Origin of the sequence: Terrabacter ginsenosidimutans (genome assembly GCF_039539425.1) — a bacterium.
GTDB lineage: Bacteria > Actinomycetota > Actinomycetes > Actinomycetales > Dermatophilaceae > Terrabacter > Terrabacter ginsenosidimutans.
Map to the genome: position 1 here is coordinate 1 of NZ_BAABDC010000003.1, position 55,751 is coordinate 55,751.

54 protein-coding genes (1 of these 54 running past the window's edge) are annotated in these 55,751 nt (G+C 71.3%); 17 read left to right on the forward strand and 37 right to left on the reverse strand.

Annotated elements, in window-relative coordinates; genetic code table 11:
• The 4 genes from ABD831_RS10270 to ABD831_RS10285 form a co-directional block, all read right to left on the reverse strand.
• A partial coding sequence (locus ABD831_RS10270; protein ID WP_344945426.1) for an alpha/beta fold hydrolase occupies positions 1-539 on the reverse strand: 539 nt, incomplete at its 3' end.
• 104 nt (positions 540-643) lie between these two features.
• Positions 644-961: a hypothetical protein gene (locus ABD831_RS10275; RefSeq protein ID WP_344945429.1), complete on the reverse strand. Its 318-nt coding sequence runs from the start codon at positions 959-961 to the stop codon at positions 644-646.
• A 337-nt stretch (positions 962-1,298) separates the two neighbouring features.
• Entirely contained in the window at positions 1,299-2,609 is a 1,311-nt protein-coding gene (gene dctA, locus ABD831_RS10280) for a C4-dicarboxylate transporter DctA (protein ID WP_344945432.1), read from the reverse strand.
• A 62-nt stretch (positions 2,610-2,671) separates the two neighbouring features.
• On the reverse strand, positions 2,672-3,805 hold the full coding sequence (locus ABD831_RS10285) for a PrpF domain-containing protein (protein ID WP_344945435.1): 1,134 nt from the start codon (positions 3,803-3,805) through the stop codon (positions 2,672-2,674).
• Between the two features lie 120 nt (positions 3,806-3,925).
• Between ABD831_RS10285 and ABD831_RS10290 the strand changes: the two genes are divergently transcribed.
• Positions 3,926-4,837: a LysR family transcriptional regulator gene (locus ABD831_RS10290; RefSeq protein WP_344945438.1), complete on the forward strand. Its 912-nt coding sequence runs from the start codon at positions 3,926-3,928 to the stop codon at positions 4,835-4,837.
• A 584-nt stretch (positions 4,838-5,421) separates the two neighbouring features.
• Here ABD831_RS10290 and ABD831_RS10295 read toward each other — a convergent pair.
• Positions 5,422-5,757, reverse strand: coding sequence for a DUF4760 domain-containing protein (locus ABD831_RS10295; protein WP_344945441.1), 336 nt, complete (start codon positions 5,755-5,757; stop codon positions 5,422-5,424).
• Between the two features lie 452 nt (positions 5,758-6,209).
• Here ABD831_RS10295 and ABD831_RS10300 point away from each other — a divergent pair, with 452 nt between their 5' ends.
• Complete coding sequence (locus tag ABD831_RS10300) at positions 6,210-6,725, forward strand: nitroreductase family protein (RefSeq protein ID WP_344945444.1); 516 nt, start codon at positions 6,210-6,212, stop codon at positions 6,723-6,725.
• Between the two features lie 178 nt (positions 6,726-6,903).
• Here the strand turns inward: ABD831_RS10300 and ABD831_RS10305 are convergent, their stop codons facing one another.
• A complete protein-coding gene (locus ABD831_RS10305) occupies positions 6,904-7,578 on the reverse strand; it encodes an alpha/beta fold hydrolase (RefSeq protein WP_344946902.1) in 675 nt (224 codons plus the stop codon).
• A gap of 61 nt (positions 7,579-7,639) precedes the next feature.
• Positions 7,640-8,311, reverse strand: a complete 672-nt coding sequence (locus ABD831_RS10310) for an N-acyl homoserine lactonase family protein (protein WP_344945446.1) — start codon at positions 8,309-8,311, stop codon at positions 7,640-7,642.
• Positions 8,312-8,418: 107 nt separating this feature from the next.
• Between ABD831_RS10310 and ABD831_RS10315 the strand changes: the two genes are divergently transcribed.
• Positions 8,419-9,015: a dihydrofolate reductase family protein gene (locus ABD831_RS10315; protein WP_344945449.1), complete on the forward strand. Its 597-nt coding sequence runs from the start codon at positions 8,419-8,421 to the stop codon at positions 9,013-9,015.
• A gap of 378 nt (positions 9,016-9,393) precedes the next feature.
• On the opposite strand, the gene ABD831_RS10320 is transcribed toward ABD831_RS10315, so the two are convergent.
• The 6 genes from ABD831_RS10320 to ABD831_RS10345 form a co-directional block, all read right to left on the reverse strand.
• A complete protein-coding gene (locus ABD831_RS10320) occupies positions 9,394-10,116 on the reverse strand; it encodes a DUF72 domain-containing protein (RefSeq protein ID WP_344945452.1) in 723 nt (240 codons plus the stop codon).
• Between the two features lie 114 nt (positions 10,117-10,230).
• Positions 10,231-11,001, reverse strand: coding sequence for a TIGR01458 family HAD-type hydrolase (locus ABD831_RS10325; RefSeq protein WP_344945455.1), 771 nt, complete (start codon positions 10,999-11,001; stop codon positions 10,231-10,233).
• A gap of 33 nt (positions 11,002-11,034) precedes the next feature.
• Positions 11,035-12,027, reverse strand: coding sequence for a DUF2804 domain-containing protein (locus ABD831_RS10330; protein ID WP_344945458.1), 993 nt, complete (start codon positions 12,025-12,027; stop codon positions 11,035-11,037).
• A gap of 87 nt (positions 12,028-12,114) precedes the next feature.
• Positions 12,115-12,489 (reverse strand): YciI family protein, encoded by a 375-nt coding sequence (locus tag ABD831_RS10335; RefSeq protein ID WP_142179533.1) that lies wholly within the window; start codon positions 12,487-12,489, stop codon positions 12,115-12,117.
• 174 nt (positions 12,490-12,663) lie between these two features.
• The gene (locus tag ABD831_RS10340; protein WP_344945464.1) at positions 12,664-13,515 is read right to left on the reverse strand and encodes a hypothetical protein; all 852 of its coding nucleotides are present in this window, start codon (positions 13,513-13,515) and stop codon (positions 12,664-12,666) included.
• An 83-nt stretch (positions 13,516-13,598) separates the two neighbouring features.
• Complete coding sequence (locus tag ABD831_RS10345) at positions 13,599-13,937, reverse strand: hypothetical protein (protein WP_344945466.1); 339 nt, start codon at positions 13,935-13,937, stop codon at positions 13,599-13,601.
• A gap of 408 nt (positions 13,938-14,345) precedes the next feature.
• Between ABD831_RS10345 and ABD831_RS10350 the strand changes: the two genes are divergently transcribed.
• From ABD831_RS10350 to ABD831_RS10360, 3 genes are all read left to right on the forward strand, one after another.
• A complete protein-coding gene (locus ABD831_RS10350; RefSeq protein ID WP_142179530.1) occupies positions 14,346-14,756 on the forward strand; it encodes a VOC family protein in 411 nt (136 codons plus the stop codon).
• A gap of 322 nt (positions 14,757-15,078) precedes the next feature.
• Entirely contained in the window at positions 15,079-16,749 is a 1,671-nt protein-coding gene (locus ABD831_RS10355) for a beta-propeller fold lactonase family protein (protein WP_344945469.1), read from the forward strand.
• A 207-nt stretch (positions 16,750-16,956) separates the two neighbouring features.
• Entirely contained in the window at positions 16,957-18,372 is a 1,416-nt protein-coding gene (locus ABD831_RS10360; RefSeq protein ID WP_344945472.1) for a M1 family metallopeptidase, read from the forward strand.
• On the opposite strand, the gene ABD831_RS10365 is transcribed toward ABD831_RS10360, so the two are convergent.
• The 9 genes from ABD831_RS10365 to ABD831_RS10405 all read right to left on the reverse strand — a co-directional run bounded on the left by ABD831_RS10365 (position 18,281) and on the right by ABD831_RS10405 (position 27,306).
• Complete coding sequence (locus ABD831_RS10365) at positions 18,281-18,706, reverse strand: hypothetical protein (RefSeq protein ID WP_344945475.1); 426 nt, start codon at positions 18,704-18,706, stop codon at positions 18,281-18,283. The two genes, ABD831_RS10360 and ABD831_RS10365, sit on opposite strands and share 92 nt — an antisense overlap.
• Complete coding sequence (locus ABD831_RS10370; RefSeq protein WP_344945478.1) at positions 18,703-19,227, reverse strand: nitroreductase/quinone reductase family protein; 525 nt, start codon at positions 19,225-19,227, stop codon at positions 18,703-18,705. Before ABD831_RS10370 ends, ABD831_RS10365 begins: the two co-directional genes overlap by 4 nt.
• A gap of 80 nt (positions 19,228-19,307) precedes the next feature.
• Positions 19,308-19,973 (reverse strand): uridine kinase family protein, encoded by a 666-nt coding sequence (locus ABD831_RS10375; RefSeq protein WP_344945481.1) that lies wholly within the window; start codon positions 19,971-19,973, stop codon positions 19,308-19,310.
• A 26-nt stretch (positions 19,974-19,999) separates the two neighbouring features.
• Positions 20,000-21,166 carry a VWA domain-containing protein gene (locus ABD831_RS10380; RefSeq protein ID WP_344945484.1) on the reverse strand — a complete coding sequence of 389 codons (1,167 nt, stop codon included), beginning with the start codon at positions 21,164-21,166 and terminating at the stop codon, positions 20,000-20,002.
• Positions 21,163-23,391 (reverse strand): DUF5682 family protein, encoded by a 2,229-nt coding sequence (locus ABD831_RS10385; protein WP_344945487.1) that lies wholly within the window; start codon positions 23,389-23,391, stop codon positions 21,163-21,165. The genes ABD831_RS10380 and ABD831_RS10385 overlap by 4 nt, the downstream gene beginning before the upstream one ends.
• A 1-nt stretch (position 23,392) precedes the next feature.
• Positions 23,393-24,490, reverse strand: coding sequence for an ATP-binding protein (locus tag ABD831_RS10390; protein ID WP_344945490.1), 1,098 nt, complete (start codon positions 24,488-24,490; stop codon positions 23,393-23,395).
• Positions 24,487-26,004, reverse strand: coding sequence for a DUF5691 domain-containing protein (locus ABD831_RS10395; RefSeq protein ID WP_344945493.1), 1,518 nt, complete (start codon positions 26,002-26,004; stop codon positions 24,487-24,489). Before ABD831_RS10395 ends, ABD831_RS10390 begins: the two co-directional genes overlap by 4 nt.
• On the reverse strand, positions 26,001-26,201 hold the full coding sequence (locus ABD831_RS10400; RefSeq protein ID WP_344945496.1) for a hypothetical protein: 201 nt from the start codon (positions 26,199-26,201) through the stop codon (positions 26,001-26,003). The genes ABD831_RS10395 and ABD831_RS10400 overlap by 4 nt, the downstream gene beginning before the upstream one ends.
• Positions 26,188-27,306, reverse strand: coding sequence for an SWIM zinc finger family protein (locus ABD831_RS10405; protein WP_344945499.1), 1,119 nt, complete (start codon positions 27,304-27,306; stop codon positions 26,188-26,190). The genes ABD831_RS10400 and ABD831_RS10405 overlap by 14 nt, the downstream gene beginning before the upstream one ends.
• Before the next feature lie 180 nt (positions 27,307-27,486).
• On the opposite strand from ABD831_RS10405, the gene ABD831_RS10410 reads away from it, so the two are divergent.
• Entirely contained in the window at positions 27,487-28,809 is a 1,323-nt protein-coding gene (locus ABD831_RS10410) for an LVIVD repeat-containing protein (protein ID WP_344945502.1), read from the forward strand.
• A gap of 135 nt (positions 28,810-28,944) precedes the next feature.
• On the opposite strand, the gene ABD831_RS10415 is transcribed toward ABD831_RS10410, so the two are convergent.
• The gene (locus ABD831_RS10415) at positions 28,945-29,190 is read right to left on the reverse strand and encodes a MerR family DNA-binding transcriptional regulator (protein WP_344945505.1); all 246 of its coding nucleotides are present in this window, start codon (positions 29,188-29,190) and stop codon (positions 28,945-28,947) included.
• A gap of 138 nt (positions 29,191-29,328) precedes the next feature.
• Here ABD831_RS10415 and ABD831_RS10420 point away from each other — a divergent pair, with 138 nt between their 5' ends.
• Positions 29,329-30,021, forward strand: coding sequence for an SDR family NAD(P)-dependent oxidoreductase (locus tag ABD831_RS10420; RefSeq protein WP_344945508.1), 693 nt, complete (start codon positions 29,329-29,331; stop codon positions 30,019-30,021).
• Here the strand turns inward: ABD831_RS10420 and ABD831_RS10425 are convergent.
• Together ABD831_RS10425 and ABD831_RS10430 are read right to left on the reverse strand one after the other, a co-directional pair.
• Positions 30,011-32,188 (reverse strand): acyltransferase family protein, encoded by a 2,178-nt coding sequence (locus ABD831_RS10425; protein WP_344945511.1) that lies wholly within the window; start codon positions 32,186-32,188, stop codon positions 30,011-30,013. The two genes, ABD831_RS10420 and ABD831_RS10425, sit on opposite strands and share 11 nt — an antisense overlap.
• The gene (locus ABD831_RS10430) at positions 32,157-33,434 is read right to left on the reverse strand and encodes an MFS transporter (protein ID WP_344945514.1); all 1,278 of its coding nucleotides are present in this window, start codon (positions 33,432-33,434) and stop codon (positions 32,157-32,159) included. Before ABD831_RS10430 ends, ABD831_RS10425 begins: the two co-directional genes overlap by 32 nt.
• Positions 33,435-33,505: 71 nt before the next feature.
• On the opposite strand from ABD831_RS10430, the gene ABD831_RS10435 reads away from it, so the two are divergent.
• Positions 33,506-34,435, forward strand: coding sequence for a LysR family transcriptional regulator (locus ABD831_RS10435; protein ID WP_344945517.1), 930 nt, complete (start codon positions 33,506-33,508; stop codon positions 34,433-34,435).
• Here ABD831_RS10435 and ABD831_RS10440 read toward each other — a convergent pair.
• Both ABD831_RS10440 and ABD831_RS10445 read right to left on the reverse strand, forming a co-directional pair.
• Positions 34,419-34,649: a hypothetical protein gene (locus ABD831_RS10440; RefSeq protein WP_344945520.1), complete on the reverse strand. Its 231-nt coding sequence runs from the start codon at positions 34,647-34,649 to the stop codon at positions 34,419-34,421. The two genes, ABD831_RS10435 and ABD831_RS10440, sit on opposite strands and share 17 nt — an antisense overlap.
• Before the next feature lie 123 nt (positions 34,650-34,772).
• The gene (locus ABD831_RS10445) at positions 34,773-35,441 is read right to left on the reverse strand and encodes a cobalamin B12-binding domain-containing protein (protein ID WP_344945523.1); all 669 of its coding nucleotides are present in this window, start codon (positions 35,439-35,441) and stop codon (positions 34,773-34,775) included.
• A 160-nt stretch (positions 35,442-35,601) separates the two neighbouring features.
• Between ABD831_RS10445 and ABD831_RS10450 the strand changes: the two genes are divergently transcribed.
• Positions 35,602-36,555: a hypothetical protein gene (locus tag ABD831_RS10450; RefSeq protein WP_344945526.1), complete on the forward strand. Its 954-nt coding sequence runs from the start codon at positions 35,602-35,604 to the stop codon at positions 36,553-36,555.
• 112 nt (positions 36,556-36,667) lie between these two features.
• On the opposite strand, the gene ABD831_RS10455 is transcribed toward ABD831_RS10450, so the two are convergent.
• The 3 genes from ABD831_RS10455 to ABD831_RS10465 all read right to left on the reverse strand — a co-directional run bounded on the left by ABD831_RS10455 (position 36,668) and on the right by ABD831_RS10465 (position 39,155).
• A complete protein-coding gene (locus ABD831_RS10455; RefSeq protein WP_344945528.1) occupies positions 36,668-36,988 on the reverse strand; it encodes a DUF2853 family protein in 321 nt (106 codons plus the stop codon).
• Between the two features lie 115 nt (positions 36,989-37,103).
• Complete coding sequence (locus tag ABD831_RS10460; protein WP_344945531.1) at positions 37,104-38,102, reverse strand: peptidoglycan-binding protein; 999 nt, start codon at positions 38,100-38,102, stop codon at positions 37,104-37,106.
• A 57-nt stretch (positions 38,103-38,159) separates the two neighbouring features.
• Entirely contained in the window at positions 38,160-39,155 is a 996-nt protein-coding gene (locus ABD831_RS10465) for an ArsR/SmtB family transcription factor (protein WP_344945533.1), read from the reverse strand.
• 58 nt (positions 39,156-39,213) lie between these two features.
• Between ABD831_RS10465 and ABD831_RS10470 the strand changes: the two genes are divergently transcribed.
• The gene (locus ABD831_RS10470; protein WP_344945536.1) at positions 39,214-40,452 is read left to right on the forward strand and encodes an MFS transporter; all 1,239 of its coding nucleotides are present in this window, start codon (positions 39,214-39,216) and stop codon (positions 40,450-40,452) included.
• Here the strand turns inward: ABD831_RS10470 and mgtA are convergent.
• From mgtA to ABD831_RS10490, 4 genes are all read right to left on the reverse strand, one after another.
• Complete coding sequence (mgtA, locus tag ABD831_RS10475) at positions 40,361-43,069, reverse strand: magnesium-translocating P-type ATPase (protein ID WP_344945539.1); 2,709 nt, start codon at positions 43,067-43,069, stop codon at positions 40,361-40,363. The two genes, ABD831_RS10470 and mgtA, sit on opposite strands and share 92 nt — an antisense overlap.
• 86 nt (positions 43,070-43,155) lie before the next feature.
• Positions 43,156-46,197, reverse strand: coding sequence for a helix-turn-helix transcriptional regulator (locus ABD831_RS10480; protein ID WP_344945542.1), 3,042 nt, complete (start codon positions 46,195-46,197; stop codon positions 43,156-43,158).
• Positions 46,198-46,214: 17 nt separating this feature from the next.
• Positions 46,215-46,373, reverse strand: a complete 159-nt coding sequence (locus tag ABD831_RS10485; RefSeq protein ID WP_185744838.1) for a hypothetical protein — start codon at positions 46,371-46,373, stop codon at positions 46,215-46,217.
• 201 nt (positions 46,374-46,574) lie between these two features.
• Positions 46,575-47,171, reverse strand: a complete 597-nt coding sequence (locus ABD831_RS10490) for a LysE/ArgO family amino acid transporter (RefSeq protein ID WP_344945547.1) — start codon at positions 47,169-47,171, stop codon at positions 46,575-46,577.
• A gap of 70 nt (positions 47,172-47,241) precedes the next feature.
• Between ABD831_RS10490 and ABD831_RS10495 the strand changes: the two genes are divergently transcribed.
• The 4 genes from ABD831_RS10495 to gad all read left to right on the forward strand — a co-directional run bounded on the left by ABD831_RS10495 (position 47,242) and on the right by gad (position 51,875).
• The gene (locus ABD831_RS10495) at positions 47,242-48,165 is read left to right on the forward strand and encodes a LysR family transcriptional regulator ArgP (protein ID WP_344945550.1); all 924 of its coding nucleotides are present in this window, start codon (positions 47,242-47,244) and stop codon (positions 48,163-48,165) included.
• A gap of 102 nt (positions 48,166-48,267) precedes the next feature.
• Positions 48,268-49,650 (forward strand): chloride channel protein, encoded by a 1,383-nt coding sequence (locus ABD831_RS10500; protein ID WP_344945553.1) that lies wholly within the window; start codon positions 48,268-48,270, stop codon positions 49,648-49,650.
• Between the two features lie 65 nt (positions 49,651-49,715).
• Complete coding sequence (locus ABD831_RS10505; protein ID WP_344945556.1) at positions 49,716-50,417, forward strand: hypothetical protein; 702 nt, start codon at positions 49,716-49,718, stop codon at positions 50,415-50,417.
• Positions 50,418-50,498: 81 nt separating this feature from the next.
• Entirely contained in the window at positions 50,499-51,875 is a 1,377-nt protein-coding gene (gene gad, locus ABD831_RS10510) for a glutamate decarboxylase (RefSeq protein ID WP_344945559.1), read from the forward strand.
• A gap of 19 nt (positions 51,876-51,894) precedes the next feature.
• On the opposite strand, the gene ABD831_RS10515 is transcribed toward gad, so the two are convergent.
• Together ABD831_RS10515 and ABD831_RS10520 are read right to left on the reverse strand one after the other, a co-directional pair.
• The gene (locus ABD831_RS10515) at positions 51,895-52,287 is read right to left on the reverse strand and encodes a rhodanese-like domain-containing protein (RefSeq protein WP_344945562.1); all 393 of its coding nucleotides are present in this window, start codon (positions 52,285-52,287) and stop codon (positions 51,895-51,897) included.
• Positions 52,284-52,781 (reverse strand): cysteine dioxygenase, encoded by a 498-nt coding sequence (locus ABD831_RS10520; protein WP_344945565.1) that lies wholly within the window; start codon positions 52,779-52,781, stop codon positions 52,284-52,286. The genes ABD831_RS10515 and ABD831_RS10520 overlap by 4 nt, the downstream gene beginning before the upstream one ends.
• A 246-nt stretch (positions 52,782-53,027) precedes the next feature.
• Between ABD831_RS10520 and ABD831_RS10525 the strand changes: the two genes are divergently transcribed.
• Positions 53,028-53,963: a DMT family transporter gene (locus ABD831_RS10525; RefSeq protein WP_344945568.1), complete on the forward strand. Its 936-nt coding sequence runs from the start codon at positions 53,028-53,030 to the stop codon at positions 53,961-53,963.
• 123 nt (positions 53,964-54,086) lie between these two features.
• Positions 54,087-55,547, forward strand: coding sequence for an HNH endonuclease signature motif containing protein (locus ABD831_RS10530; protein ID WP_344945571.1), 1,461 nt, complete (start codon positions 54,087-54,089; stop codon positions 55,545-55,547).
• A gap of 68 nt (positions 55,548-55,615) precedes the next feature.
• Here ABD831_RS10530 and ABD831_RS10535 read toward each other — a convergent pair whose 3' ends face one another.
• On the reverse strand, positions 55,616-55,751 hold the 3' portion of the coding sequence (locus ABD831_RS10535) for a hypothetical protein (RefSeq protein WP_185744836.1). 26 nt of this gene lie beyond the right edge of the window; 136 of the gene's 162 nt are visible here — the last part of the coding sequence; the start codon falls outside the window, past its right edge; the stop codon is at positions 55,616-55,618.

The window sequence follows — 55,751 nt, forward strand, 5'->3', positions numbered from 1 at the left end:
GTCGACGGGGCGTCGGCCAGGCCGGCCACGTCGGGCAGGCAGGTCTCACGCGAGAGCGCCCATGGTCGCGCCGACAACTGTGCCAGCAGCAACGTCCGCCCCGCGGGCGTGCCCAGCAGCGAGGGCAACATGCCGCGCAGCGCTCGGACCAGAGCAATCGACGGCCGCAGCGTGGCGCCGAACACGACGAGCTCGCGATCGCTCCAGAAACCGCCCGGGTCCAGAGCCACGGTGTCGCCACCGACTCCCCGCCGGGCGAGTTCAAGCACAATCCGTCCACCCATCGACTGGCCAGCAGTCGCGACCCCCTCCAAACCCTGTTCACGGATAAAGTCCGCGACGGAGTCGGTCAGGGACGCGATCGAGACCTCGCCCGTCAACGACGGGGTATCACCGAATCCCGGCAGGTCGACAGCGATGACCTCCCGGCGCTCCGCAAGTTGCTCGATGATCGGGGCCCACGACCGCCATCCCGCGCCCAGACCGTGCACGAGCAACAGCGGCCTGCCGCGTCCCCGTCGAATGTAGTTGAGCGTCATTCCCGCGACGCTATCTCACGCGGATCCCCGCGTTGCCGAGGCAGTCGCGCCCCTGGTGAGCACCGCTCGCATCCAGCCGCAGCCCACCGCGCTGGCCGGGCGTGTCAGTCGGCAGCTTCGGAGTTGAAGGCGCGTGGTGTCATGACCGCGGCTGGCTCGAACTCGACCGGCGTGGGTTGAGGGCCGTCCATGGTCAGGCCGGCCCGTGACATGGCCTTCGGGAACACGTCGCGGTTGAAGGCATCCAGCTGATCCTTCGACTCCCACACCTCGGTCAGGTCGAAGCCCTGCTCCGTCGGATAGGCGAAGTGCACCAGCAGCCCCTCGCCTCCACCGTCCTCGGACAAGGTGTCGAGGACCGCCTTGTGCATGGCCAGGTAGGCGTCGATGGGCGCCGGGAAGTGGAGCACGTATCCGTACATCGCAAACCTCCATCTCGTCCTTCGATGGGACGGCACAGGTTCGGCACCTGTCAAGCGTCATGACAGTCGAGTGCAAGCTGGGCCACCAGTGGGACTGTCGTCGGTGACGAGGTGTGACGCATCGTCCACGTGGGAGGACTCGCAGCGCACGGCATATCGCCCCGGGCTGCGACAGGCGAGCTGTCGCGGACAGCGCGTCGTCGACGACCGTTCTGTCGGAGAGGCTTGCCGCCCTCGTATGCCATGTGGCCCGGCATGGACGCAAGGACGCCATCGCCCCCGTCCCGCGACCGACGTGTCGCGGAACGGGGGCGTGCAAGCGCACCGCTGGGGCGCCTCAGTGGGTGGGCACGGCGGCCGCCAGCGCCCGCCGCTCGGCCGGCGAGGGGACGAACCCGGAGGACAGCTCGGCCCGCAAGGTCTGGGTGTCCAGGGCTCCCTGCCACCGCGCCACGGCGATGCAGCAGACGATGTTGCAGATGGTGCTCGTCAGGGCGCGGGCCTCGCTCATGAAGCGGTCGATGCCGACGATGAGGGCGACTCCCGCAACGGGCACGTCGGGCATGACGGTGAGGGTGGCGACGAGGGCGACGAACCCGCTGCCAGTGACGCCGGCAGCGCCCTTGGAGGTCAGGAGCATCATGCCGATCATCAGCAGGATCTGGCTCCAGCCGAGGTGGATGTCGCAGGCCTGGGCGATGAACATAGAGGCCAGCGTGAGGTAGACGGCCGTGCCCGTGAGGTTGAAGGAGTAGCCGGTCGGTACGACCAGGCCGACCACCCCACGGTCGCAGCCGAGTTTCTCGAGCTTGGAGAGCAGGCGGGGAAGCACCGGCTCGCTTGACGAGGTGGCCAGCACGATGAGGATCTCGTCACGGAAGTACTTGAGCACCTGCAGCAGGCTGAAGCCGGTGATCTTCGCGACCGTGCCCAGGCCGACGAGGACGAAGACGACGCACGCTGCGTAGAACGCGAGGATCAGCATCCCGAGGTTCCCGATGGAGTGGGCCCCGTACTTGCCGACGGTGAACGCCATGGCGCCGAACGCACCAATGGGAGCGACCTTCATGAGGTAGCCGAAGACGACGAAGAGCACTCGGTTGAAGCTGGTGATGACGTCAAGGGCGACCTTGCCGGCGCTACCGAGCTTGGCGAAGGCGAAGCCGCACAGGGTCGCGATGAGCAGCACCGGGAGGATGGCCCCGTCGGCGAAGGCACCGACGAACGTGGTGGGGATGAGGCCGAGGAGGAAGTCCGCGAGGCTGTTGTGGCTTGCCTCGGTGGAGTACTTGGCCGTGACGCTCGCGTCCAGGTGGGCTGGGTCGACGTGCATGCCGGTGCCCGGGTGCAGGAGCAGGACCGCGGCGAGGCCGAGCGCGAGCGCCAGGGCCGTGAGGGCGTAGAAGAGCCCGAGCGAGCGCAGGAGGGTGGGGCCGACTCGCTTGACGTCGGACATCGAGGTGATGCCGCTGACGATGGTGCCGAAGACGATCGGGGCGATCATGAACCTGACCAGCTTGACGAACGCGTCGCCCAGCGGCTTGAGGTTGGCACCCAGGTCTGGCCACAAAGCTCCGACGAGGATTCCGAGCGCGACGCCGATGAGGACCTGCACGTACAGGTGCCCGAGGATGGTTTTGATCTTCATTGAAAAACTTCCTGGGTCGGCCCCGCTCTGGCGAGAGGGCATGTTCATTGAAGCGGTGTTGGTTACGCCACGGTTCGAGCGACCTCGATGTGGGCAGTGGCGAGCTGACGGGCGGCGCGGTCGAGGACGACCTCCACGACGTTGCCGGCCGGGTCGGTGACGACCTCGGTCGTGACCACGCCTGCCGGCGTGCCGATCCGCAGCCGATGGCCGTGGCCGGATGTCGACTGCCGGGTGAGGCTGTCTGCGACGACTGAACCGGTGACGTCGGCTGCGGCAGAGACCGCCACGGCAGAGGTCAGGCCGATCGCGGGATGCGGCGCCAGCATCGAGAGCATCCGCACCCTCAGGTCGTGGCTTTCCTCGGGGACGACGGTTCCGTCCGAGGCGGTGTAGGTGCCTGCGGGCGCGACGAGGCCGACCTTGGGGATCGCGTTCTGCGGAGGAGCGCCGGGGGGTCGTAGCCCCATGGCCACTCCCGCTGCCGCGCGCACCTCGAGGAGCAGGGGAAGTGCTTCCGTCAGGCTGTCCGTCATCGAGGACAGGTCGACTCCCAGGTCGCCCGCCCGGGCGAAGACGGCCGGTGCTCCGGCGTCGACCATCGTGGCGGCCAGCGACCGACCTCCGGCCGTGACGGTGAGCCGGTCGGCCGGCGAGCCGGTCGGGAGCAGGCTGCCGGTCGACTGCCCCCACGGGGCGTGGAACGACAGTCGGACCGGGACGCCCGGGGCGGCGCTGCCGGGAACTCGTGCCTGGCCGGACGTCGGGACCCGTCGGAGAGGTGTCGCGATGGTCCCGGTGAGGATCGCCCCGGTGTTGAGGTTGCGCATCGTGACGCGGGTGGCCATCTCCCCGGCGGGCACGATGCCGGCCTGCACGGCATACAGGGCGATGGCCGTGGCGCAGTTGCCGCAGTTGGACCCCAGCTCGACGGTGGTGTCACCGATGCCCACCTGCGCGAAGAGGTAGTCGAGGTCCGCGGGTCCGTCCGGCGTCCCGGTGACGATGGCGGCCTTCGAGGTCGTCGAGGTGCCACCACCGACGCCGTCGAGCTGGCGCGCGTCCCCAGCGCCGAACGCGTCAGCCAACAACTGGAGCATCTCCTCGTGGGTGCTCGCGTGGCGGGCGACGTCGTCGGCATCGAAGAGCCAGCACTTGCTCGTTCCGCCTCGATACCAGTGACCGTGGAGCTGCACGGTCGCCTCCTCTCTCCAGAGGGGCCCGGATCGGCCCCGCTCCGCCAACGATCCCGATCCGTAGGCTTCAGCACAATCAGAGAAAACTTGAGGAGTGTCGACTTTTGCTAAAGTCACTGCATGCTCGACCTCGACCTCCGACGGCTCCGGTTGTTGCGCGAAGTCAGCCGGCTCGGTTCACTCACCGCCGCTGCGGCTGAGCTGTCCTTCACCACCTCGGCCGTGTCCCAGCAGGTGACGAAGCTCGAACACGAGATGGGGGTGGCGCTGCTCGAGCGGCACCCGCGCGGGGCCGTGCTGACCGAGGCCGGGCGGGCACTGCTGCGCTACGCCGACGACATCGACCGGATCATCGAGGCCGCCCGTGCCGAGATGGACGAGTTCGCGGGGCTGCGCCGTGGCCAGCTGCGCATGGGCACCTTCCCCACCGTCGGTGCCTCGCTCATGCCCGACGTCGTGCTGGCCTTCCGTGCCCGCCACCCCGAGGTGACCGTCACCGTCGTCAGCGCCCGGCGCGCCGGCCTCGTGGACCGGCTGAAGCGTCGCGACATCGAACTGACGCTGCTCTGGGACTACCCCTGGCAGCGGATCAAGGACGAGGAGCTCACCACCGTCACGCTGATGAGCGACCCGACGCTGCTGCTCCTGCCCCGGGAGCACAAGCTCGCCCACGCCCCTGCCGTACGAGCGGAGGCCCTCCAGGACGAGCACTGGATCGTCCGCGATGAGCACCCGGTTGCCGACGTCCTGCGCCGCGTCTGCCGGGCCGCGGGATTCGAACCGAGCGTCGCGTTCGCGGCGAACGACTACCAGGAGACGCAGGGCATGGTCGCGGCCGGCATCGGGATCGCCCTTGCTCCTCAGCTGGCCCTGAGCGCTCTGCGCCCCGACGTGGTCGCCGTTCCGCTCGAGAACGCGCCCAGCCGCAGGATCCTGCTGGCCCACCTCAGCGGCCGACACCTCAGCCCGTCAGCCCGGCAGGCGACGGAGGTATGCCGATCCATCGCGAGTGCGCACCTGGCGAGTACGTGACGCTCCGGCAACGGCTCGAAGCGTGTACGCGGCGGTACTGCTCGTGCGGTCGCGAGGCGGCGCTGACCGGCAAATCCGGTAGACCGGTAGACCTACGAATCCCTGTACGTGAGCGGCCCCAGCAAAGTGCCCTGGACGTGGTCGGTCTTTTCGCCGCGAGTCGGGCGTGTGGCCACCAAGGGATACGGGTTTCAGCGCCGGATCTATCAGCGCCGGATCTAATGGGGAGACGGCTGCTTGTGAGCTGCCATTCGCTCTGGGCCGGAGGGGCAAGGCCCGAAGGACGGGCTCGGATCACCCCATGAAGACGCCCTTGGCGGGTGAACCGCAGCGGTCCGTCGAGTCATTCGGTGATCGCCACTCAGCCCTCTGCGAGACGGATGCGTCATCCGCGGAGGGCCTGGGCCCCGGATGCATAGGAGCGGGGATCGGGGTGTCCACGCGCCGCTGGCCCGTACCAACCACCAATAAGACTGCCGGGGGACGTGCCGTTGCCCGGCGCCCTTCAGGGTACCGAGCGCCGACACGGCGTTCCACGGCACTTCGACAGCTGGCCCTGGACTCACTTCCCGGAAGCTAGGCGCTCAGCCCTGCCGCGTGGCCAGAGCTTCGAAGTTCTCGTAGAGCTCAGGGACGCCGTGCTTTTCACGCAGCTTCACGGCTGCTGGACCCACCCGGGTCCATAGCCCTGAGACCCAGAGCCAGTCCAGGACCAGGTCGGTGTCCAGGAGCCCGTTCTTGGTGAGCGTGCCAACGGTCTCACCCCAGGTCAGGATTCGGGATACGAGAACGTCCTCGGCCGACGCCGTTTCGGGGTCGAAGGTGTCGCTCCAGATTGCGTGCTGTGCCTCCTCGATGCCCATCGTGGAGCCCCACTGTGCGAGTTGCACGAGCAGGGCTGCGTCTTCCCGGTTCGCCACGTCACGTCTCCTGTCCGAACATCTGCCCTGATCCTCGATGGTGCTGTTGGCGACGCTACTCGCCACCGCGTGCAACCGGAGGAACTTTGCCCGGGACCGTGTTTGGCTGGAGCGACCATCGAGGCAACGTCAGGACCACAGACCGACCGCACCCGATGCCGCCTCGGCCTGCCGCCGCTCTCGGTCGCCGACAGGATTCGCCGTGTCGGCAACTTGTCGGCGACAGTAGAGGCCGTCCCGCGACTGGGGCGCCCACCTGCCCCGAGCTCGAGCAGCCCAGTCCGCAAGACCCGGCCTGACGCGATGCCGCCCGCGCCGAGCTTTTGACAGGATTTGGCAGGGTCATACCGCCGCGAACTCGGCTCGCACACACTGACCATGCAGACCGCCTAGGACAGAGACGGCAACGCAGATCGTAGCCACACCAGCGCTTGGGGGCGCACGATGTCATGGTGGAGACGTGGGACGCCTTGCGGGCGCGAAGAAACGTTCGGCAGTTCAGTGATCGGCCAGTCCCGGACGAGGCGCTGGATCGGATTCTCGAGGCCGGGCGACGTGCCCCGTCGGCGGGCAACTGGCAGCCGTGGGACTTCGTGCTCATCACGGACCGGGCGCAACTGGTCGAACTGGCCCAGGTGTGGCAAGGCGCCACGCATGTAGCCGGAGCGGCAGCCGCAATCGCGATCGTCGCGCCGGATCCGCAGGACGATCGGCAGTCCGCTCTCCTGCAGTACGACCTCGGGCAGGCCACCTATGCGATGACCATCGCCGCAGCCGACTTGGGCATCGGCACAGGCCATGCTGCGGCCGCCGACCAGAAACAGGCCCGCGCGGTTCTGGGCTTCCCCGAAGGACGGTTCCTGGCCTACGTGCTCGCCGTCGGTTATCCGTCGGACAAGCCGCTTGCCGTCATCGAGCGGCTGAACCGACGCCCCTTCGCCGAGGTGGTGCACCGCGGACGCTGGTGACCAGTCCGATGAGGCAAGCGAGACCAGCGTCACGGTCGAGCCTGAGCGCGGAGAACTCATCACCCTGATGAGCTGTCGTGTGCCTGTGGCCAACCCGCTCGGGACCGCCGAGGACATCACCCGCAGCGCGAGTGTGTCGGGCGTCGCCGCAGAGCACGCGACGGACTCGGCAGACGTCTCAGGAGCGGGTCGTCTGCAGGAGGTAGTCGGCCACCAGTCGAGGCTGCACGACTGGCAGCAAATGCCCACCCGGAAGGACGTCGGCCTCGACGCCCAGCCGGTCGCGAGCGATCTTGCGCTGCAAGCCGATCGGGAAGAAACGGTCGTCAGCGCCGACCAGGACACGGATCCTGATCGCCGGCCACGCCGTGAAGTCACACACCGATCCAAAGACGACGTCAGCCTCGTTGCGCTGATACGCCTCGCCCTCGGCCGCGACCTCGGCGTCGACATCGTGCAGGAAGTAGGTCGCCACGTCGAAGGGACCGTAGCCACCGGCGCGGGCTGCCTCCTCTCGGGCTTCAACCGCGCCCGTGTGCGCCCACCAGTCGCCAGCGGTCTCGCCAGGCTCCGGGATCATCGCGTTGACCAGCACCAGCTCACGGACCGGCACCCGCTCGCAGACGAGCGGAGCGGTGAAGCCTCCGAGCGACCCCGCGGCGAGCACGACGTCCGAGCGCGAGCCGATCGCGTCCACCATCAGCTCGGCGTAGCGGTTCAGTCCGGCGGTTTCGTCGTCGCCGGGCAGATCGACCGCGATCACGTCGTGCCCGGCCTCGAGCAGCAACCTTGTGACTCGACTCCAGACCCACGCCGACCCACCTGCTCCCGGAATGAGAACGAAGGTAGGCATGCCTGACTGTAGCCAGACCGACACGGGCTTCGCGGCCCGCGCCGTCAGTTAGGGCGGTGCGTCAGGCGTCCCGATCGCTCGACGGCCGCCAAGGCTCGTGCTGGTGCGAGAGCCAGACCTCGTGAGGTGCGAGTGCCCGGATCAGGCGCTGGCCTTCGGTGCGTGGATCGTCGAGCTCGTCGAAGAAGACGGCCGTGTCACCGGCGATAACGACTGAGCGGCCGCCCGTTTCGACGACCACGACCTGCGAGCCTCGGGTGTGGCCTGGTGTCGGGACGAGCCGGACGCCCGGTAACAGCTCGAGCGTGCCGTCGACCGGCACGTACTGCACTCCGGGAGCGTCGACCCACTCGCGGATCGTGTAGTCGTCCTCGGTGCGCGCGTCGTCCAGCTCTGTGCGTTGGACGTAGACCGGTGTGCCGGCGAAGAGGTGGTTGCCGCCGCAGTGGTCGAAGTGCAGGTGCGTGTTGACGACGGCGTCGACTCCGGCCAGGTCGAAGTCGGTTCGCTCGCTCAGTGGAGTCAGCTGGGGGTCCATGTCCTTGACCGCCGGGTGCAGCTGCGTCATGCCGGTGTCGACCAGCACGCGTCCGTCTGGATGGTCGATGACGTGGACGTAAACCGGCATCCGGTCGCCGTCGGCGAGCAGCTCGGCGACGAGCACCGGCGTGATGGTCGGCAGCGAGACCTCACGTCCCGGTCCCTCGCTCTTCTCGGTTCGTGGATCGCCCATGGCGGAAAGTCTGGGGGACGACGGTCGGCTCGCGGTGGCTTATGCCGCACGATGTTCCTGCTCATGCCTGGCCTGCGGTCAGCAGACGGCGCCTAGTCTGTTTGTGCATGGCAACCGTGATCATGCATGCAGTGGTGTCCGTGGACGGTTTCATCGCCGACGAGAACGAAGACGTGGGGCCGCTGTTCGACTGGTACTTCAACGGTGACATGCCTATCGCAGACGAGGCGGGCGAGGACCGTCACGCCCCGTTCCGGGTCAGCGCCCGATCCCATGAGTACGTCAGCTCGTTCTGGGGCAGCATCGGTGCCACCATCCAGGGGCGGCACCTGTTCGACCTGACCAACGGCTGGGAGGCCGAGCCGCCAGCCGGTGAGCATCTGGTGGTGGTGTCCCATCGCCCAAAGCCCGAGGGTTGGCACCCAGAGGCTGATGTCCCGTTCTTCGCCGACGTCACCGGCGCCGTTGAGGAGGCGAAGCGCCGGGCTGGAGACCGAGTCGTCGCGGTCTGTGCCGGGAACGTCGGGGGGCAGGCGCTCGCACTCGACCTGGTGGACGAGGTGGCGATGGACGTCGTGCCGGTGGTGTTCGGCAAGGGCAAGAGGTACTTCGGCCCGATCGATGCCCAGCACCTGCTCGACGATCCGAGCGTCGTCATTCAAGGCGACAGGGTTCTTCACCTGCGATATCGGGTCCGCCGCTGAGACCAGGCAGCCGTTGCCCGCCTGGATGCTGAGCACCCCGGGACGTGGTCCTAGCTCGACGGGGCGCCTCGATGAGGATCTTCCGAGTCCCAGGTAGACCCGCATCGTTCACACTCGCGGTCATATCCCGGGTGGCCGCAGCCGATCCACTCGACCCAGACTGGCGTCCTGGTCGTTGCTTCCTCGTCCATTGGAAGCCCGATCATGAGGTGTCGGACCTCGCTACTGCCGCAGGAAGGGCAGCGGCCGCGGGGCACGTCGTAGGGCGCGACCTCGTCGGCGTCCACTCCTCCAGGGGGCAGCATCATGCCGCCATGCTCCCATCAAGCTCCGACGGTCCGACGTGGTTTCACCAGCCGGGGTCTTTCCGCCGCCAGCTCACTGGCGTTCATTCGAGAGCAGGGCGAGGAAGCGCTCTGCGTCGCCGGTGCGGGGCAGGTTGTTGAACATGACGTAGGGGGACGGTCGGCCGTCGACCAGGTCCCGCAGACGGCGCAGCTCCTCATCCGTGTGGACGTGCCGCGAGCCCGTGGTGCCGTGCAGCCGGTAGTAGGTCTGCTCCGGTGTCACCGTCTCGGTCTGCATCGGGTCCACGACGTGAACGAGGTCCAGCTCGGCACAGAGCTCCGCGAGCAGCGGCGTGGGCCAGTCACCACGGGGCTCCCACAGCAGTCGCCCGGCAGGCCGCTCCACCTGCGACATGAAGCGACGCAGCCGTCCGACGTTCTCGGCCGTCGGGCGGAAGCTCTTCGGGCACTGGAGCAGCACGGCGGTCGCCCGCAGGAGGCGGGCGCACTCGAGCGTGCGCTGCCAGCCCGCAAGGACCTCGGGCGTCGTCCGGAACCCGCCCACCTGACCACGTGCCCTGTCCGGCAACGGCTGCTTCAGCCGCCGGTAGGTGGGGCTGTTGGACTCATGAGTGACGATCTGCCATGCCTTGATCGTGAACTCGAAGTCGGCCGGCACCTGGGTGCGCCAGCGCGTCAGCACGGCATCCGCCGGCGGGCCGTAGAACGTGTGCTGCACCTCGACGACGGGGAAGCGCCGCACATACGAGGACTGCGAGATGGTCCAACCGCACAGTCCGACGCGAACGTCCACGCCCTATCCCTCCCAGGCGTGGCGGGCTCGACCCGACGCCCTGCGCAGCATGTTCCACTCGCCCATACGCGGGAGTCTTCCCTATCGGGAGTGCCTCGGAGCGAGCTGCTCGACTCAGAGTTCTGCCCACCGTCGTGGAAGGTCTGCCACCGAGTCGAGCACCGCGTCGGGCCTGACGCTTCCGGTCAGATCGGACGCGCTGAACTTGCCCGTCCGCACGAGCACGCCCTTCAGGCCAGCCAGCTGTGCACCCTCGACGTCGGTGTGGAGGTCGTCGCCGATCATGACGACCTGGTCGGCCGGCACGCCCAGAGCATCGACTGCGGCGCCGTAGAAGGTCGGGTCGGGCTTACCGACGACGACCGCGGTCCGGCCCGCGGCATACTCCAGCGCCCGCACGAAGGCGCCCGCGTCGAGTCGAAGGCCGTCCTCGGCGCGCCAGTACCGCGTCATCCCCAATGCCACCAGCGGTATTGCGGGGTCGCTCATCAGCAGGCGAAGAGCGCGGTTGAGCTCGGAGTAGCTCCAGCCCTCGCCGAGATCACCGACGACCACCGCACCAGCGCCGTGTTCGGCGCCGTCCGGAAGAGGATCCAGCTCGGCGAACTCGGCGGCGGTGGCGTCAGGGACGAACACCGCGGGCCTGGTGATGCCGTGGCCCCGCAACCATGCCACCGCAGACACCGCTGGCGTGAGGACCTGATCCGGCCCCGCCGGGATCCCCAGACCTGCCAGCTTGGCGACCATCGCCTGCCGCGGCCGCGAGGTCGTGTTGGTCAGGAAGACGTGCGCAATGCCCTCGCGGACCAGCCAGTCGACGGCATCCACGGCGCCCGGCACCGGCCGGTCACCGACGTAGACGACCCCGTCGAGGTCGAGCAACACCCCACGCATGTCTCCATCATCGTGCGCCCCGTGTCACCAGCGCTGGTGCACGTCCTCGACCCATCCGAACAGCCCGTCCACGCCGACCTCACCCACGCGCCCCCTCCAGGTGCCGAAGCACTGGTGCGTGCGCGAGGCCAGGACGCCCAGCTGGGTGACCGACTCGCGAACGTGCTCGGGATGGAACGTCAGCGCGACCGGGCCGCCGTCGATCCGCCACGGCGACATCCAGTCCTCCGGTGAGTACTGCCACCGGAGGTCGTCACTGATCTTCGTGAGCCACCCGTCGACGATGACCGCGTTCTCGGTCGAACCGGTTCCATCGGTCCATCTGCCGCCGAGCTGGAGGCCGATCGTGCGGCCCCCGACGATGCCCGAGCCGGAGCCCCAGTTCCACGAGACCGCATACGGCCAGCGCCCGCGGCCGTGGTCGAGGGTCGCCCACGAGGTTCCGTCCGCGGTCCTGTATGCCGTGCCGTCCACGATGACGCGGCCCACCGCCGGGCGGGCTGGGTCCTTGACGGTGTACTGGAAGAGCCGGTCGCTCCACGGCACCACGACGCCGAGTCGGTCATGTCCCGGCACGAGATGGGCGATGACGTCGAGGTCGACGCGCTTGCTCCGCGCGCGCAGTCTGGTGCCGTCGGGGGTGGCGACGATGTCGATGGCGAGGTGCTTCGTGCGGGCGCGGGCCGGGCCTCGGTCGAGGGTGCCCGGCAGGCTCGTGCCGCGGCCCAGAGGTGAGATCGCGTCCACCGAGATCTGCTCGCCCGAGCGGCGGTCGAGGACGAACAGGGAGGGGACCGCGGCATACCCGATGTCGGACACCACGACGGCGGCCACGTGCGTCTCGAACGTGACCGCCCAGTACTCCCAGCGCTTGTTGCGGCCCCAGCCGACGCGGCCGTGGCCCACGCCGTCGGTGCGGTGCAGCGGGGAACGTGTCCAGCCCACCGCGGCGGGATTGAGGCGACCGTTCCCCAGCGTGAGGTCGACGGCTTCGGTGATCTCGCGTTCCTGGGGCACGTGCCCCATCATCGGCCTGCCACGTCGGCCATGGGGCCGACGTGGCAGACCGCGACTGCCGTCCCGATGCCGGCGTCGGAACCCCGGTCAGTCGCCAGGCGCCTCCGGGCCGGTGGAGATCTGGCGCAGGGTCGAGATGACCGTGACCTCAGGCCAGTACTTGGCATGCAGCTCGGCGAACTTCCGCTGATCCGCCACGGCCTCCTCGACGGTGTCGTACTGCATGATTGACCAGCCTCCGATGACCTCCTTCGCCTCGGCGTACGGGCCATCGTGCTGACTGATCTCGCCCTGGCGGACCACGAAGTTCACGGCGTCCTCCGTGCCGTACAGGCCGCCGCCGTCGAGGAACACGCCTGCGGCGGCCCGCTCGCCGATGTGGACGTCCATCGCGTCGAAGAGTGCCTGGGGCGGGGTACCGATCCCCTCTTCCATTCGCACGAAACCCATGAAACGCGGCATGTCGATCACTCCTACTGGTGGTTGGGGTGTTGCTTCGCACTCGTACGTCGAGCGGCTGGGAAGGACTTCGACATCCACCTCGAGCCTTTTCCCAAGTCTGGGAGGAAGCTGCTTTCCCGGATATGCCACTGCGGGTGCGTCCTGCGCCGGCAAGGGGCCCACCCAGCCGCGAGATCACGGGCCGCAGCGAGGGGCGGTCGTCGTCTTGTAGAAGTCGAACCTCACGTCATTCGAGTCCGGGACCACGATGACCGGGTCTCGACCCCGACGCCATTCCTCCGGGGCCAGGAAGTAGCGCCCCCCTGATCGAATGAGAAGGCGGAGACCTGTGTAGCAGTACCGATAGTGCGTCGAGCCGTCGCCGCCTTCTACACCCAGCGTGCCGCTACCGGTGATGCGCAGGTCCTTGCTGCTCAGCAACACCACTGCCGGTCGCCCGCGGAGGTTTGTCGCGAGGTCCTGAGCGACCTGTAGTCCGCGATAGGACGCATAGCTGGAGACGGTCCAGAAGCCGAGAAGCACTATGAGCATCGTGACGATGGCACGGACGACACTTTCTCCGCTCGGGTCGGCACCGACTACCACTGGGCGCATGACGGTCCGACGCCTGAGCCACCAGGCGCCGTAGGCCGCCACGACAGATCCGGACAGCAGAAGGACCGGGACGACCGGCCACGCCGTACGGAAACTGACGATTCCGCCGACCGCTGCGGCGCCCAGTGCCATGGCGATCGCTCCCAAGACCACGAGTGGGAGGCCGATCGCCACAACGTTCTGTCGTTGGCGAAGCACTTGGTGCACAACGAGTCCGAGCAGCAGCACCACCAACGCCATGGCGGCCGGCCAGTACGCGGAGCCCACGCTTCTCAACACGTAGTCCCTGAACGACAGGTCGAGGACGTCCAGCTCGATCCCGAAATAGCTGAACGTCGACGCCGCTCGGGCCCAGCCGAAGTAGAAGAGCAGCGCACCAGCCAGGCCCGTCAGGCCCGCCACTCTCGCAGCCGTCTCCAAGGTCCGGTTCACGACCGATTGAGGCCGCTGCTGAGTCGTATCCGGTTTTCCTGCTCGGGCAGGCCGCCTCGATGATGCGAGGTGGCGTCCGGGCGTCACCCGGTCTGCGTCAGCGCGGCGCACTCGTCGAATCCAAGGGATCGAGCCAACTCGGATGCCTTTCGTCCTGAGGCAATCACGCGCTCCCTCGCGCTGGCAATCGCCGCCGAATCGCTGCTCTGGTAACTGGCAAGCAGGGCCACCCCGGAGCTTGCGTAGTCGGCGAAGGCTACCGAGAGTTCGTGTTGCTTCAGCGTTTCGAGCTCAGTCGCCAACCGGGACGCCATGTTGTTGAGGAGGTCCTGTGCGGACGGAGCGGGCCAACCGTCAGGCATGGTGGTGGGGCTGACGGCGGCCGCCGTGCACAGCGCATTGACGTCCACGGTTGTCGGCATGGGCTCTGGTGGGCCACCGGCGCCGCCGCTCGGGTCCTTGTTGGGTGGCGCCGTGAAAGTAGGTTCCGCTGGGCCGCCGGCCCCACCGCTCAGATCCTCACCCGCTGGAGGGGTGGCGCTGGGTTCCACCGGTCCGCCGGCGCCACCCTCAAGTTGCCCGCCGTCCCCCTGTGTAGCCACGCCGTTTGAGCTGGCCGAACTGAATGTGGATCCCTGCTCAGCCGTCGAATTGCATGCCGCTCCGAGCAGGGCGACGGGCATCACAGCCACCCAAGGGACGGCGGCACGTAACCATCGGATCGGCATGAAAGGCTCCTATGGGCACCATCACAAACGTAACACCGAGGGCCCCAGGCGTTGCCCGAATTCCGTTCTCGGACCAGCCTGTCCCGGTGGGACAGTGGGCGGATGGAGATCCAGCTCAGCATGCTGATCCTCGAGGTCCGCGACCTGGCGACGTCGGTCGCGTTCTATCGCGACCTCGGTCTCGACGTCCCGGATCCGGTGCCGGGTCGACCTGTCGTGATCCATCGGATGGGCAGTGGCGTCAGCCTGCTGCTGACGACCTCGTTCGCCGCCACCTACGACCCGGCCTGGACCCGGCCGGCCGGGGGCTACCAGCAGCTGCTCGAGTTCTATGTGGGCGAGGACTCCGTCGTCGACCAGCGTTGGGCCGACCTCGTCGCCGCTGGCCATCCCAGCCGCATGCCACCCACGCAGACGACGGGCCCGTATGCCGCCATGGTCGACGATCCCGACGGCAACGTCGTCCTGCTGACGTCCGACGAAGCGGCTCGGGTCGACACGGACGACGCGTAGCGTTCCACGCGCCGACCGGGTGCCGCGGATGACCTCAGTCCACCGCTCGTGGTTGGCCCAGGCTTGCGCACGAGTTGGTGCGCAGCGAGGACCGCCGCGACCTGTGTGCGAGCAGGTCCTGGCGCGATCGCCAGTCGGGATATGTGCAAAACCCCACGAAAAGGTAAAAGTGGGGCTTACCGTGCGATTTCTAACTGGTGACTCGAAACACGCGGAACGCCCGTCGTGCCTTTCCCGCCAGAGTCGTGGGGGTTCTTCCGTGCGTTGCGGTATTCGTGGTCGCAGTCTTTCTGTGGCGATAACCGGCTTCATGTTTCTGTCCGTGGCGGGCGTTGAGGCGGGCGCCGCAACAGCGGTCGCCGCTCCCACCGCACCCAGCTATGCGGTGACGGCGACCATCCCGGTCGGCGCCGGACCCGCGCCCGTCGCGGTGAACTCCAGGAGTGGCCGGCTGTACGTCGGGAACCAGACCGATCGCACCGTCTCGGTCGTCAACACCGCGGACAACGCCGTCGGCGCGACCGTTGCCGTTGGAGGGTCGCCCTTGGCGCTCGCGGTCAACCCGGTGACCGACAAGACGTACGCCACGACGGCGACCGGCGGCAGCGGTTACCACGAGGGCCAGCTCGTCGAGATCGACCACGCGAACACGCTCGTCGCCTCGCGTCAGCTTCAGCAGGATGGCGATGGCCCGCACTTCGGGGCCGCGGTCAACTCGGTCACCGACACCGTGTTCGTCTCCCACTTCTACGGCGGATCGGTCTCGGGGATCTCCGGCGCGACGCTTGCCCCCACGGCCACCTTCGGCGCGGGCCCCATCGTCTTCGGTGTCGCCGTCAACGAGCTGACCAACACCGTCTACGTGACCAACCTCGACAGCGGCGCCGTGACGGTCGTCAATGGTTCGACTCACGGCGTCCTCGCGACCGTCCCCGTTGGCGGGCGTGCCAGCTCAGTCGCCGTCGATCCCTCCCGACACACGGCCTATGTGAACGCCAGCCCCGACACCGTCGCGGTGATCGATACCACGACCAACCAGGTGGTGGCCCACGTGCGTGTGGGTCACGATCCCAGGCAGGTCGCGGTCGATCCCAGTGCGGGAGTCGTCTACGTCGCGAACAACCAGGACAACACGGTGTCGGTGATCGATGAGGCGACCAACACGGTGACCGCCACCGTCCCGGTCGGCAACGCCCCCAGCGGGGTCGCCGTCGACGCGGACACCGGGACCGCGTACGTCACCAACACCGCAAGCAACACGGTGTCGGTGATCCGTACGATCGACACGACGGCGCCGACCGTCACCGCCTCAGCGACCTCGAACGGGTCGCCCTACACCGCCGGCACGTGGACCAACCACGACGTGAGCGTGCACTACACCTGCACGGACAACCTCGGTGGCTCCGGCGTCGCCTCGGTCACCCCGGACCAGACCGTCGGCACCGACGGAGACGGGCAGTCCGCCACCGGCAGCTGCACCGACATCGCCGGCAACACCGCCTCGGCCACGTTCACGGGCATCCGCATCGACAAGGCCGCCCCGACCGTGACCTACAGCGGCAACGCGGGCAGCTACACCGTCGACCAGCAGGTCTCGATCACGTGCACCCCCGCCGACACGCTCTCCGGTGTCGCCTCCTCCACCTGCGCGAACACTTCTGGCCCGGCCTACAGCTTCGGCCTCGGATCGCACACCCTGACGGCGACCGCGACCGACAACGCCGGGAACCAGGGGTCCGCGACGACGACGTTCAACGTGCTGGTGAGCTCGGGCAGCCTGGCCAACCTGGTCACCCAGTTCTCCACGAACGCCGGTGTGGCCACTGGCCTCTGTGACAAGCTCATGGCCGCCGCACAGGCCGCCGCACGCGGCCAGGACACGGCGAAGAGCAACATCCTTCGCGCGTTCGACCAGCAGGTGTCGGCCCAGACCGGCAAGGCGCTGACCTCCGAGCAGGCTTCCATCCTGACCAACCTGGTCGCCGCTCTCTGAGGCGCGACCCGGGCGCGTCCGGCCGAAACGCATCCCTGCCAACTGCCGAAGTCGGCACAGGCTCACCGGCTAGAGTCGTGTACTGCAACACCCCGTCCTCTCGCCAGGACGGGGTGTTGTCTGTTGTCCCGGCTGGACAAGGGCTGGGCATCATCGGTGCGCCTTCCCCGAAAGCAGACATCGCGCCCGGTCTCGTCCTAGGCTCGGATGATCCACGGTGACGCCCAGGGGGTGGCGAGGATGTTCGGACGAAGGAAGCACGCGCTGCTCGCGGCGTCTGCGCTGGTCCTGGTCACGGCCGGGCCGGCGGCGGCGGTCACCTTCTCACCGGGAGCCTCCGGATCGGGCGACCCGTTCTTCCCCCAGGCGGGCAACGGCGGGTACGACGTCTCCCACTACTCCCTGGGCCTCGGCTACGAACCCAGCACGAAGCAGCTCACGGGAACGGCGGTCATCACCGCGACCGCGACGCAGAACCTCTCGCGGTTCGACCTCGACCTGCGGGGCTTCACGATCTCCGGACTGCAGGTGAACGGCACTGCCGCGGCCTTCGAGCGTGCGGGTGAGCAGGAGCTCGTGGTCACCCCCAGGAACGGCCTTCGCGCCGGTGACCCGTTCACCGTGTCGGTCACCTATGCCGGCATACCTCAGGTGGTGACCGACCCCGACGGGTCGATCGAGGGGTGGGTCCCGACGGATGACGGCGCCTTCGTCGTCGGGGAGCCGCAGGGCTCGCCGGGCTGGTACCCGGTGAACGACAGCCCGCAGGACAAGGCGACCTTCGACTTCGCGGTCACCGTCCCCGAGGGCCTCACCGTGATGGCCAACGGCGTTCTCGTGTCGAGCACCACGACGGGAGGGCGCACGACCTGGGTCTGGCGGGAGAGCGACCCGATGGCTCCCTACCTCGCCACGGCAACCCTCGGCCGCTTCGACCTGACGGTCTCGCAGGTGGGCAGCATCCCCTCCTACGTCGCCATCGACCCGACGCTCCCCTCGGGGAACGTCTTCCGGAAGCTTCCGCAGATCGTGCAGTTCTACGAGTCGATCTACGGGCCCTACCCGTTCAACGCCGTCGGCTCGGTCGCGGACAACGCCCCCGAGGTCGGCTACTCGCTCGAGACGCAGACCAAGCCCGTCTACGACCGGATGCCCGACGAGGCGACGGTGGCCCACGAGCTCTCGCACATGTGGCTCGGGGACTCGGTCACCCTCCGGCAGTGGCCGGACATCTGGCTCCACGAGGGCTTCGCGACGTGGTCGGAGTGGATCTGGAGCGAGCACAACGGCCGGAAGAGCGCTCAGGGCTACTTCGACACCCTCTACAACACGCCCGCCTCGAAGACCTCGTTCTGGACACCCCCGCCCGGCGACCCCGGCGACCCGGCTCACCTCTTCGACGGGACGATCTACAACCGCGGCGCGATGACGGTGCAGGCGCTGCGGCAGAAGGTCGGTGACGACGCCTTCTTCCGGATCATGCGCACCTGGGTCACGGACAGCCGCTACGGCAACGTCACGACGGCCCAGTTCATCGCGCTCGCCGAGCAGACCTCCGGGATGAACCTCGACCACTTCTTCGACGTGTGGCTCTACCAGCCCCAGAAGCCCACGTCCTGGTGAGCCGCCGCCGGCGGGCACGCAGCAGCGACCGGGCGAGGATCAGGGTGATGACGGCGAGGGCGCTGGTGTCGACGGCCGGGATGTAGCGGACCTTGCCGTCGGCGATCGAGTAGACGCCGATGCCCCGGACCATCCCGCCGACACCCGCGCCGGTGCCCTGGTCGTCCGGGCCCGTGCCGCCTCCGCCACCACCGACGGCCATGGCCACCGGGATCACGACGATGCCGTGGTGCTCGACCGGCTCACCGAAGACGCGCCGGACGCTGAGCTGGTCACCGGCGCGGGCCAGCAGGCCCTCGGTCGTCGTCGTTGTCGTCCGTGTCGGGGTCGTCATCGCCTGCCTCCTGTCGTGTCATCCGGTTCCGCGCCGTCGCGCGGCTCGAGCACGACGACGGCCGTCTCGTGCGGGCGCCGGGAGGCGAAGTCCTCGAGGTCCTTGTCGATCTCGGCCCAGCGGGCCCAGAGCCGCTCGCGCTCCTCGCCCCGGGCGCGGCGTGCCCGGACCGGTCGCACCCCGTCACGGGTCCGGACGACGGCGTCCGGGTTCGCCTGCAGGTTCAGCCACCACGCGGGCTCGGCCGGACCCCATCCGTTCATCGCCATCGTGACGAGGTTGCGGCCGTCCTCGACGTAGCCGAGGACCACCCGTCGCGTCCTCCCACTGCGTCTGCCGGTCGTGGTGAGCCACAGCGCCCCCCAGCCGCCCGGTTTCGGTCGCCACAGACCGAGCCGGCCGCCGGTCGCGCGCAGCACCGCCCTGTGGCCGTGCCAGAACGCCACGATGAACCAGCGCGGCTGGAGCCGTGCCCGCCGACCACTCGCCACCGTTGCCTGAGCCTTGCGATCACTGGACATGACCACAGCGTGACCCTGCACCACCGACCCCGGTAGGGCCGGAAGTCCGCACCCGGGAACCGCCGTCGAGGCCTCGCTCGTCAGCGGCTGTCGGTCAGCCGGTCCTCGTCGGCCTGCAGCGCCACGGTCGTGCGCCCCGGCGCCCACTCGGCCTCACGCGAGCCCACGACGAGGTCGGCGCGCTCCCACGGGCGGTCGTCGGCCAGGAAGGGTTCCTCGGCCGACATCCACTCGTCCCAGAATCGCTCCGCCTCCTCGGGCGTGCGCCCGAGCTCGACGTCGCGGCGCAGTCCGCGCTCGCGCGCCTCGTCACGGTCGGCCTGCACCCAGGCGACCGCGTCGGCGTGGACAGCCAGCGACGCGCGGCCCGCGCCGACCCCCTCGAGGACGAGCACGCCTACGTCCGCGGGCGCCGTCACCGAGCCGTCGCGGCCTTTGGCGACCCATCCCGGCGGGCGGTAGTCGACGTCCTCACCGCGACGCCACGGCTCGATGACGTGGTCGATCGCCAAGTCGTCCCACGCGATCGCGTCGTGATGCCACGCGAGGTCGTCGCTGTGCACGATGACCCCACCGAGCAACGTGGCCGCGCGCTCGGCGAAGGTGGACTTGCCACTGCCGGAACGCCCGTCGACGAGCAGGACGCCGCGCCCCTCCGGGAGCAGGCGCGTCAGCAGCGCCACGAACTCTGCGTCGTCGACGGCACGCCACGGCCCCGCCTCGGTCTCCTCGGGGTGCAGTCGCATGCGGTCGAGTATGCCGTCCGGCCGGCTCACGCGGTCGGCTCCGGCTCGTGGGTGGTGACGATGTCGTTGGCGGCCGCCCAGGCGGTGATGTCGCGCTTCTCGATCGCCGTGGCCATGAGGTCGGGGAAGCGGTCCGGCGTGCACGCGAACGCCGGCACCCCCACAGCGGCCAGGGCTGCGGCGTGGCCGGCGTCGTAGCTCGGCCGCCCCGAGTCGCTGAGCGCGAGCAGCGCGACCATCGTCGCGCCCGATGCCACGATCGACGATGCCCGGCGCACCATCTCCTCGGCGATGCCGCCCTCGTAGAGGTCGCTGATGAGCACGAGGATCGTCTCGCCGGGCTGCTCGATGAGGCTCTCGCAGTAGACGAGTGCCTGGTTGATGTCGGTGCCTCCGCCGAGCTGCACTCCGAAGAGCACGTCGACGGGGTCGTCGAGCTCGTCGGTGAGGTCGACGACGGCGGTGTCGAAGACGACGAGCCGGGTCTCGACCGACCGCAGCGAGGCGAGCACGGCGCCGAACACGCTGGAGTAGACGACCGACTCGGCCATCGACCCGGACTGGTCGATGCAGAGGATGATCCGCCGCTCGACGCGGTGCGCGCGCCGGGCGTAGCCGACGAGCCGCTCGGGCACGACCGTGCCGTGCTCGGGCTGGTAGTGCTTGAGGTTGGCCGCGATGGTGCGGTTCCAGTCGATGTCGGAGGCCTTGGGGCGCCGGGTGCGGGCGGCCCGGTTGAGCGCGCCGGTCACCGCCTGGACCGTCTCGGCGCGCAGGCGCTCCTCGAGCTCGTCGGTGACGACGCGGACCACGGCGCGCGCCGTCGCCCGGGACCGCTCGGGGATGACGCGGTTGAGCCCGACGAGCGTCGCGACGAGGTTGACGTCGGGCTGCACCGCCTCCATCAGCTCGGGCTCGAGGAGCAGCTGGGTCAGGCCGAGGCGGTCCATCGCGTCGTGCTGCATGACCTGCACGACCGATGAGGGGAAGTAGCCCCGGATGTCGCCGAGCCAGCGGGCGACCCTGGGCGCGGACGCGCCGAGACCGCTGCGGCGCTCGCCGTCGTAGAGCTCGCGCAGCGCCTCGTCGCGCTTGAGGTCGTCGGCGTCGAGACTGGCCCCCTCGCCGATGCCGTCGGACTGCTCGCCGCCGAGGACGAGCCGCCACCGGGTCAGCCGGTCGCGCTCGGTCATGACGCCACCTCCAGGCCCAGCAGCCGGGCGACGGCCACGATCGCCGGGGCGGCACGGTCGAGGTCGAGCGAGTCCGTCGACACTGCTGGCGTACGCGTGCCGCTGGCGATGTCGCGCAGGTGCGTCCCGATGAGGCGGCGTTCGGCGGGCTGGTAGCGCGAGAAGGTGCGCCGCACGAGGGGCAGGAGGTCCTCGAACGCCTCCTCGCTCGCGCCGACGAGCCACTCGTCGATGATCGAGAGCAGGTCGTCGCCGTGGATGAGGAGCAGCGCCTCACCGGTGAGGAAGCCGTCGAGCCAGGCCGCCGCGGCGGGCGCGGGCGTGCCGGGGGAGAGGCGGCGGCTCAGGCGCGCGGCCGCCTCCTCGTGGCCGAGCTGGCCTCCGTCGAGCAGGAGCCGGTTGACCCGTCCGGCCACGGCGCCGTGGATGGCCTCGTCGCGGCCGACCGTCGCCAGTGCCTCGGTCCACGGCTCGCGCAGGTCGTTGCGGTCGACGAGGGCGACGCCGCGGTGCGCTGCCTCGACGGCGGTGCGCATCGCTGCCGCGCTGTCGTCGTCGAGGCTCGAGCACGCCGCGCGCAGCCCCACCGATGACCGGACGACGACGGTCTGGAGCACGTGCGTCACGTCGGCGACGTCGACTCCGCGCACGTCGCCGTAGCGGCAGGTGCGGGCGAGCGGCTCGACCGTCTCGAGCAGGGCGCGCGTGTCGTGCTGCCGCGCAGTGCGCTCGGCGAGGGCGGCGACGACGGCGCGCAGCCCCTCGGGCAGGTCCGCCAGCAGGCACTCCTCGATGAGCCGCCCGAGCACGCCGAGGTCTGCCGCGTCGCGCGCCTCCTCGGCGATGCGGGACTCGGCAGCGCTTCGGACCGTCGTGCCGTAGAGGCTGGCCTCGATGACGGCGACAGCCAGCTCCGGCGTCCACTCGAGCTCCCACGCCTCCTTGAAGGTGCCCGTCGTGCGACCCGCGTCGACCTGCGCGCCCCACGGCACGTCGAGCACCGACAGCCGGTGCAGCAGCACCGACCGGGCGAGCTGGAACTCGCGGCGCAGGTCGAGCTGGACCACGGTCGAGGTGGCAGACGCCTTGAGCCGCAACGACTTCTGCTGCCTCGCGAGGTCGCCGGCGAGCGGGACCATCGGGGTCGACTCGGGCACCCGACCGAGCTCCTCGCCGATGACGAGGGTGCGGTCGACGAGCCGGAGCGGCAGGTCGGCGCCGTCGGTGAGCACGGCGCGAGCGGCATCGGTGAGCTCGGCCAGCCCGACGGACGGGCGTCCACGGACCGCTGCCAGCGCGTCGGCGAGCCGGGTCGCCTCGACGACGGATGCCGTCGACGCGTCGAGGTTCTCACCGCGCAGGGTGCGGGCGACCCGGACGAACCACGACGGCACGACCACGTCGTCGGGGGTGACGAAGAGGTGGTGGTACCACCCGGGCGAGCGGACCCCGGCGCCGTAGCCACTGGCATACGACAGGCGTTCGGAGCTCCAGGGCGCCCACGTCGCGGCGACCTTGATCCTCGGCAGCTTGCTCGTCAGCGCGTTGTCGCGACTCACCGGTGGGAACGACGCGGGGTCGAGCGCCGGCGCGTGGTAGGCCCCGCAGACGACGGCGATGCGCTCGCGGCCGGCGCGCATCTCGGCGCGGATCACCCTGCGCATGAACGCTTCCCGTCGAGCGTCGTCGTCGACCTCGAGGCTGCCGCGGACGCCCTCCATCGCCTCGCGCAGGTGCGCGAAGTGTGCGAGCGACGAGGTGCGGCGGTGCTCGACGGCGTCCTCCCACCAGCGCTCCGGGTCGTCGTAGCCTGCCGCTGACGCGAGGGCCGTGATCGGGTCGACCCGCCTGCCGGGGCGCCGTGGCACGTCCCCCTCATTCTCCGTGTCACTGTCGGCGAGGTGGTGCGTCGCGGGCAGGTCGGCGAAGCGGACGTCGACCCCGTGGTCGAGCGCCCAGCGCAGTGCCACCCACTCGGGGGAGAAGACGGCGAAGGGGTAGAACGCTGCCCTGCGCGGCTCGTCGACGGCATAGACGAGCCCGGCCACCGGCGGCACGAGGTCGGGGTCGGCGGCCAGCGGGACCAGCGCGTCGAGCTCGGGCGGTCCCTCGATGACGACGACGTCGGGCTGGAGCTCGTCCAGGGCGCGCGCGACCGACCGCGCGGAGCCCGGCCCGTGGTGCCGGACGCCGAGCACCTCGACACGCGCCTCGACCTGCGTCATGTCAGCCGAGCTCGCGGCAGGCGCGGTAGAGGTCGGTCCACTCCCTGCGGTCCTTGACGACGGTCTCGAGGTACTCCTGCCAGACGATCCGGTCCTGGACCGGGTCCTTGACGACTGCGCCGACCAAGCCCGCCGCGACGTCGTCGGCCCGGACCACGCCGTCGCCGAAGTGCGCGGCCAGCGACAGGCCGTTGGTCATGACCGAGATCGCCTCGGCCGTCGACAGCGTCGCGGACGGGGACTTCACCGTCGTCCGCTGGTCGGCCGTGACGCCCGAGCGCAGCTCGCGGAAGATCGTGACGACGCGCTCGATCTGGGCGAGCGACTCGAGGCCGGGCGGCAGCTCGAGCGACCGGCCGAGGGAGTCGACGCGGGTGCGCACGATCTCGACCTCCTGCGCCAGCGTGTCGGGCAGGGGAAGCACGAGTGTGTTGAAGCGCCGCTTGAGCGCCGACGACAGGTCGTTGACGCCCTTGTCGCGGTTGTTGGCGGTCGCGATGACGTTGAAGCCCTGCTGCGCCTGCACCTCCGAGTCGAGCTCGGGGATCGGCAGGTGCTTCTCCGACAGGATCGTGATGAGGGCGTCCTGCACGTCCGCCGGGATGCGGGTCAGCTCCTCGATGCGCACGAGCGTGCCGGTCTCCATGGCGCGCATGACCGGGCTCGGCACGAGGGCGCCGCGGGTCGGACCCTCGGCGAGCAGCCGGGCGTAGTTCCAGCCGTAGCGCAGCGACTCCTCAGGGGTGCCCGCCGTGCCCTGGACGACGAGGGTCGACGAGCCGCTGATTGCAGCTGCGAGGTGCTCGCTGACCCACGTCTTCGCTGTTCCGGGCACGCCGAGGAGCAGCAGGGCCCGGTCGGTGGCGAGCGAGGCCACGGCGACCTCCATGAGCCGGCGCGACCCGAGGTACTTCGACGTGATCTCGGTGCCGTCGTCGAGCGTGCCGCCGAGGAGGTAGGTCGTGACGGCCCACGGCGACAGCTTCCACCGGGGTGGGCGCGGCCGGTCGTCGGAGGCCGCCAGGGCAGCCAGCTCGGCGGCATACGCGTCCTCGGCGTGGGCCCGCAGAACCGTGGTGGTGGAGAGTGACTCGCTCATCTGAAGGCCTCGGTGATCGATCGCTTGAAGGAGTGGAACTGGAGCAGGTTGCGCAGGTTGGTCGTGAGGGTCTGGTCGGCGCCGGTCGACTCGAGCCAGCGCTCGACCGGGTCGAGCGCGGCGGGGTGCAGCCCGGCGACGAGGTAGGGCATCGTCGCGACGACGATCGCGGATCCGAGCTGTGCGGCCCGGAGACGGGACACCAGCGCGACGCTGAAGTCCGGCGACCACGGGGCTTCGACGGCCGCGATGACCGCCGCGGCGTGGTGCGGCTTGCTGCTCGTCGCGTCGACGCGCACCAGCACGGCCCGCTCGCGGCGCTCGCGGGGTAGGAGGGGCACGAGCGCCGGGTCCCAGCCCCGCTCGAGCAGCACCGTCGCCCAACCGGGTTCGCGTCGGGCGAGAACGGCACGGCGTATGCCGGCCAGGGCGTCCGTCGCCTGCGCGTCGGTGAGGCGCTTGACCGCCGCAGACGGGTCGGCACCCGTCAGCTCGGCCCAGACCTCGAGCGGGGCGCCGGCGCAGATCTGCTCGAGCCACCACCCGCGGGCCGAGCGCCGCGGAGGCGTCTTGCCGAGCCCGTCGCGCACCCCGGCCGGGTCCGGCTCGTCGGGTAGCAGGACCTCGAGGCCCCGGCCGAGCAGGCCGGTGCGCCGGACGAGGGGACGAAGCCGGTCGGCCATCCGTGCTGCGCGGGCCGAGCCCGGCAGCGCCTCGAGCAGCTCGGCCGCGACCTCACGCACGGTGCCGGCGCGGTCGTCGAGCGCCGTCTCGAGGAGAGGCTCGTCGTCGGTGCCGAGCCCGATGCGCAGTGCCTCGAGGTGCGCCCGCCGGTCGCGAGCCGAGTCGGTGGCCCACGTCGAGCCGACCAGCTCGCGGGCGGCGGCCGGATCGTGGGCGCGCAGGCCGGCGAGCACGGCGACGCGGTCGGTCGACGGGAGACGAGCCCACGCGTCCGCATCCGGCGCACCGTCGGTGCGCGACGCGCTGCGCGCCTCTGCCCCGGCCGCGGCGTCCTCGACCCACGACCACTCCTCGCGCAGCCGCGCGAGCCACCGGCCGCGCTCGTCGAGCACGGCCGCCGTGGGGCGGCGCAGCTCCCGCGACCCGGTGGCCAGACCGAGCAGGGTCGGCAGCAGGGCATGCGGCACGCGGCAGCCGGCGTCGTCAGCGGCGCGCAGCCAGTGCAGCAGCAGACCGGTGCGCTGCGCGGCGCCCGCGGGCGGCTGCGTCATGACGAGCTCGAGCAGCTGCACGGCCCGCCGCGGGGCGGCCGGGCGGTGGTCGTCGGGAGCCGCGTTGGGCGGCTCCGAGTGCTCCAGCCGCCGGCCGGCGCGCAGGGCGGCTCCGCCGAGGGCCGCGGCGTCGAGCAGCGCCTCCTCGCGCCGCCCCTCGACCGCACGGGGGTGCACGCCGGCCGGTCCGAGGTCGGGCAGCGGCGGGACGGGGCGTCGCGCCGTGCCCAGGAGGGCGACATTGCCGACGTCGCGCCACCACGTGTCGAGGTCGCTCACAGTCCCACGACCTCCCCGCCGACCACGACGGTCAGCGGCCGCAGCCGTGACTCCTCGAGCTCGCCGAAGACCTGTGCCGGACGACCCCCGGTCAGCGCGAGCAGCGACCAGACGTCGGCGTCGTCGGTGAGCGGCACGCTCGCACCCTCGGCGTCGACGACACGGTCGACGCCGACGCGCACATCAGCCAGGACCACGGGCACCCTTCGCGCCCAAGGGTTCTGGCCCCAAGCCGCGGCCGCCGCCGACCGCGCGTGCTCGAGGGACGCGCCGGACGGCATACGCACGCTCTCGTCGGAGAACGCGGGCTCGTCGACGAAGAGGGCGCGACGCACGGCGGCGCCGGGATAGCGCGACCGTCGCGTCGAGGCTCGAGCCGACGACGCGCGCGACGGGAAGCACCTGCCCACCCGCTGCGAAGTCGAGCACCTGCACCGTCTCGCCGGTCGCGTCGCCGCGCAGCCAGGTTCGCTGCTGCTGCAGGCGGCCGTCGTCGCTGCGGTGCGCGCCGAGGACGAGCCACCGGTCGGTCACGGCGTCGGCCCGGCGCACCGACTCGGTGCTCGTCGACCAGCCGAGGTAGGCGCGCAGGTCTCCCATCTGCGCCTCACCGAGCGACTCACGAGCGGCCCAGGCCCGCGTCGCCGTCCACCAGCGACCGAGGGCGACGAGGAGGCGCTCGGCCCAGTCGGGCCTGCCGCTCACCACACCGCCGACGGAGCGCACGTCGTCGGCGAGGCCGGGCAGCTGTGCGTCGACGAGCCGGGCTGCCGTGCCGTCCCACCACGCGTAGGACTGGTGCCGCGCGGCCGCCGTGCCGCTGCGGGCGAGGTCGGTGAGCCAGCGGGCGAAGTCGTCCATGCCGCCGTCCATGAGGGCGAGCCGCTCCTCGAGCCGTTTGGCTGCCGCTGCGGGGTCGGGCGTCCGGCTGGGGCCGGCTGCGTCGCCGGCCGCCTTCGCCTCGGCGCGCGCCGACCGCTCGGCAGCCCACTCCTGCGCGAAACCGGCCACCTCTTCGGCATCCGCGACCGAGCCCGACCCGTCGACCCAGAGGAGCAGCAGCGCGAGGCCGTGCTTGCACGGGAACTTGCGGCTCGGGCACGAGCAGCGGAACGCGGGCCCGACGAGGTCGATGCTCACCTGGTACGGCGTCTTGCCCGACCCCTGGCACTTGCCCCACAGCAGGGTCTCGGTGGACCCCGTGTCGGACCACGGCCCCGGGCGCGCGAGCTTGCGGGCAGCGGCCAGCGACGAGGCGTCGGGGGCCAGGCCGGCCACCTGCTGGGCAGTCCATCGCGTCATGACTCGGACATCATGACCGACACCTCCCACAACCGCTGGAGGTTGGCGCCCGCAGTCGCTCGACGCGCCGATATGTCCGTTTCGTGCCAGCATGGCCGAGCCGGAGCCGACCGGCCCCGTGCAGTCATCGATCGCTCCCGGCTCGGGGGGAGAGCGGTCACTCGCAGGAGGACTCACCCAATGCGAAAGATCCGAACCCTCGTCGCGGTCGCCGCCGCGACCGTCGCCCTCGCGACGGCCCTCCCAGCAGCAGCCCACGAGCCGTGGGACGACGGGAGCATCCCGCCGCCGCCACCGGCCAGCGCGGCTGACGGCTACAGCAGGGACATGCACCTGCTGAGCACCGCTGCCCACACCGGCGGGGTCAACTCCGACCTCGCCTTCAAGGGCACCCTCGCCTTCGCCGGCCACTACGGCGGCTTCCGCGTCATCGACCTCGCCGAGCCCGGCGCACCGGTCGAGCTGGCCGACGTCCACTGCAACGGACCGCAGGGCGACGTCACCGTCCACGGCGACCTGCTCTTCCTGTCCGTCGACACCCCGCAGAGCACCGTGGGCTGTGAAGGCTCGACGAACGTCACGGCCAAGACGCCTGGCGCGTTCGAGGGCATCCGCGTCTTCGACATCAGCGACCCCGCCGCACCGAGGTTCATCAAGGGGGTGCGCACCGACTGCGGCTCGCACACCAACACCCTGGTCCCCGGCGAGGGTGACAAGGCCTACGTCTACGTCGCGTCCTACCCGCTGTCGGCGAGCAACATCGGTCCTGACTGCCAGCCGCCGTTCGAGCACATCTCGGTCATCGAGGTCGACGGCGACGACGCGGCGGCAGGGGCCGGCGCGCGCGTCGTCAGCGAGCCGACCATCAAGGGCGTCGACCTCTTCGGCGCCGCCCAAGGCGTCACACCGTTCTTCGCCTGCCACGACATCACCGTTCTCGCGCCGAAGAAGCTCGCGGCGGCGGCCTGCCTCTCGCAGGGCCAGCTCTGGGACATCTCCGACCCGCTGCACCCGGTCGTCACCGCGAACATCGACACGCCTGACGTCGACATCTGGCACTCGGCCGCGTTCACGCCCGACGGCCGTTACGTCACGTTCGGGGACGAGTACTTCGGCCCGGCCAAGGAGCCCTTCGGCGCCCTGTGGACCTACTCGGTCGCCGACCCGTCGAAGGCCTTGAGCCACTTGCGGATTCCGCGTGCCGAGCCGAACACGTACCACAACTTCAACTACGTGCCGCTGGCTGATCGTTACGTCCTCGTCTCGTCGGCCTACGGCTCGGGCACCTCCGTGGTCGACCTGACGAACCCGGCGAAGCCCCAGGAGATCGGCTACTACGACATGCGCTCCAACCAGTGGTCGACCTACTGGTACAACGGCCTCATCGTCGCCAACGACATCTCCCGGGGCGTCGACACGCTCCGGTTCAGCAACAAGGCCGTGGCGGGTGCGAAGCAGCTGCCGTGGCTCAACCCGCAGACCCAGGACTACCTGCTCGACTGACCGGCAGGCGTTCCTGTCGGGTGGACAGGGAGCGGGGTCCTCTCCGGACGGAGGGGGCCCCGCTCCGTGCGCGAGGGCGTATGCCGTGTCCCTCGGTCCGCGGTGCCTCCCGTCCGTGGGGCCGCTGAGGCCCGATCAGCCGTCGCTGAGGGCAGCCCGCGCGCGGTCGTCGTCGCCCTCGCGGGCCAGGCGCTCCAGGTGCCCGACGACGCAGCTGCGCTCGAACCGGCGATGGCCGCCGGGAGTCCGGGTGGACGGCAGCAGACCGATGCGGGCCCAACGAGTGATGGTGGCCGGAGACACCCGGAAGATCTCGGCGACCTCGTGCGGCGCCATCAGCTCCGTGTCGCGACCAGTGATGGACGAATGCGTCTCTGCCATCGTGCTCTCCCCCGAGAATCCGCGCCCCCGTGACGCTGCTCCACCAGTCTGACCCAACTTCCCCCTCCGCAGGCCCGGGAGATGCCGCCGATTTCTGCGCACCTTCCGGAGAGTGGCGACCCGGGTGATGATGACCCGGTGACCGATCTCGCCGCAGCCCATGTCCTCGTCCTCGGCGCGACAGGTGGGCTCGGCGGAGCGATCGCCAGGCGGCTCGTGGCGTCGGGCGCGCGGGTCAGCCTCTCCGGCCGGGACGAGACGCGCCTGCAGGCGCTCGCCGACGAGCTCGGCGCCGCCGTGGTCACCACGGCGGTGGCCGACCTGACGAGGCCCGACGGGCCTGCCTCGGTCGTGCGGGTCGCCGCCGACGCCGCACCGCTGACCGGCGTCGTCAACGCTGCCGGCGTCGTCGCGTTCGGGGCCGTCGAGGACCTCGACGACGACACCCTCGACGAGGTGCTGCTGCTCGACCTCGTCGCACCGATCCGCCTGGCCCGGGCCGCGCTCGGCGTCATCCCCGAGGGCGGTTTCCTCGCGCAGGTCAGTGCCGTCGTCGCCGAGAAGGCGATGCCCGGCATGGCAGCCTACAGCGCCGCCAAGGCCGGGCTCACGGCGTTCGACGCAGCGCTCGCGACGGAGCTGCGCCGGCGCCGCATCCGCGTCCTCGACGTCCGCCCTCCGCACACCGAGACGGGCCTCGCGACCCGGCCGGTCGCCGGTGAGGCGCCGCGGCTGCCGCAGGGGCGCGACCCCGAGTCGGTGGCCGAGCGCGTCGTGCGCGCCCTCGCCGACGACGAGCGCGACCTGCCGTCGGCGGCGTTCACAGCCTGACGCCGGACGCCCTGAGCAGGTAGGCGAGGTCCGGCGCGAGCTGTCGCGCGTACTGCACCGACGTGTGGAGGTAGTCGCCCTTGAGGACCGTCCCCGTCGTCGTCGTGAAGATCGGGCAGCGGCCGTCGACGCAGTACCAGTGCGTCGTGTCGACGAAGACGGCGTGCTGCACCTTCTTCTCGACGTCGCGCGTCCGCTCCCACCACGCCGGTATGCCGGTGACGCACCTCCTCGGCGAGCCGCCCGGTCGGTAGCAGTCGAGGAACGCGACCCCCGGCATCGACGGCGCGACGATGACGACGGTGCCGACGTTCCCACGCACCGAGTCGACGAACGCCTGGTCGGCGGCGAGCCACTCCTTCGCCGAGGCCGCGCCCTTCGCCTTCGACGTGAGACGCACCGCCCACGAGTACGTCTCGGTCATGATGAGGACCTTCGGCTTCACCCGCCGCACGTAGTCGAGCACCATCTTCCGGTGGTCGACGCAGGGGAGCGCCCACTCGTCCTTGCCGTAGTTCGCGTCGACCCCGTTGACGGCGCAAGCGATCTTCGTCATCCCGCGCACCTTGTAGGTCTTGCCGTAGGCCTTCTCGACCGTCGCGAGGAGCGGGAAGCCGATGGAGTCGCCGTAGACGATGATCTCGGGGCCCTTGCGGTTGCCGAAGGTGCACGACTCGGGGTCCGCGGCGTCGGTCGCCGTGCACGCACTCATCTCGGCCCGCTGGTCGGCGGTCGTCTGCCACTGGTCCGGTGACGGGTTGAGGTCGGCCGGCCACGACCCTGACCCGAGAGCGCCGCGGAGTCCGTCCTGGATCCGGGTTCCCGTGACGCCCAGGGGAACCGGTGCCCAGCCGGTGGCTGTCGGTGTCGCGGTGGGGGAGGGGCGCGTGGTCGGGGACTGCGCCGTCGTGGCGGGGGTGGGAGCGGCCGAGGTGTCGGGCGACTCGGGCCCCTCGCCCAGCGGGGGTGGCACGGCGCCGTCGGGCTCCGCCGCCGCCACGACCGTGCCACCCGAGAGGAGGTCGGGCCGGGCCGACGCGGTCCCAGCGACCCCGACGACGAGCAGCACGAGCCCCATGGCCGCAGCGAGCATCCCGCGCCGTCGGACCCCTGGCGCATCGAGGACCGGACGCTCGACGAGGTGGTGCGAGATGACCGCCAGTGCGAGCGTCCCGGCGAGGACGGCCGCTGCACTGACCGCGCCGGTGACGGCCAGCACGACGGGTGCGAGCACGACGAGCGGGAAGTGCCAGAGGTAGAGGCCGTAGGAGATGTCGCCGAGGTAGCCGCTGACCGGGTTCGTCAGCAGGACCGCTCCGGGTGCGGGAGCGCCGATGCCGGCGACGAGGACGAGCGCCGTCCCGACCGCCGCCCCGAGCGCCGCGGGCCAGGGGCTGCCGGTCTCCGGAGTGACGAGGACGTATGCCGTCACGAGCGTCGCGAGCCCCGCCCACGACAGTGCCGCGCGGGCAGCGGGAGCCAGCCTGACCGCTCCGGCGGGCTGCGCGGCGAGGGCGGAGCCGAGCGCGAGCTCCCACACGCGGGTCGGGGTCGAGTAGTAGGCGCTCGTCGGGTCGCTCCCGGACTGCACGACCGCCCACGCGACCGACGCACCGCCTGCGACGACGGCGAGAGCGGCGATGGCGGCCCGGTGCCGGTGCACCCCGCCCGCGACGGCGACCACGAGCACGACGAGCAGCGGCCACACGGCATAGAACTGCTCCTCGACCCCGAGCGACCAGTAGTGCAGGAGCGGCGACGGCGCGGACCCCGTGTCGAAGTAGGTGTCGGCGCGCGCGGCGTAGTGCCAGTTCGCGGCGAAGAGCGTGGCCCAGAGCGCGTCCCCCCGGATGGAGGCGACCTTGGCCCCGGCCCATGCCCACGGAGCGATGGCGACGACGGCAACGATGACGAGCAGGGCGAGCGGGAGGATGCGCCGCGCCCGCCGGAGCCAGAAGGCGCGCAACGAGATCCGCCCGGTGCGGTCCCGCTCGCGCACGAGGACGCCGGTGATGACGAAGCCGGACACGACGAAGAAGGCGTCGACCCCGAGGTAGCCGCCGCCCGGCCAGCCGAAGAGGTGGAAGCCGATGACGGCGAGCACCGCCAGGGCCCGGAGGCCCTGGATGTCCGCCCTACGTGGTCCCCCCACCGGACCGTCGCTCATGCGGGACAGCATGCACCGCGTCGGCGGTCGGGGTGGGCGTAACGCCGGCACGTGCGCGCGACGTCCCGGGGAGCACGGCGAGGGCGAGGCCCACCGCGACGACACCGAGCGCCACGACCGCACCGACGACGGCGGGCCAGCCCGGGCCGGACCATGCGTAGCCGAGCAGCCAGCCGATGAGCGCGGAGCCGCTGTAGTAGCAGACGTTGTAGAGCGCGGTCGCCTGCGCGCGACCGGTCGTGGCGCGCGCACCGACCCAGGCCGACGCCGTCGCGTGTGCGGCGAAGAAGCCGGCCGTCAGCACGAGGAGTCCGACGACGACCACGGGCAGGGCGCTGGAGAGGGTGAGCAGCGCGCCGGCGGCCATCGTCACCGTCCCGGCGACGAGCACGCGGCGCCGCCCGAGACGAGGCACCCACCGGCCGGTCAGGCGCGAGCTGACGGTGCCCGCGGCATACGCGGCGAAGATCAGCGACCCGACGGTCGCCGGCAGCCCGAACTCCGGCCCCTCGAGCCGGAAGGCGAGGTAGTTGTAGACCGCCACGAAGCCACCCATGAGCAGGGCGCCCTGCGCGTAGAGCGCGAGCAGCGCCGGGTCGCGCAGGCTCGTGCGGACGCCGTCGACGACGGTCCGGGCCGTGGCGGCGCCGGTCGGTCGGTAGCCCTGCGGCCGCGGCATGAGGCGCAGGAAGACGACGGACGCGACCGCGCACACGGCGGCCACCGTGAGCAGTGCGGGGCGCCAGCCGACGAGCCCCGCGAGCGGACCCGCGATGAGCCTCCCGGCCGCGCCGCCGATGGTCGTGCCGGAGATGTAGGCGGCCGCCGCGGCAGCCGTGTGCCGGGCGTGCACCTCGTCGTGGAGGTAGGTCACGGCCAGGGCGGGCAGGCCGCCGAGGGCCATGCCCTCGACGAGGCGCAGCGCGAGCAGCGTCTCGATCCCGGGGGCGAGGGCGACGAGGACACCGAGCACGGTCGAGGCGATGATCGCGACCTGCATGGCCCGCAGCCGGCCGACGCGGTCGGCGACCCACGACCACGGCAGCACGGCGAGCGCGACGCCGAGGGTCGCGAGCGAGACGGACAGGGCGGCATCGGCCGGGCTCACCTCGAGCCCGCGGGCGAGGGTCGGGAGCAGACCCTGCGGCGAGTAGAGCTGGGCGAAGGTCGCGACGCCGGCGGCCCCGAGCCCGACGAGGATGCGGCGGTACTCGCGGCTCGAGGGAAGGTGTCCGGCCCAGGTCATGCGCTCGACGCTAGGTCGCTGGGACGCAGAGCACCAATGCATGTCAGGGGAGTGACTCATACGATCGGGACATGAGATCTGCGGAGTTCCGGGCCGTCGTGCGGCTGCTGCCCGTCTTCGTCGTCGTCGCCGAGGTCGGCCAGGTGACGACGGCCGCCGCCGTGCTCGGCATGCCGCAGCCGACCGTCAGCCGGGCGTTGGCCCGGCTCGGCGACCTCCTCGGCACGCCGGTCGTCGAGCGGGAGGGACGGGGCATCGCGCTGACTGCGGCCGGCCGCGCCCTGCTGCCCTTCGCGCAGGAGGGTGTCGGGGCTCTCGAGCGCGGGGTGGACGTCGTGACCCGCTCGAGCGTGGTCGGCCACGGCACCGTCGGTCTGTCGTTCCAGACCCTCCTCGGCGAGGCCGTCGTCCCGGCGCTGATCCGGCGCTTCCGCGACCGTTTTCCCGGCGTGCGGTTCGAGCTCGCCCAGGGCTCGCGGCAGAAGGCCCTCGACGACTTCGAGGCCGGCCGGTGCACGGTCGCGCTCGTCGCCTCCCCACCGGAGCTGCCCGGTGCCTCGACGACCGTGCTCTACGACGAGCCTCTCGTCGTCGCCGTCCACCGCTCCCACCCGGCCGCAGGCGCCGGCTCCGTGTCCGTCGAGCGGCTCGCGGCCGTCGCGCGCGACGAGCTCATCGTGCTCAAGACGGGCTTCGGCCTGCGCGGCCGCGTCGAGGAGATCTACGCCGACGCCGGGGTGCCGCTGCGCGTCGGCTTCGAGGCCGAGGACGTCCACACCGCAAGGGGGCTCGTCGGTGCCGGCCTCGGCGTGGCGATCCTTCCGGCGTTCGCGCCCGAGGGCGACGTCGTGCCGGTCCGGCTCGACCACCCGCAGGCGCTGCGCACGATCGGCGCGATCGTGCGCCACCCCGCCCACGACCCGACGGTCGCGGCCTTCGAGGAGTTCGTGACCCGGTCGGGGCGGTCGGTCGCGCTGGCGGCGCTCAGCCGGCCATCGTGATGACGAGGGCGATGAGGCCGCCGACGAGCAACGCGGCGCCGGCGATGCACGCGATGACGAGGCCGATCCGCGAGTCGCGGCGCTTGCTCCCGGTGCCCTCCATGAGTCCCGAACCGACGGGCTCGGCCTGCTCGGCCTGCTCGGCCTGCTGGCCCTGCTCGGCCTGCCCGGTCTGTTGGATGGGGTCCTGAGGTCCGGACGGTCCTGCGGTCATGGGGGCTCCATCGGTCGGTCCTGCGGATCACGGTGCCGGGGCACGGCAAACGAGCCTATCGCCGTGGGAGTCACGGCCCGGGCGTGGGCGCGCCGCCGGCGAGGTCCGGGTGGCCGGCCGACCTCAGACCGCGGTGGTGTCGGTGACGTCCGGAACGGACCTGCCGTAGGCCTCGTGGAGTGCGCGAGCCGCCCACACCGGGTCGCCGTCGAGGCGCGTCGCGCCGCACAGGGCGGCCACCTCGTCCGTGGCTCCACGGGCCGCGAGGTGCACCGTCGTCGACCCCGACAGCCGACGCAGCGCAGGGGCGTGCGCCGCGAAGGCCGTGGCCCGGTGCGCGGCGACGACGACGGCCGATGGCGCGAGGGCCCGACAGGTGTGCGCGAGCTCGGCGGTCGGGGTGTTCGCGCCGAGGTAGCAGGCGCGCCAGCCGAGGCGCGACAGCACGATGGCTGTTGCCATGAGCCCGAACTCGTGGTGCTCGCCGGGCATGCACGCGAGCACGGCGAGGGGACCGTCGGGGCGCTCTCCGTCGCCCATGAGCAGCGAGAGCCGCGAGCGCAGGACGTTGCTCGCGAAGTGCTCCTGGGCCACGCCGATGGACCCTGCGGACCACCGTTCGCCGACGTCGTGGAGGTAGGGCAGCACGACGAGCGAGAGCGCGTCCTCGACGCCGAGCTTCTCGAAGACCTGGCTGAGGACGCGGTGGCCACCGGTCTCGTCGAAGGCCTCGAGCGTCTCCTCGAGGGCGTCGCGCCAGTCGCCGGGCGCCGTGCGGTGCGGCAGGGTCATGGGCAGGCTCCTCACGACGGGAACACGGACCGCGAGGGTCCCGGGTCAGAACTGACGCGTCGTACCCGTTTGTGGCCGGGAAGCCCACCGTCGTGACCCAATCGTGCCCTTCCGGGGCAAAGTCACTTGGCGAGGCCGCGCCGGGCGAACAGGATGAGGTATGCCGTCCGCCGCGCTCCCGCGCACCGCCGTCCTCCTCGAGGTGGCGTGCGACGAGTCCGGCTCGGAGGGCGAGAAGCTCGTCCGGGGCAGCACCGACACGTTCGCCCACGCGAGCGTCGACGTCACGACGGCGGTGGCGCTGGAGACGATCGAGCGCGTGCGCATCGAGGCGCGGTCGCCCGCGACGGAGGTCAAGGCGAGCGTCGTCCTGCGGTCGCAGAACCGGCGGCTGCTCGAATGGCTCCTCGGTGACCAGGGCCCGCTCTTCGGCCACGCCCACGTGCACCTCACCGACAAGGCACTGCACCTGACGGGCCGCATGGCGGTGCTCCTCGCCGGTCACCCGCCGGGACCCGACGCCGCACGCACTGCCGAGACGTTGCACCGGACGGCGTTGCGCTGCCTGGGCCGGCAGGGGTGGGAGGCGGTGCTGGGCGACTTCAACGACGTCGTGCGCGCCCGCTCGCTCGACGAGGCGGCCGCCAGTGCCCAGACGCTGCGTCGCGGCCTGGACGACCTCGCCGGACTGGCTCCGGACCTCGCCGACGACCTGGCCGCGGGGGTGCCGGACGACCCGGAGGGACTGCTCGCCCTCGTCGCGCGTGGGCAGGGCGCCCTCGACCCGATCGTGCCGGCGCTCGCCGAGGTGCTGCGGCACTGGGGAGCGGCAGGTCGTCCGCTCTGGGTGGTCCACGACGTGCAGGCGACGTTGACCGACGCGGCCATCCGCACCGCAGTCGGGTCGAGCGCCGACGGGTCCTCGGAAGCGCTCCAGGGCATCAGCTTCGTCGACTCGCAGGACGACCCGCGGGTGCAGCTGGCCGACTTGCTCGCCGGTGCCTCGCGCCGGATCGCCTCGCACGTCCTTGCGGGACAAGCCGACCCGGGTCTGGTGGACCTGATCTCGCCCTACGTCAGCACCCGCTCGACGTGGCTCAACAGCTGGCCCTAGAGCCCGCAACGGTCGGCGTGGGCGGCGACGTGTGTGGCCGGGATCGCGACGCAGGTATGCCGCCGGGCCGGCCCCGACGGCATACGTGCTCTGGCGTTCCCGCAGGGACGGGTCAGCGGAAGAGGTCGAGCTTCCCGTGCTTCTCGGCCAGCAGGTAGTAGACGGTGACGCGGTTCTTCGTGCGGTCGCCCTTGAGCGTCTGGCCGACCTCCGCCAGCGAGGCGTCGAGCTCCGCGTCGGAGTCCGTGAGACCGAGCTTCTTCTTCATGAATCCGTCACGCACGCGGTCGGTCTCGCTCTTGTCGCTGAACGACACGAGCGACGAGTCACGCTTCTGGAGTGCGATGCCGCAGTGCCTGACGATGCCCTTGATCGCGGCGTCGTCGGCGTCGGGCGAGTACTTCTTGACGTCTGCTGCCCAGTCTTCTGCCATGTGCCGTGCCCCTCTTCGTTGATTGGCTGGAACAGGAGCGACGCTAAACCCGTCAGGGGCCCATGAGAAGAGCCTCGGGATGAGGGTTCACCCCGAGGCTTCTGTGCGGCCGCTGTCAGGCGGTGAGGCTGGCCCAGGTGCGGGCGCCGACGACCTCGTCGGCGGTGAGGCCGCGGGACTGCTGGAAGGCCTGGGTCTTCGTCGCCGTCATCGCGCCGAAGACCCCGTCCGCGGTGAGGGAGTAGCCGTGGTGGGTCAACAGCTTCTGGGCCGCGACGACCGCCTGGCCCGTCGAACCGCGCTTGACGCTCACGACGAGCGCCGACCACGTCCGGGGTCCGACGACACCGTCGGCGGCCAGGCCCCTGGCGCGCTGGAAGGTGATGACCCGGCTCTGGGTCGTCGGGCCGAACGAGCCGTCGACCGCGAGGCTGTAGCCGCGCTGGCGCAGCAGGTGCTGGATCGCCGTGACCCGGAAGCCGCTCGCGCCGCGCTTGACCGTCGTCCATGCGATCGGGGCCGGCGCCGGGGTACCGCCGCCACCTCCGATGCGCTTGGCCAGGGCCGCGAGCCGCGGGTCGCCCGGGCGCACGTTGATCTCGAAGTGCATCTCGTCCTTGCGGCCCGAGTAGTCGCCGCCCCAACGCACGACCCCGTTGCAGGAGTTGAGGATCGAGCGGATGTGCGAGCGCTGCGTGGCGCTGAAGGTACCCGACCTGCCGAGCGGGTGGCGAGGGGCGTTGAGGTCGATGGCGGTGCCGCTCGAGTGGTTCGACAGCGACGTGCTGCCGGAGATGACGCGGTAGCTGTGCCCCCAGCACCAGCCCTTGATGAGTGCCTCGACCTCGCGGTCGAAGCGGCGCGCGACGTAGCCGAGGACGACGTGGACATCGCCGCGACGCACGCCGGCCGGGAAGGTCGCCGCGCCGACCGACAAGGTGCTGAGCGGGACGACGGACGAGGAGCCGGCGGACCAGCCGTTCTGCGAGGTCGCGGCCTGGGCGGCGGTTGCGGTGGCGGAGAGGAGGCCGCCGCCGAGGAGGAGGCCGCCGGCGCCGCGGATCAGTGTGCGGCGGCCGACGGCGGGACTGGTGGTTTCGTGGAGCTCACACATGACGACCCCTGGGCGTGTGTCGGTGACGAGGACGCGGACGCGTCCGCAGCGCCGACGCTAGGGGCGGGCGCCGTTGCGGTACATGGGGAGCACTCCCCGTCCGGACGCCACGAGCGCGTCGCCGAGGGCCGTGCGCCAGTAGAGCACCTCGCGTCCCGAGCGCCGCCGCAGCACCGTTCCAGCCGCGAGCAGGACCTTCAGGTGGTCGCCCACCGAGCCCAATGGCATACCTGTGCGGGCAACGAGAGCGCTCGTGCTCGAGGGGCCCTCGAGGGTGCGCAGCAGCAGGGCGCGGGCGCTCCCCACGAGGCGCTCGAGCCCGTCGTCGGCCTGGCCGTCGACCTCGGCGAGCGCTCCGGTGACGGGGTAGTAGATCGCGTAGCGCCTCGGCAGGTCCCAGCCGACCCAGGTGGCCGTGCCGTGGGCCGGGACGAAGTAGAGGTCGGCGTCGTCGTCGAGCACGCGTGAGGGCAGGTCGAAGCGGTTGATCCGCAGCTGGCCGTCGCCGAGCCACTCTCGGTCCCGGCCCAGGTCGCGCAGCACAGCCGCCCAGCCGTGGGTGGCGAGTCGGGCTGTGCGAGAGACGATGTCGGCCCGGAGGATGCGTTCGCGACGGGCCCAGTCGGTGGCCAGCGCGTGCGTCCACACCCACTCGAGCAGCTGCGCCGCGTGCTCGGCGGTTCCCGGTCGGCTCAGGCTGCGTGGCAGGGTGGACGCCGGAGTGCTCTCACGTAGGTACGCGCGAACTCGCTTGTCTCCCAACGCCCGCACGTCGCCGATCTCCTCTGCGAACGTGCGTCCCGGACCGTCGGGAGGGAGCGCCAGCCAGTCGGAGATCCAGCCCGGCCGCCAGCTGTGCTCGAGGACGGCCCGTCGCTCGGGGTGCTCGGCGAGCATCGCCTCGAACGACTCGCGGTGCGCGGCGGCGAAGGCGCGTCCCGCCGCGTCGCTCGGACGCACGAGGTCGTTGAGCGCCGCCACCGTCTCGATGCGCGGGGACACGACGAAGCGGCTCCGTGCCAGCAGGTCGGCCGAGATGCGCCAGGTCCCCATGTTTCGCCTCCGTCCGAAACATTAGCGCGGACGGGCGGGGGTCGTCAGGGTGGAGCGGGTGAAGACCTACCGCCAGCTGTTCGCCATCCGTGAGTTCCGGGTCCTCTTCCTCGTCCAGTGCATCAACATCGGGTCGTATGCCGTCGCGTCCCTCGCGCTCGGCACCATCACCTTCGCCGCCACCGGGTCGCCCGTCCTGACGGCGCTCGCCATGTTCGGCGCACCGCTCATGCGGATCGTCGGCCAGACGCTGTTCGGCTCGGGCTCGGACCTCGTGCGGCCCCGGACGGCGCTCGTGCTCGTCTTCACGACGACGATGGTGACCGACCTCCTGCAGGCGCTACCGGGACTCGCTTGGGGATGGCGGTTCGCGCTGCTCGCGGTGGGTCCGCTCATCACCTCGGCGCTGGGCGGCAGCATGATGGCGCTCGTCTCCGACATCCTCCCGCCCGACGGCTTCATCCTCGGTCGGGCGACGATGAACATCGCGGTCGGCGGCATGCAGATCGTCGGCTACGGCGTCGGGGGGCTGCTCCTCATCTCCTTCACGACGACGCAGCTCTTCCTCGGCGCGGCCGCGGCGCTCTTCGTCGCGGTGCTCCTGCTCCGGCTCGGCCTGTCGGACCACCCGCCGCGCCACGCCGGCGCCTCGCTCGTGCGCCGCACGCGCGAGGTGAACCGGGCCCTCCTCGGCTCGCGCGTCGTCCGTCCGCTCTACCTGACGATGTGGGTCCCCAACGGACTCATCGTCGGCTGCGAGGCGCTCTTCGTGCCGTTCGCGGGCGAGCGGGCCGGCTACCTCTTCGCCGTCACGGCGGCCGGGATGCTGCTCGGTGACGTGGTCGTCGGCCGCTTCCTGGCCGTCGCCGTGCGTGACCGCCTCATCGGGCCGCTGCGCCTGCTGCTCGCCGTGCCCTACCTCGCCTTCTTCCTCGTGCCGTCGCTGCCGTATGCCGCGTCGCTGGCCTTCGTGGCGTCCGTCGGCTACTCGGCGAGCCTGCCCCTGCAGGAGCGCCTCGTGTCGCACACCGACGGCCAGGCGCGGGGTCAGGTGTTCGGCCTGCAGGGCACCGGCCTCATGGTGGGCCAGGCCCTCGGTGCCCTGCTCGGCGGTGCGGTTGCCAGCGCCCTGGGGGTGGGGCCGACCGCGGCCGCGTACGCGATGGGGGCGATGGCCGTCGCCTCTGTGGTCGTCTCGATCACGCTCACGCCCGGCCTGCGCCGTTCGCGGCCGGGGGCCGAGGTGCTCGAGACCGCCCCGGCAGCAGCGGTCGCGCGGGTGGGGCCGCGACGCTGAACCGGGCGGCGCGCCGTCGGACGAAGCGGTTGCCGAGGTCGCTCGGGACACCGGCTCGCGGCGGCGCCGCGGGTCGGTAGAACCACAGCTTGCCGAGCTCGACGAGGACGAGGTAGGCGATGACCATGACGACGAGCGCGGCGAAGAAGGCCCCGGGCAGCGGCGCGAAGCCGAGCGTCGCAGCCAGGGGCGTCGCGGGCAGCACCGCCCCGACGAGGACGACGCCGAGCGCCGCGAGCGTCAGCGGCAGGCTCGGGTGGCTCCGGAAGAAGGGGACCGTGCGCGTACGGATGGCGAAGATGACGAGCGTCTGGGTGGCGAGCGACTCGACGAACCAGCCCGACCGGAAGAGGTCGGGTCCGGCGTGGAAGACCCACAGCATGACGCCGAAGGTGAGGAAGTCGAAGAGCGAGCTGAGCGGCCCGAAGAGGAGCATGAAGCGCCGGATGAAGGCGATGTCCCAGTGCGACGGCTGCCTCAGCTGCTCGGGGTCGACGTGGTCGGTCGGGATGGCGAGCTGCCCGGTGTCGTAGAGCAGGTTGTTGAGCAGGATCTGCGACGGCAGCATCGTCAGGAAGGGCAGGAAGAGCGAGGCCCCGGCCGCCGATGCCATGTTGCCGAAGTTGCTCGACGTGCCCATGAGGACGTACTTGAGGGTGTTGGCAAAGATGCGCCGCCCCTCGACCACCCCGTCGGCCAGGACGTCGAGGCTCTTCTCGAGCAGGATGACGTCGGCGGCGTCCTTCGCCACGTCGGTTCCCGAGTCGACGGAGATCCCGACGTCGGCGGCGTGAAGCGCGACCGCGTCGTTGACGCCGTCGCCGAGGAAGGCGACCCCACCGCCACCGTGCCGGTGGGCGCGGACGATGCGCGCCTTGTGCTCGGGACTGACGCGGGCGAAGACGGTCGTGGCGGTGACGGCGTCGATGAGGTGCTCGTCGTCGAGGGCGTCGAGGTCCGTGCCGGTGAGGACGGCGTGGCCGGGGAGGCCGAGGTCGCTGCACACCTTGGCCGCCACGACGGCGTTGTCCCCGGTCACGACCTTGACGCGGATCCCCAGGTCTGCAAGCCGGCCCAACGCTGCCGCGGCGTCCGGCTTCGGCGGGTCGAGGAAGACGAGCAGACCCCGCAGCCGCAGGTCGTGCTCGTCCGTGGCCTCCGGAGCCCGGGCGCCGGGAACGGCCCGCGTGGCGACGGCGACCACCCTGTTGCCGGCCGCGAACTCCGCGGCGAGGGCGGCGCGGGTCTGCGCCGCCACGTCCGTGCACCGGTCAAGCACGGTCTCGGGGGCACCCTTGGTGACGAGGTGCAGGGCCCCGTCCCCGTCACGGACGACGACCGAGAGCATCCGCCGCTCGTGGTCGAACGGCAGCACGCCCAGCACCTCGTGGGCTCCCATCGACTCCCGCACCGCGGCCGTGGCAGGCGAGGCCCACAGAGCCTCGTCGAGCGGGTTGGCTCCGACGGCCGCAGCGCCACCGGCGCCGCCAGGGACGCTCTCGGTGCAGGTCAGGCCCCACCGCAGCACGTCCTCGGAGCGCTGGCCGTCGACCGGCACGGCACGGGCGTAGTCGATGCGGCCGGCCGTCAGGGTCCCCGTCTTGTCGGTGAAGAGCACGTCGATGTCACCGAGGTCCTCGATGCAGACGAGCCGTTTGACGAGGACCTTGCGCCGGCTCATCTGGCGCGACCCCGCGGCCAGGCTCGTCGAGACGACGGCCGGCAGCAGCTGCGGCGTGATGCCGACGGCGATGGCGAGCGAGAAGAGCAGGGCGTCGAGGAACGGTTTGTGGAGCAGCACGTTGATGACGAAGATCGAGGTCGTCAGGGCGCCGGCCACCTTGACGAGCAGCATCGAGAAGCTCCGCAGCCCGAGCTGGAACTCCGTGTCGAGCTGGTGGGTGCTGAGGCCGGTGGCGATCGCCCCGAACTCGGTGCGCGAGCCCGTGGCGACGACGACGCCACGCCCGCTGCCGGCGTGCACGACGGTCCCCATGAGCGCACACCCGGTGAGGTCGGCGAGCGTGGCCGACTCCCCGACCGGGTCGGAGGTCTTCTCGACGGGTTGGGACTCTCCCGTGAGCACCGACTCGTCGCACTCGAGCCGGACCACGGACAGCAGACGCAGGTCGGCCGGCACGACCTCGCCGAGGCTGAGCTCCACCACGTCGCCCGGCACGAGGGAGGTGACGTCGACGCGGCCGAACGCCCCGCCGCGCAGGACGACGGCCTCGTGGCTGACCTGGGAGTGGAGGGAGGCTGCTGCCTGCTCGGCGCGGTACTCGTTGACGAAACCGAGACCGACGGAGACGACGACGATGATGCCGATGATGACCGCGTCGCTCTTCTCGCCGACGAAGTAGGACGCCGTCGCCGCGACGAGGAGCAGCCCGAGCAGGGGCGAGTTCAGCTGGTGCCACAGCACCGTGAGGGGTCGCGCGTGGTGGGTCGCGATCGCGTTCAGGCCGAAGGTGACCTGTCGGCGCGCCACCTCGTCGGGGGCGAGCCCGGTGGAGGGGTCCACCCCGAGCGACTGCAGCACGTCGGGTGCGGGCCGTCCAGCGGCGGCGCGGATCGACGCCGCCGCGTCGCTGGGTGCCAGCACCCCGGAGCTCACCCCTTCATGGTGCTCCTCGGACCCGTGCGCGGAGGACCATCCGCGCACACCGAGGTCGAGGTCACGTCGCGCTCACGTCGGGCGTGTCACGAGGACACGAGACCCCGCCGGCGGGCGATGGCCGCGGCCTCGGTGCGTCCGGAGGCCCCGAGCTTGGCCAGGAGGTTGGACACGTGGACGCTGACGGTCTTGGTGCTGATGTAGAGCTGCTTGCCGATCTGACCGTTGGTGAGGCCCTGCGCGAGCAGCGCCAGGACCTCCAGCTCGCGCGGGGTGAGCTCGAGCGTCCCCTCGCCGCCGGCGCCCTGACGTCCGCCCGCAGCGAAAGGTCGCGCGTCGTCGAGCTCCTCGAGCAGCGGTTTGGCCTCGAGGCGGACGGCGACCTCGCGCGCCTGCTCGGCGACCTCGCGCGACGCGGCGGCGTCGCCGGCGGCCCGCAACGCGGCCGCGAGCCGGGCCTTCGACCGGGCGGTCTCGAAGACGTGCCCGTAGCGCTCGAACGCCCTGACGCTCTCGCGCCACGCGGCCACGAGCTCGTCGGCCGGCGGCGGGTCCTCGAGGCCGGCGACCCGCTGCAGCCGCAGCACCTCGGCCTCGACCCGAGCGGTCCAGGCCCATGTCTCGCGGCTCGTGTCCTCGAGCGGCGCGGGGGCCGAGCGCTCGAACTTCGGGCGGCTCGCCTTCTCCACCGCCGGGCGCAGCTCGCCGATGCGCCGGGCGCGATCCGCGAGCTCGTCGACGAGGGCCACGGCCCGGGCCCGCACGTCCGGGTCGGCGTGGGGCACGAGCGTCGCAGCCTGCCCCGCGAGGACCGCCGCGAGCCGGGCGACGGCGTGGTAGTCGCCCCAGGCCGCGTCGAGCACCCGCACGGCGGCCTCGGCCACGTCGAGCACTCCCGGGAGGTCACCCGCGTGCCCGAGCACGTCGACGGCGGGCATGACCGTCAGCACGACGCAGAGGCCGTCGACGTGCCACCACTCCTGCAGGGCCGCGATGAGGTCGGGGTCGACCGGTTCACCCCGGCCGGCCTGGACGGACAGGGCTGCGGCCGTGAAGATCGCGCGTCCCGGCTGGGGAGCCGCTCGACCGGCGAGGTCGAGGCGACGCACGGCGCCGTCCCAGTCGCCGAGCTCGTAGGCCGTGAGACCCCCGAGCAGGCGGCACTCCTGCCCCCAGGGTGCCCACTCGCGGTGCAGCCGCCGCGCCACCTCGGCCCCGCGGTCGTAGAGCGCGAGCGAGCCGGGCAGGTCGCCCCGGCGGTGCGCGAGGGAGGCGAGCTGGTGCAGGGCCCGCAGCAGGAGGGGGTCGTCGGGCGGGATGTCGGCGACGATCGACTCCAGGTGTGCCTCGACCGAGTCGAGGTCCTGCTGCGCCTCGAGCACCCGGGCCAGGATCGTGCGCACCTCCGCCAGCGCACCGCCCAGGCCGAGGCGCTCGGCGAGCAGCGACACCTCGTTGCCGACGACGGCGGCCTCGACGAACGAGCCCGTGTCGACGAGCGCCTGCACGCGCGCGACGAGAACGCGCACGCGTCGCTCGTCGGCCTCGTCGCCGATGAGTGAGAGCGCCTCGTCGGTCAGCGCGACGGAGTCCGTGGGCAGGTCGAGGATGCGGGAACGGCTGACGAGGGTCGCGAGCAGGTCGGCGCGCGCGCCGGGCTGCTGGGCCCTGCCGGGGTGGTCGAGCCGGTCGCGCAGCAGGTCGATCGCGCGGATCGAGTCGCCGGCGACCATGGCCGCGCGCGAGGCGCCCAAGGTCACCTCGTCGCGTTCGGGGTCGTCCTCGGGAAGCCACGACAGGGCCCGCTCGAAGTGGAGCAGCGCCTCCTGCGGCCCGCCGACGGCCATCGCGGACTCGGCGGCAGCCCGGCTCGCGCGGACGGCCGTCGGCAGGTCACCCACCGCCGCGGCGTGGCGGGCGAGCTCGGACGCAGGGGCGAGCTCGGGGTGCTCGGCCAGCACGGCGGCATACGCGCGGTGCAGTCTCAGGCGCTCGCCCGGGAGCAGGCTGTCGGCCACCGCCTCGCCGAGCAGGGCGTGGCGGAACGTGTAGGCCGGGGGCCAGCGCGCCTCGAGCACGTGGTGCTCGACGGCCGCGGCCAACGCCGCCTCGAGGGTCTCGTCCGGGAGGTCGAGGACGCGGGAGAGGAGGTCGTGGCCGATGTACTGGCCGCCCTTGAGGGCGATGGCCCGCAGCACGCGCTGCGCGGTCTCGTCGAGCTGCTCGACGCGAGCGCGGAGCACGCGGCTCAGGCCTCCCGTCAGGGCCTGGCCGGCCGCTGCGCTCGCGACGAGCTCCTCGGCGAAGAACGGGTTGCCCTCGGCGCGCCGGGCGATCTCGGCGTTCGTCTCGGCGTCGGTGGGCGCGCCCTCGATGCCGGAGACGAGCTCTCGGACGGCGTCGTCGGGGAGCGGGGCGAGCTCGACGTGCTCGAGCCCCGCGATGCGCGCCCACACGGCGAGCGTGTCGTGGAGGGGGTGGCGTCGGAAGAGGTCGTCGGAGCGGTAGGTCACGACGAGCCCGACGGCCTTGGTGAAGCCGCGCGTCAGCAGGAGGGTGATGAGGTCGCGCGAGGAGTGGTCGGCCCAGTGGACGTCCTCGATGACGAGGAGGGAGGGCTGCGCGTCGCCGAGCGCGGACAGCAGCGCGTGGACTGCTTCGGCGACCTGTCCTGGGTCGGTGGGCTGACCTGACCGTCCTTCACGCTCGGCTCGCTCGCCGTCCTGCGTGCCGGCACGGCCGGGCAGCAGGTGCGCGAGGCTGGGGTGGGTGTCGAGCACTCGCTCGACGACGTCGGGGTGACCGGCGTCGATGGTGCCGACGAGCTCGACGAAGGGCAGGTAGGCGAGGCTGCTGCCGGCCAGACCGACGCAGTGGCCGACCGCCGTGAACCACCCCGCGCGGGTCGCGTCGGTGACGAGCTGGCCGACGATCCGGGACTTGCCGATGCCGGCGTCGCCCGACAGCACGACGACGCCACCGGGCTGGGCACCCGGCGTGGGGCGCAGTCCGATGGCGTCGGCGAGACGGGACAGGTCGGTGTCCCGTCCGATGAGGGGGCCGGTGCTGAGCGGCATACGCGGCATCATCGCGTACTCCGCCGACAGCGGTGGGGCGGTCTGCGACATGAGTCGCGTCGCCGTCGTCACCGCGTGCGGCCCGGGTTGTTCTCCTCTCGGGAGATCCGCGCCAGGGTGCGGCGCATGATCTCGAGCGACGAGTCGCGACGGGGGCGACGACGCTGCGGGTAGCGGGTCTCGAGCTCGACCTGGGCGGTGCGGTAGTCGAGGTAGTGGGTGGTCATGGTCTTTCCTCTGTTCGTGCCGTTCTGGACTCCTCCAGACTCGGCCGCTGAGGTAGACCCCCACATCGGACGACTGCCCTATCCCCGCCACCTGACTACCTCAGATCCGATGGCGTATGCCGTGTGGACCCGTCTGAGGTAGGCGTGCGGTCGCGCCTCAGGCGGCTGGACCACAGCAGGACGAGCGGTGAGGTCACGTCCTCAGCCGAGGAGGAGCGTGGCTGCGATGGTGAACATGACGAGCGCGATGGCGACGTCGAGGATGCGCCACGTGGCGGGGCGGGCGAAGAGGGGTGCCAGCAGCCGTGCGCCGTAGCCGAGCGAGGTGAACCAGGCGACGCTAGCGAGCGCGGCGCCGCCGGCGAACCACCAGCGACCGTCGGGACCGTGCTGGTTGGCGAGCGACCCGACCAGCAGCACGGTATCGAGGTAGACGTGCGGGTTGAGCCACGTGAGCGCGACGACGGTGGCCAGCACGCCGCTGCGGCTGGGTGGGATGCCGTCGGCTGCGAGGGTCTTGGGGTGGCGAGCGTTGCGCAGGCAGAGCAGCCCGTAGCCGACGAGGTATGCCGCACCGACCCATCGCACGACGGTGAGCAGGCCCGGGTGGGCCGTGAGGACGCCGCCGACGCCGAGCACCCCGGCGAGCACGAGAACCGCGTCGCTCAGGGCGCAGACCGCGACGACCAGCCCGACGTGCAGGCGCGCGAGGCCGGTGCGAAGCACGTAGGCGTTCTGCGCGCCGATGGCCACGATGAGGGAGGCCATGGTGAGGAACCCGGGCAGCAGTGAGGTCACCCTCTCGACCGTAGGGGGCGACCCGACTTCAGTGAAGCGAAGGTTTCTTCAGCATCATTAGCATGGCTTCATGCGGCTCCAGCCTGAGCACCTCGCGACCCTGCTCGCCATCGTCGACACGGGGACCTTCGACGCGGCGGCACGGCGCCTGCACCTGACGCCGTCGGCGGTCAGCCAGCGGGTCAAGGCGCTGGAGGCAGAGGTCGGCCAGGTCGTCGTCGTGCGAACGGCTCCCTGTCGCGCGACTCCGGCGGGGGAGTCGCTCGTCCGTCTCGCCCGGCAGCAGAGCCTGCTCGAGTCCGAGGCGCTCGCCGGGCTCGCCACCGGTGACCGGGCCCGCGTCGACCTGCCGATCGTCGTCAACGCCGACTCGATGTCGACGTGGTTCGGGAGTGTCCTCGCCGAGGCCGCGGCATGGGACGACGTCGTGCTGCGCGTCCGAGTCGAGGACCAGGACCACTCGGCCCGGCTGCTCCGCTCGGGCGAGGTGCTCGCTGCGGTGACCTCGGACCCGACGCCGGTCCAGGGCTGCTCGACCGAGCCGCTCGTGACGATGCGCTACGTCCCGGCCGTGACACCGCTGCTCCTCGACAGGCACCGCGCAGGGCGCGGGATCGACTGGGCCGGCGCGCCACTCGTGCGCTTCAACGACAAGGACGACATCCAGCAGCGGATCCTCGACCGGCACGGTGTGACGAGCGCGCCACCGACGCACGAGGTGCCCGACGGTGGTGGCTTCGTGACCGCCGTGCGCGCCGGGCTCGGCTGGGGTGCCCTGTTGACGACGCAGGTCGCACCGTTGCTCGCGACCGGTGAGCTCGTGCGCCTCGGGTCCCGCGATCATGTCGACGTCCAGCTCTACTGGCAGCGCTGGCGACTGCCGTCCGCCCACCTGGACCGGCTCAGCGCCGTGGTGCGGAACGCGTCGGCGCAGGACGGCAACCGACCTGCACGAGGCGGCAGCAACGCCTCGAGGGGAGGGTCCCGGTTCTGATCGATCGTCCACGGCGGCCCCGAGCACCGGGCTATCTTGGTGGCAGCCCTCAGGTCCTCGCCGCGAGCGTGGATCCCTCGCTCTCGTGAGGAGGCAGACCCGGTGACTGATGCGAGCGCCGCGCCCGGCGGGCCCGGCTCACCCGGCGGGTCAGGCGAACTGGACCCGACGAGCATCGTCCGGTCCAAGGCCTACCTGTCCGCCCTGGTGCTCGCGGCCCTGCTGGGCATCCCGATCTCGGCCGTCGCCTACGGCTTCCTCGCCCTTGTCGGGGCGCTGCAGACCTACCTCTTCGACGACCTGCCCGCCCAGCTCTTCGACGGGGCCACGCCCGCGTGGTGGCCGGTCCCGTGGCTGATGCTCTGTGGGCTGCTCGTGGCCCTCACCATCCGTGAGCTGCCCGGCACGGCGGGCCACTCGCCGGCCCTCGGTTTCAAGGCCGCCTCTGGGCCGGCCGCCGGCAGGGACCTCCCCGGCATCGTGCTCGCTGCGCTCGCCACGCTCGGGCTCGGCGCGGTCCTCGGCCCGGAGGCGCCGCTCATCGCCCTCGGCGGAGGCCTGGCGGCCGTGACGGTGCGCCTCGTGCGACGCGACGCGCCGCCCATGGCGGTCACGATCATGGCGTCGGCAGGAAGCTTCGCCGCGGTCAGCACGTTGCTCGGCTCACCACTGCTCGGCGCCTTCCTGATCATGGAGGCGGCCGGCATCGCGGGCGCGACCCTGAGCCTCGTGGCGCTGCCGGGCCTGCTGGCCTCCGGCATCGGCGCGCTCGTCTTCGTGGGGCTGGACGCCTGGACCGGCCTGGGCACGTTCTCGCTCGCCCTGACCACGGTGCCCCCTGGAGTGCAGCCCACCATCGCGTCGCTGCTCTGGGCCGTGCCGGTCGGCCTCCTCGGGGCGCTCCTCGGCTGGGCCGTCCGGTGGGTCGGGCTGTCCCTTCGGCCCGTCGTGCACCGCAGCCGGGTGCCCGTGACCGTGGCCCTCGGTCTGCTGGTCGGCCTGTGTGCCACTGCCTACCAGGTCACCACCGGACGAGGCTTCACCGAGGTGCTGTTCTCCGGGCAGAACGCACTCCCGGGACTCGTGGCGAGCGCGGCGGCGTACCCTCTCGGCACCCTCCTGCTGCTCGGGCTTTTCAAGGCCCTGGCCTACGGCCTGTCACTGAGTGCCTTCCGCGGGGGTCCCGTCTTCCCTTCGATGTTCATCGGAGCGGTGCTCGGCATCACGCTCAGCGGTCTCCCCGGCATGCAGCTCGCGGCCGCCATCGGTACGGGCATCGGGGCGATGTGCTGCGCCATGCTCCGGCTGCCCCTGACGTCCGTGCTCCTCGCGACCCTGCTGATGGGCACCGACGGGCTGACGGTCATCCCCCAGGTGGTGGTCGCCGTGGTCGTCTCGTTCGTCGTCACCGCGCTGCTCCCCACACCGCGCACTTCGCTCGTCTCGGGCACCCAGGAGGAGCCGGAAGTCACCCGCTCAGAGTGAGCCGCGCGGGCGACGGGTCGGTCGAGAGTGGATCCACCGACGCCAGCGGAGAGGAAGCCAGCCGGATGAGGGTGAGACCCGAACGCCTCAACGCGACCGTCGCCTGGCTCTTCATGGCCGGGTCGGCGTGTTTCGTCGTGGGGTCGGTCCCGGCCTACCTCGATGCCATCGGAGGCTGGGCCGACGGCGTGACCTACGTCGTCGGATCCCTCTTCTTCACGAGCGCCTCGTACGGTCAGCTCGTCCAGGCGCAGTCCCCTGCGACCACCGAGGTCGACGAGGTGACCCAAGATCGACCTGCCCCGGTGCGTCTGCTGGGGTGGGCGCCGCACGACCGCAGCTGGCTGGCCGCCGCGGTCCAGTTCCCCGGCACCGTGTTCTTCAACATCAGCACCGTCGCGGCGCTGACGCACAATGCGACGGCCGCAGAGACGGACCGTTACGTGTGGCGCCCGGACCTCTTCGGGTCGGTGCTCTTCCTCGTGTCGAGCGCGCTGGCCGTGCTCGCGGTCTCCGACCGGTTCTTCCGCGTCCAGCCGCAGTCGTTCCCCTGGCGGATCGCCTGGCTCAACATGACGGGCTCGGTGCTCTTCATGGCATCGGCCCTCGCCAGCTACGTGGTCCCGAGCACCGACGCCGTGCTGGGTGCGCGTCTCGCCGTCGCCGGCACCTTCTGGGGCGCCGCCTGCTTCCTGGTGGGCGCGGCCCTGATGCTGCCCGCGTGGCGACGTGCTGTCACGTCCGCCGCGGCGGCGACACCCCCGTGACCAGCACACAACTGACCCGACTCCGCTGACCCGACGCCCTGACGTCCCTCGTCCCGTCACTTCGTCCCCAAGGAGACCAACATGGCAATCCCGTCCGAGATCAACGTCGTCGCAGCGCTCTACGGCAACCGCTTCGTGACGCAGGAGGTTCCGAGCCGGTCATTCCCGGATGCGGGAATGACGGCCGTCGACGCCATGCGTCTCGTCGCCGAGGACCTCGCCCTCGAGGGCGACCCCGGCCGCAACCTGGCGACCTTCGTGACGACGTGGATGGAGCCGGAGGCCCAGCGGATCATCGCCGACAACCTCCACCGCAACTTCATCGACCACGCGGAGTACCCGCGCACCGCCGAGATCGAGCAGCGCTGCATCCGGATGCTCGCCGACCTGTTCCACGCCCCGGGTGAGACCACCGGGGCGCGGACCCAGGGCTCGTCCGAGGCGATCATGCTCGGCGCGCTGTCGCTGAAGTGGAACTGGCGCACCCGTCGACAGGCGGAGGGCGGCTCGACGGAGCACCCGAACCTCGTCTTCGGCGGCGACGTGCACGTCGTGTGGGAGAAGTTCTGCCGCTACTTCGACGTCGAGCCGCGGATCGTCCCGCTCCAGCCGGGGAAGTACACCATCGGCCCGGAGGACGTCGCGCCACACCTGGACGAGAACACCATCGGGGTCGCGGCCGTGCTCGGCACGACCTTCACCGGCCACAAGGACGACATCGTCGGCATCAACGACCTGCTCGTGCAGGTCAAGCAGGAGCGGGGCCTCGACGTGCCACTTCACATCGACGGAGCCAGCGGGGGGTTCGTGTGGCCGTTCCTCTACCCGGACTCACCGTGGGACTTCCGGCTCGAGCAGGTGCGCTCGATCAACGTCTCGGGCCACAAGTTCGGGCTCGTCTACCCCGGCATCGGCTGGCTCGTCTTCCGTGAGGTCGCCGACCTGGCGCCCGACCTCGTCTTCACGGAGAACTACCTCGGCAAGACCGACGCGACGTTCACCCTCAACTTCTCGACGGGGTCGGCGATGGTGCTGGCGCAGTACTACAACCTCGTGCGCTACGGCCGCGAGGGCTACACCTACATCATGCGCAACATGCAGGAGAACGCCCGGGCGCTCGGTGACCTGCTCGAGGCGACGGGGCGCTTCGAGCTCATCGGACGGGACGAGGAGCAGCTCCCGCTCGTGGCCTTCCTGCTGTCCGGCGAGCAGGCATACAACGAGTTCGACATCGCCTGGCAGCTGTCGGCCGAGCGTGGCTGGATGGTGCCGGCCTACACGCTGCCCCCCGACGCGCAGGACATCACGATCATGCGCGCCCTGGTCAAGGAGACGATGAGCCGCGAGCACGTGGACACCCTGGCCCGCGACATCGAGGAGGCCTGCCGGACGCTCACGGCCAAGGGCGGGGCGCACGAGTCGGAGCGAGCCAAGATGGTCACCGGTCCGGGCCACTGACCCGTGCGCCGGCAGGCGCCTACCCGCCCGTCGCCTGCCAGGCGCGCCACGCGGCATACCCGCCTATGACGTCGGTGGCGCGATGGATCCCCAGCTCCTGCAAGGCTGCTGCCGCGAGGCTGGACGTGTAGCCCTCCTGGCAGAGGACGACGACCTGTAGGTCGTGGCTCGCGATCGGCAGGGACGCGTCACTGGCGGGGTCGAGACGCCACTCGAGCACGTTGCGCTCGATCACCGTCGCGAACGGCAGCTCACCCTCGGCCTCCCGCTGGGCAGCCGGGCGGATGTCGACGACGACCGCGCCGTGCGCACGCGCCTCCTCGGCCTCCTCGGGCGTGAGTCGGCGGAGGTGGCCGCGCGCGTCGGCGAGCACGTCGTCGATGGTGCGCGGTCGCTCGGGGTGCCGGGTCACCAGTCGACCCCGACCTCGGCCTGCTCGTCGACCTCGAGCAGGCCGTCGACGGCGCGGTAGTTCGTCATGAAGGTGAGTCTGGGCGCATAGACGTGGAGGCTGACGGCCGGGTCGGACCCGGCGTTCGTGACGCGGTGCAGGTGGCGGGTGCCGAACGTGCGCTGGTCGCCGGGGGTGAGGAGGACTCCGGGGCCGGTCGCGCGCCGCACGTTGTCGAGGTCGACGGCCGTCCGGTAGCCGGCCACCTCCTCGGTGAGGACTCCCTGCAGCACGACGAACGAACCGGCGCTGCCGCCGTGGTCGTGCCAGGGCGTGCCCTGCCCGGGCAGCCAGGTGAGCAGCCACGCCTCGTGGTCGTGGTCGGCCAGGAGTCGGGCGTAGTAGCGGGTGATGGGGTCGAAGTCGACGAGGCCCTGCCAGAGCGTGCGCTGGCGGGACAGGCGTCGGGCGGTGTCGGCGAGGTCGACGGAGGTGCGCTGGGCGCCGCGGGACATGGTCGTGCCTTTCAGGTCGGGGTGGGGGTTGGTGGGCGCTCGGGATCGGCGGCGCTCAGCGCGCCCGCATCGTCCCGAGCGGCTGACACTCGACCGCACCCCGTGCATAACCATGCATTGCCATAAGGCAAACGTTAACTTATGTATGCCGTGTCCGACAACAGGGAGCCCCCGTGGCGGGATGTCGGGGAGATCTGACCGGAAAACGGGCGGCGCGCTGTCGGTACCCACGCCTACGGTCTGGGGGTGACCGTGGACTCCCGCACCGCCTCAGAAGCTCCGTCGACCACCCGGCGCACGAAGGTGCTCGTGCTCGCGGCCGTGGCCGTGACCCTCCTGCTCTGGGCCTCGGCCTTCGTCGCGATCCGCCACCTGGGGCGTGACGTCCCGCCCGGTGCGCTGTCGCTGGGCCGCCTGCTCGTGGCGTCGGTCGCGCTCGGGGTGCTCGTCTTCAGGCGCCCTCGCACCTGGCCGGGTCGGCGCGACTGGCCACTGCTCCTGCTCTGCGGCGTCGGCTGGTTCGGCGTCTACAACCTGGCGCTCAACGAGGCCGAGCGGCGCATCGACGCCGGCACGTCCGCGCTCATCGTGCAGATCGGGCCGATCATCGTGGCCCTGCTCGCCACCGTCTTCCTCGGGGAGCGGATGCACCGCTGGCTGCTGCTCGGCATGGCCGTGGGCTTCGCCGGGGTCGTCGTCATCGCGCGCGGCTTCTCCTCGGGTGAGTCCGGCGACATGGTCGGCGTGTGGCTCGCCGTCCTCGCCGCGATCACGTATGCCGTGGGCGTCCTCGCGCAGAAGCCTCTCCTCGGGCGCCTGCCGGGTCCTGAGGTCACGTGGATCGCCTGCATCATCGGTGCGGTCGTTTGCCTGCCGTGGAGCGGCGAGCTCGTGACGGTCGTTCGTGACAGTGACGCGAGCACCCTGTGGTGGATCGCCTACCTCGGCATCTTCCCGACGGCCATCGCCTTCTCGACGTGGGCCTTTGTGCTTGCGCGCAGCGACGCCGGCACGCTGACGCTGACGACCTTCCTCGTGCCCTTCATCGCGACGCTCATCGCGTGGGCGCTGCTCTCGGAGGTGCCACCTCCCCTGACGTTCGTCGGTGGTGCGCTGTGCATCGCCGGAGTGCTGCTGACGCGGCGCCGGCCCAGGCCCAAGGTGGGCGGCGCCTCGGGCTGACCGCTTCCAATTGCCCTGCGCTGCAACGAGATCGGACGCGGTCGGTTGTGGACAGGCCTTCCCAATCAGTCGAACATGTGTTCTACTTGAGGAGTCGGCGACCCGGGTGGGAGGAGTGAGTTCGTGCCATTCCTCGACTCCGGGCGTTCGGCTCACGACGCAGCCGCAGGCGGGCTCAACCCTCGTGTCGTCTGGCTGCTGAGCCAGGGGAGGTCGGCGACCGGACCTGGCCCGAAGCCGCGTCCGCGTCTCTCGCTCCTCGACGAGGCGGAGTCGGTCCTGTCGCAGATCGAGCGCCTCGAGGTCCTGAAGGCTCGCCTCGAAGGTCGGATCGTCGACGCCTACGCTGCGTTGCACTCCGTCGAGGAGCAGCAGCTTGCGGGGATGGTCACGACCTCGCCGGTGCCCCTCACGACGGAGCAGGTCGTGACGCAGGAGATCGCGTGCGCGACCGGGGTCGGTGCGTCGGAGGTCGCGCGCCGGCTCGAGCTCGCGACGGCACCCCGGAGGCACCGAGTGCTCCGGCAGCGGCTGCGTGCCGGCTCGGTCAGCCTCCAGCGGGCCCTGCGGATCGTCGTGGAGACGAGGGTGCTCCCCGACGACCTGCTTCCCGACCTGGAGACCGCGGTGCTGGCGCCGACCCGCGACGGCGGCGTCGCCTCGCACCGGCTCTTCGGCGAGCGGCTGAGGCGTTGTGTGCGAACGGCAGACCCACGGGGACAAGAGGACCGGCGTCGTTCGGCCGCGGCTCGGCGCACGGTCTTCGGTCGTCTGGTCGAGGACGGCATGGGGACGTTCACCGTGGTGGCGCCCGCCGAGCGCGTCGTCGGCGTCCTCGACCGGGTCGACGCGATGGCTCGAGCCGCTCGCTCCGCGGGTGACGCGCGCACCCTCGAGCAGCTACGCAGCGACCTGCTCTGTGACCTCGTGCTCTTCGGTGTGGTCCCCGACGGCTCGGCCGCGCCCCTGGGTGGCGACCCTGCCGGGACGGGCGGACCCGCCGGGACGGGCGGACCGAGCTGGCCGGGTCTGTCGGACGCTCCTCCGGCCACCGTGCGCATCGTCGTTCCCTTCGAGGTCGCTGCAGGTCTGTCCGATGCCGCGTGCGAGCTGACCGGCCACGGCTGGGTCACGGCTCCCCACGCGCGCCAGATCATCACCGCGCCAGGTTCCGTCTGGCAGCGTCTCGCCGCCGACGTCGACACCGGCCGGGCCCTCGAGCTCTCCACGGACCGCTACACGCCGACCCCCGAGATGGCGGCCCACGTCAAGACGGTCGACGGTGTCTGTCGCGGCCCCGGGTGCCAGGTCCCGGCCGAGCGCTGCGACGTCGACCATCTCGATCCATGGCCGAGAGGGAGGACCCATGTCTCCAACCTCGACTCGCTGAGTCGCGGCTGTCACAACGGCAAGACCGCGCGGGTCTGGACGGTCCGCCGTGTCGCGGACGACGGGATCTCGTGGACCTCGCTCGCCGGTCGCGAGTACGTCACCTACCCCAAGGACTGGCGCGAGTCACTGCATGACCCCGGCGTCGGTCCGCCCGTGACGGCTTCCCCGCCGGATGATCCTCCACCCTTCTGAGGCTGCCCCGGCAGCGCCCGGTGCGTGCGGGTCCCACGAATGGTCCTGGCCCCGACTCGGACCCGGACTCAGCGGGCGAGGGGTGCGTCGTGCAGCACGCGGTCGATGTCGCGGTCGAGCTCGGCGTCGGCGCCGAACGGGGCTCGCGGCAACGAGAAGGTGCGACGGTGGTGCGGCCCGAGGGCTGCGACGAGGGCGACGATC

Bases quoted from the DNA above. Each gene is read 5' to 3' on its own strand.
- ABD831_RS10275 (WP_344945429.1), bottom strand. From the start codon at position 961: ATGTACGGATACGTGCTCCACTTCCCGGCGCCCATCGACGCCTACCTG.
- dctA (WP_344945432.1), bottom strand. From the start codon at position 2,609: ATGAAGATCAAAACCATCCTCGGGCACCTGTACGTGCAGGTCCTCATC.
- ABD831_RS10290 (WP_344945438.1), top strand. From the start codon at position 3,926: ATGCTCGACCTCGACCTCCGACGGCTCCGGTTGTTGCGCGAAGTCAGC.
- ABD831_RS10305 (WP_344946902.1), bottom strand. From the start codon at position 7,578: ATGCCTACCTTCGTTCTCATTCCGGGAGCAGGTGGGTCGGCGTGGGTC.
- ABD831_RS10310 (WP_344945446.1), bottom strand. From the start codon at position 8,311: ATGGGCGATCCACGAACCGAGAAGAGCGAGGGACCGGGACGTGAGGTC.
- ABD831_RS10315 (WP_344945449.1), top strand. From the start codon at position 8,419: ATGGCAACCGTGATCATGCATGCAGTGGTGTCCGTGGACGGTTTCATC.
- ABD831_RS10335 (WP_142179533.1), bottom strand. From the start codon at position 12,489: ATGCCGCGTTTCATGGGTTTCGTGCGAATGGAAGAGGGGATCGGTACC.
- ABD831_RS10345 (WP_344945466.1), bottom strand. From the start codon at position 13,937: ATGCCGACAACCGTGGACGTCAATGCGCTGTGCACGGCGGCCGCCGTC.
- ABD831_RS10350 (WP_142179530.1), top strand. From the start codon at position 14,346: ATGGAGATCCAGCTCAGCATGCTGATCCTCGAGGTCCGCGACCTGGCG.
- ABD831_RS10360 (WP_344945472.1), top strand. From the start codon at position 16,957: ATGATCCACGGTGACGCCCAGGGGGTGGCGAGGATGTTCGGACGAAGG.
- ABD831_RS10365 (WP_344945475.1), bottom strand. From the start codon at position 18,706: ATGACGACCCCGACACGGACGACAACGACGACGACCGAGGGCCTGCTG.
- ABD831_RS10370 (WP_344945478.1), bottom strand. From the start codon at position 19,227: ATGTCCAGTGATCGCAAGGCTCAGGCAACGGTGGCGAGTGGTCGGCGG.
- ABD831_RS10375 (WP_344945481.1), bottom strand. From the start codon at position 19,973: ATGCGACTGCACCCCGAGGAGACCGAGGCGGGGCCGTGGCGTGCCGTC.
- ABD831_RS10380 (WP_344945484.1), bottom strand. From the start codon at position 21,166: ATGACCGAGCGCGACCGGCTGACCCGGTGGCGGCTCGTCCTCGGCGGC.
- ABD831_RS10385 (WP_344945487.1), bottom strand. From the start codon at position 23,391: ATGACGCAGGTCGAGGCGCGTGTCGAGGTGCTCGGCGTCCGGCACCAC.
- ABD831_RS10390 (WP_344945490.1), bottom strand. From the start codon at position 24,490: ATGAGCGAGTCACTCTCCACCACCACGGTTCTGCGGGCCCACGCCGAG.
- ABD831_RS10405 (WP_344945499.1), bottom strand. From the start codon at position 27,306: ATGACGCGATGGACTGCCCAGCAGGTGGCCGGCCTGGCCCCCGACGCC.
- ABD831_RS10410 (WP_344945502.1), top strand. From the start codon at position 27,487: ATGCGAAAGATCCGAACCCTCGTCGCGGTCGCCGCCGCGACCGTCGCC.
- ABD831_RS10415 (WP_344945505.1), bottom strand. From the start codon at position 29,190: ATGGCAGAGACGCATTCGTCCATCACTGGTCGCGACACGGAGCTGATG.
- ABD831_RS10425 (WP_344945511.1), bottom strand. From the start codon at position 32,188: ATGAGCGACGGTCCGGTGGGGGGACCACGTAGGGCGGACATCCAGGGC.
- ABD831_RS10430 (WP_344945514.1), bottom strand. From the start codon at position 33,434: ATGACCTGGGCCGGACACCTTCCCTCGAGCCGCGAGTACCGCCGCATC.
- ABD831_RS10435 (WP_344945517.1), top strand. From the start codon at position 33,506: ATGAGATCTGCGGAGTTCCGGGCCGTCGTGCGGCTGCTGCCCGTCTTC.
- ABD831_RS10440 (WP_344945520.1), bottom strand. From the start codon at position 34,649: ATGACCGCAGGACCGTCCGGACCTCAGGACCCCATCCAACAGACCGGG.
- ABD831_RS10445 (WP_344945523.1), bottom strand. From the start codon at position 35,441: ATGACCCTGCCGCACCGCACGGCGCCCGGCGACTGGCGCGACGCCCTC.
- ABD831_RS10450 (WP_344945526.1), top strand. From the start codon at position 35,602: ATGCCGTCCGCCGCGCTCCCGCGCACCGCCGTCCTCCTCGAGGTGGCG.
- ABD831_RS10455 (WP_344945528.1), bottom strand. From the start codon at position 36,988: ATGGCAGAAGACTGGGCAGCAGACGTCAAGAAGTACTCGCCCGACGCC.
- ABD831_RS10460 (WP_344945531.1), bottom strand. From the start codon at position 38,102: ATGTGTGAGCTCCACGAAACCACCAGTCCCGCCGTCGGCCGCCGCACA.
- ABD831_RS10465 (WP_344945533.1), bottom strand. From the start codon at position 39,155: ATGGGGACCTGGCGCATCTCGGCCGACCTGCTGGCACGGAGCCGCTTC.
- ABD831_RS10480 (WP_344945542.1), bottom strand. From the start codon at position 46,197: ATGTCGCAGACCGCCCCACCGCTGTCGGCGGAGTACGCGATGATGCCG.
- ABD831_RS10485 (WP_185744838.1), bottom strand. From the start codon at position 46,373: ATGACCACCCACTACCTCGACTACCGCACCGCCCAGGTCGAGCTCGAG.
- ABD831_RS10495 (WP_344945550.1), top strand. From the start codon at position 47,242: ATGCGGCTCCAGCCTGAGCACCTCGCGACCCTGCTCGCCATCGTCGAC.
- ABD831_RS10505 (WP_344945556.1), top strand. From the start codon at position 49,716: ATGAGGGTGAGACCCGAACGCCTCAACGCGACCGTCGCCTGGCTCTTC.
- gad (WP_344945559.1), top strand. From the start codon at position 50,499: ATGGCAATCCCGTCCGAGATCAACGTCGTCGCAGCGCTCTACGGCAAC.
- ABD831_RS10520 (WP_344945565.1), bottom strand. From the start codon at position 52,781: ATGTCCCGCGGCGCCCAGCGCACCTCCGTCGACCTCGCCGACACCGCC.